This window comes from Psychrobacillus sp. NPDC093180, assembly GCF_044754065.1.
Classification (GTDB): Bacteria; Bacillota; Bacilli; order Bacillales_A; family Planococcaceae; genus Psychrobacillus.
Window position 1 is genome coordinate 132883 of sequence record NZ_JBIVOJ010000008.1, and the last position, 57671, is coordinate 190553.

40 protein-coding genes and 1 riboswitch are annotated in these 57671 nt (G+C 37.7%); of the genes, 37 read left to right on the plus strand and 3 right to left on the minus strand.

Annotated elements, in window-relative coordinates; all coding sequences use genetic code 11:
• Positions 1–474: 474 nt before the first annotated feature.
• A complete protein-coding gene (locus ACIP9W_RS13575; protein WP_400790262.1) occupies positions 475–1188 on the minus strand; it encodes a CPBP family intramembrane glutamic endopeptidase in 714 nt (237 codons plus the stop codon).
• Positions 1189–1418: 230 nt separating this feature from the next.
• Here ACIP9W_RS13575 and groES point away from each other — a divergent pair, with 230 nt between their 5' ends.
• The 14 genes from groES (at position 1419) to ACIP9W_RS13645 (ending at position 25174) form a co-directional block, all read left to right on the plus strand.
• Positions 1419–1703, plus strand: a complete 285-nt coding sequence (groES, locus tag ACIP9W_RS13580; RefSeq protein ID WP_093274211.1) for a co-chaperone GroES — start codon at positions 1419–1421, stop codon at positions 1701–1703.
• Positions 1704–1804: 101 nt separating this feature from the next.
• On the plus strand, positions 1805–3436 hold the full coding sequence (groL, locus tag ACIP9W_RS13585; protein ID WP_282242159.1) for a chaperonin GroEL: 1632 nt from the start codon (positions 1805–1807) through the stop codon (positions 3434–3436).
• Positions 3437–3840: 404 nt separating this feature from the next.
• Positions 3841–5301, plus strand: coding sequence for a sigma-54 interaction domain-containing protein (locus ACIP9W_RS13590; protein ID WP_400790265.1), 1461 nt, complete (start codon positions 3841–3843; stop codon positions 5299–5301).
• 195 nt (positions 5302–5496) lie between these two features.
• Positions 5497–6324: a beta-keto acid cleavage family enzyme gene (locus ACIP9W_RS13595; RefSeq protein ID WP_400790533.1), complete on the plus strand. Its 828-nt coding sequence runs from the start codon at positions 5497–5499 to the stop codon at positions 6322–6324.
• A gap of 15 nt (positions 6325–6339) precedes the next feature.
• Positions 6340–7287 (plus strand): 3-hydroxyacyl-CoA dehydrogenase family protein, encoded by a 948-nt coding sequence (locus ACIP9W_RS13600; RefSeq protein WP_400790267.1) that lies wholly within the window; start codon positions 6340–6342, stop codon positions 7285–7287.
• A gap of 345 nt (positions 7288–7632) precedes the next feature.
• On the plus strand, positions 7633–8955 hold the full coding sequence (locus ACIP9W_RS13605) for a gluconate:H+ symporter (protein WP_400790269.1): 1323 nt from the start codon (positions 7633–7635) through the stop codon (positions 8953–8955).
• 86 nt (positions 8956–9041) lie between these two features.
• The gene (locus tag ACIP9W_RS13610) at positions 9042–10298 is read left to right on the plus strand and encodes a hydroxymethylglutaryl-CoA reductase, degradative (RefSeq protein ID WP_400790272.1); all 1257 of its coding nucleotides are present in this window, start codon (positions 9042–9044) and stop codon (positions 10296–10298) included.
• 76 nt (positions 10299–10374) lie between these two features.
• Positions 10375–11406 carry a ketopantoate reductase family protein gene (locus tag ACIP9W_RS13615; RefSeq protein ID WP_400790274.1) on the plus strand — a complete coding sequence of 344 codons (1032 nt, stop codon included), beginning with the start codon at positions 10375–10377 and terminating at the stop codon, positions 11404–11406.
• Positions 11407–11938: 532 nt separating this feature from the next.
• Positions 11939–13210 carry a RidA family protein gene (locus tag ACIP9W_RS13620; RefSeq protein WP_400790277.1) on the plus strand — a complete coding sequence of 424 codons (1272 nt, stop codon included), beginning with the start codon at positions 11939–11941 and terminating at the stop codon, positions 13208–13210.
• An 848-nt stretch (positions 13211–14058) separates the two neighbouring features.
• Complete coding sequence (locus tag ACIP9W_RS13625) at positions 14059–16131, plus strand: methyl-accepting chemotaxis protein (protein ID WP_400790279.1); 2073 nt, start codon at positions 14059–14061, stop codon at positions 16129–16131.
• Between the two features lie 604 nt (positions 16132–16735).
• Positions 16736–18259 carry a hypothetical protein gene (locus ACIP9W_RS13630; RefSeq protein WP_400790281.1) on the plus strand — a complete coding sequence of 508 codons (1524 nt, stop codon included), beginning with the start codon at positions 16736–16738 and terminating at the stop codon, positions 18257–18259.
• A gap of 794 nt (positions 18260–19053) precedes the next feature.
• Positions 19054–21864, plus strand: coding sequence for a beta-glucosidase family protein (locus ACIP9W_RS13635; protein ID WP_400790283.1), 2811 nt, complete (start codon positions 19054–19056; stop codon positions 21862–21864).
• Positions 21865–21992: 128 nt separating this feature from the next.
• Positions 21993–23531, plus strand: a complete 1539-nt coding sequence (locus ACIP9W_RS13640; RefSeq protein WP_400790285.1) for a right-handed parallel beta-helix repeat-containing protein — start codon at positions 21993–21995, stop codon at positions 23529–23531.
• Between the two features lie 365 nt (positions 23532–23896).
• A complete protein-coding gene (locus ACIP9W_RS13645) occupies positions 23897–25174 on the plus strand; it encodes a pyridoxal-phosphate-dependent aminotransferase family protein (RefSeq protein ID WP_400790287.1) in 1278 nt (425 codons plus the stop codon).
• A gap of 161 nt (positions 25175–25335) precedes the next feature.
• On the opposite strand, the gene ACIP9W_RS13650 is transcribed toward ACIP9W_RS13645, so the two are convergent.
• Positions 25336–26202, minus strand: coding sequence for an alpha/beta hydrolase (locus tag ACIP9W_RS13650; RefSeq protein ID WP_400790289.1), 867 nt, complete (start codon positions 26200–26202; stop codon positions 25336–25338).
• A gap of 206 nt (positions 26203–26408) precedes the next feature.
• Here ACIP9W_RS13650 and ACIP9W_RS13655 point away from each other — a divergent pair, with 206 nt between their 5' ends.
• From ACIP9W_RS13655 to ACIP9W_RS13695, 9 genes are all read left to right on the plus strand, one after another.
• On the plus strand, positions 26409–26645 hold the full coding sequence (locus ACIP9W_RS13655) for a Rossmann-fold NAD(P)-binding domain-containing protein (RefSeq protein WP_400790292.1): 237 nt from the start codon (positions 26409–26411) through the stop codon (positions 26643–26645).
• 54 nt (positions 26646–26699) lie between these two features.
• Positions 26700–28058 (plus strand): allantoinase AllB, encoded by a 1359-nt coding sequence (gene allB, locus ACIP9W_RS13660; protein ID WP_400790294.1) that lies wholly within the window; start codon positions 26700–26702, stop codon positions 28056–28058.
• A 38-nt stretch (positions 28059–28096) separates the two neighbouring features.
• On the plus strand, positions 28097–29428 hold the full coding sequence (locus ACIP9W_RS13665; protein ID WP_400790296.1) for an allantoinase: 1332 nt from the start codon (positions 28097–28099) through the stop codon (positions 29426–29428).
• Positions 29429–29524: 96 nt separating this feature from the next.
• Positions 29525–31180, plus strand: a complete 1656-nt coding sequence (locus ACIP9W_RS13670; protein ID WP_400790299.1) for a PucR family transcriptional regulator — start codon at positions 29525–29527, stop codon at positions 31178–31180.
• A 46-nt stretch (positions 31181–31226) separates the two neighbouring features.
• Positions 31227–31607, plus strand: coding sequence for a Rid family detoxifying hydrolase (locus ACIP9W_RS13675; RefSeq protein ID WP_400790301.1), 381 nt, complete (start codon positions 31227–31229; stop codon positions 31605–31607).
• 689 nt (positions 31608–32296) lie between these two features.
• The gene (locus ACIP9W_RS13680) at positions 32297–33694 is read left to right on the plus strand and encodes an NCS1 family transporter (protein ID WP_400790303.1); all 1398 of its coding nucleotides are present in this window, start codon (positions 32297–32299) and stop codon (positions 33692–33694) included.
• Positions 33695–33977: 283 nt separating this feature from the next.
• Positions 33978–35447: an allantoin permease gene (allW, locus tag ACIP9W_RS13685; RefSeq protein WP_400790305.1), complete on the plus strand. Its 1470-nt coding sequence runs from the start codon at positions 33978–33980 to the stop codon at positions 35445–35447.
• 72 nt (positions 35448–35519) lie between these two features.
• Positions 35520–36875: an allantoinase AllB gene (gene allB, locus ACIP9W_RS13690; protein WP_400790308.1), complete on the plus strand. Its 1356-nt coding sequence runs from the start codon at positions 35520–35522 to the stop codon at positions 36873–36875.
• Between the two features lie 84 nt (positions 36876–36959).
• The gene (locus ACIP9W_RS13695; RefSeq protein WP_400790310.1) at positions 36960–38300 is read left to right on the plus strand and encodes an allantoinase; all 1341 of its coding nucleotides are present in this window, start codon (positions 36960–36962) and stop codon (positions 38298–38300) included.
• Positions 38301–38369: 69 nt separating this feature from the next.
• Here ACIP9W_RS13695 and ACIP9W_RS13700 read toward each other — a convergent pair whose 3' ends face one another.
• Positions 38370–40025, minus strand: coding sequence for a PucR family transcriptional regulator (locus tag ACIP9W_RS13700; protein ID WP_142539818.1), 1656 nt, complete (start codon positions 40023–40025; stop codon positions 38370–38372).
• A gap of 238 nt (positions 40026–40263) precedes the next feature.
• Between ACIP9W_RS13700 and ACIP9W_RS13705 the strand changes: the two genes are divergently transcribed.
• The 14 genes from ACIP9W_RS13705 to ACIP9W_RS13770 all read left to right on the plus strand — a co-directional run bounded on the left by ACIP9W_RS13705 (position 40264) and on the right by ACIP9W_RS13770 (position 57423).
• Positions 40264–41640, plus strand: a complete 1377-nt coding sequence (locus ACIP9W_RS13705; RefSeq protein WP_400790313.1) for a uracil/xanthine transporter — start codon at positions 40264–40266, stop codon at positions 41638–41640.
• Between the two features lie 270 nt (positions 41641–41910).
• A complete protein-coding gene (allC, locus tag ACIP9W_RS13710) occupies positions 41911–43161 on the plus strand; it encodes an allantoate deiminase (protein WP_400790315.1) in 1251 nt (416 codons plus the stop codon).
• 55 nt (positions 43162–43216) lie between these two features.
• On the plus strand, positions 43217–43981 hold the full coding sequence (gene allE, locus ACIP9W_RS13715) for a (S)-ureidoglycine aminohydrolase (RefSeq protein WP_142539820.1): 765 nt from the start codon (positions 43217–43219) through the stop codon (positions 43979–43981).
• A gap of 24 nt (positions 43982–44005) precedes the next feature.
• Positions 44006–45055, plus strand: coding sequence for an ureidoglycolate dehydrogenase (gene allD, locus ACIP9W_RS13720; protein ID WP_400790317.1), 1050 nt, complete (start codon positions 44006–44008; stop codon positions 45053–45055).
• Positions 45056–45106: 51 nt separating this feature from the next.
• Positions 45107–46156: an ureidoglycolate dehydrogenase gene (allD, locus tag ACIP9W_RS13725; protein ID WP_400790319.1), complete on the plus strand. Its 1050-nt coding sequence runs from the start codon at positions 45107–45109 to the stop codon at positions 46154–46156.
• A gap of 115 nt (positions 46157–46271) precedes the next feature.
• Positions 46272–48017 (plus strand): acyl-CoA synthetase FdrA, encoded by a 1746-nt coding sequence (fdrA, locus tag ACIP9W_RS13730; RefSeq protein WP_400790322.1) that lies wholly within the window; start codon positions 46272–46274, stop codon positions 48015–48017.
• Positions 48018–48086: 69 nt separating this feature from the next.
• Complete coding sequence (locus ACIP9W_RS13735) at positions 48087–49361, plus strand: YlbE family protein (protein WP_282242187.1); 1275 nt, start codon at positions 48087–48089, stop codon at positions 49359–49361.
• The gene (locus tag ACIP9W_RS13740; RefSeq protein WP_400790325.1) at positions 49362–50267 is read left to right on the plus strand and encodes an oxamate carbamoyltransferase subunit AllH family protein; all 906 of its coding nucleotides are present in this window, start codon (positions 49362–49364) and stop codon (positions 50265–50267) included. It abuts the gene before it with no gap.
• Positions 50268–50286: 19 nt separating this feature from the next.
• A complete protein-coding gene (gene arcC, locus ACIP9W_RS13745) occupies positions 50287–51222 on the plus strand; it encodes a carbamate kinase (protein WP_400790328.1) in 936 nt (311 codons plus the stop codon).
• Between the two features lie 246 nt (positions 51223–51468).
• Positions 51469–52713, plus strand: coding sequence for a Zn-dependent hydrolase (locus ACIP9W_RS13750; RefSeq protein WP_400790331.1), 1245 nt, complete (start codon positions 51469–51471; stop codon positions 52711–52713).
• 349 nt (positions 52714–53062) lie between these two features.
• Positions 53063–53149, plus strand: a riboswitch (cyclic di-GMP riboswitch).
• Positions 53150–53276: 127 nt separating this feature from the next.
• Entirely contained in the window at positions 53277–53645 is a 369-nt protein-coding gene (locus ACIP9W_RS13755) for a hypothetical protein (RefSeq protein ID WP_400790334.1), read from the plus strand.
• A gap of 56 nt (positions 53646–53701) precedes the next feature.
• Positions 53702–54412 (plus strand): hypothetical protein, encoded by a 711-nt coding sequence (locus ACIP9W_RS13760; protein WP_282242191.1) that lies wholly within the window; start codon positions 53702–53704, stop codon positions 54410–54412.
• Positions 54413–54466: 54 nt separating this feature from the next.
• Positions 54467–55639: a methyl-accepting chemotaxis protein gene (locus ACIP9W_RS13765; protein ID WP_400790337.1), complete on the plus strand. Its 1173-nt coding sequence runs from the start codon at positions 54467–54469 to the stop codon at positions 55637–55639.
• 131 nt (positions 55640–55770) lie between these two features.
• Positions 55771–57423, plus strand: coding sequence for a pyridoxal phosphate-dependent decarboxylase family protein (locus ACIP9W_RS13770; protein WP_400790340.1), 1653 nt, complete (start codon positions 55771–55773; stop codon positions 57421–57423).
• Positions 57424–57671: the final 248 nt, after the last annotated feature.

Below are 57671 nucleotides of genomic sequence, written 5' to 3' on the forward strand. Positions count from 1 at the left end.
AGCATAAAGAGAGTGAAACCGAGCAATGCCAAGCAGAATCTGCACAATGAAAGGTCCTCCGAGCAATACAAAGGGCTATGCGAGCATAAAGAGAGCGAAACCGAGCAATGCCAAACAGAATCCGCGCAATGAAAGGTCCTCCGAGCAATACAAAGGGCTATGCGAGCATAAAGAGAGCGAAACCGAGCAATGCCAAACAGAATCCGCGCAATGAAAGGTCCTCCGAGCAATACAAAGGGCTATGCGAGCATAAAGAGAGCGAAACCGAGCAATGCCAAACAGAATCCGCGCAATGAAAGGTCCTCCGAGCAATACAAAGGGCTATGCGAGCATAAAGAGAGTGAAACCGAGCAATGCCAAGCAGAATCTGCGCAATGAAAGGTCCTCCGAGCAATACAAAGCGATATCCGCACAATGAAGTGTCATCCATACCATAAAGAAAAGGAGCTCAGACATATATCTAAGCTCCTTTTTTTATGGCATTTGTGAATAGGTTTCAAGAAATTTTCTAATCGCTTCGCCGTAAAACTGAACAAGTACGACAAATCCATTTAGTAACATATGAGAAATAATCGATGCCAAAATACGTTTTGTCTTGTAATAAATAAAAGCGAATATAAAGCCAGACACGGCGTACAGTAGGATGTGCGTAAACTCAAAGTGTATGATTGCAAAAGCAACTGCACTCACTAGCGCCGCTACAATAAAGTTTGTTTTAGGCAATAAAAAACCGAAAATGATCCGACGGAAAATAATCTCTTCTAATATAGGTGCAAAAATAACGATCGAAAAAATGGCAAAAGGGACGCTATGCGCAATCTCTATAAATTGCTCCGTATTTGCAGAACCTGGTTCCACTCCGAGCTTGATCTCCAAATTCGCTGCAAACATTTGACCTAAAAACACAAGAAAAAAACCGAGTATTCCAAAGCCGATTGTTCCTACTAAAGTTGCTTGCTGTCCTTTTAAAGGGCGTAGGAACGTATTATCTTTGCGAATAATGTACAGGGTAAAGAAGGTGGCAATTCCCATGCTTATGAATAACCACCAACCGTAAGTGGCGAGCTCTGCATCTTGCACGTTCATAGCCTGGATTAATTTATAAAGGAGGGGTATAAAAACAATTCCTGAAAGTTGCATAACACAGTAGATGATTAAAACATATAATCCGGTTTTTTGTTGTTTCATATGAAATGATTCCTTTCTATATTAACAATCTTCTTTTATTGTAAAGGAAACGAGAGATAAAGTGAAACTTCCCACTGGGAGGGCCTTCCTTTTAGAAGGGATTAAAGAAAAAGTTAACCTTCTTACTTGCAAAATGTTCTGTTATTAATTATTATTATAAGTGTGTTAGCACTCAAAGAGTAAGAGTGCTAATAATATAAAATTCGACAAATTTAGGGAGGTTGTTTCACTTGTTAAGACCATTAGGTGATCGTATCGTAATCGAATTAATCGAAGTAGAAGAAAAAACAGCATTCGGCATCGTTCTTCCAGACTCTGCTAAAGAGAAACCACAGGAAGGGAAAGTTGTAGCTGTAAGTTCTGGACGAGTACTTGATAACGGCACTCGCGTAGAATTGGACGTAAAAGAAGGAGACCGCATTATCTTCTCTAAATATGCAGGTACAGAAGTAAAATATGAAGGCACTGAATATTTAATATTACGCGAAAGCGATGTTTTAGCGGTAATCGGCTAAATATAAAAACGGGGTTAGAGATGGCTCTGGCTCAATACTGAGTAAAAATCTTATACTTTCTTATTAAAAAATCGATATAAAATTTGGGAGGTACTTAAATCATGGCTAAAGAAATTAAGTTCAGTGAAGACGCTCGTAGTGCAATGCTACGTGGAGTAGATAAACTTGCAGACGCTGTAAAAGTAACGCTTGGACCAAAAGGACGTAATGTCGTTTTGGAAAAAAAATTCGGTTCACCACTTATTACAAACGACGGTGTAACAATTGCTAAAGATATTGAATTAGATGATGCATTTGAAAACATGGGTGCAAAATTAGTTGCAGAAGTTGCTTCTAAAACAAACGATATCGCAGGTGATGGTACGACAACTGCTACTGTTTTAGCTCAATCTATGATTCGTGAAGGATTGAAAAACGTAACAGCTGGAGCAAACCCAGTGGGAATCCGTAAAGGTATCGACCTTGCTGTTGCAGCAGCGGTTACAGAGTTAAAAGCAATTTCTAAACAAATCGAAGGTAAAGAGTCTATCGCACAAGTTGCAGCAATCTCTTCTGGAGATTCTGAAGTTGGCGAACTAATCGCAGAAGCTATGGAGCGCGTTGGAAACGATGGAGTTATCACTATCGAAGAATCTAAAGGATTCACTACTGAGCTTGACGTAGTAGAAGGTATGCAATTTGACCGTGGATACGCATCTCCTTATATGGTAACAGATTCAGATAAAATGGAAGCGATTCTGGACAATCCATATATCTTAATTACAGATAAAAAAATCTCTAGCATTCAAGAAATCCTTCCAGTTCTTGAACAAGTTGTACAACAAGGGAAACCACTTTTACTAATCGCTGAGGACGTAGAAGGAGAAGCATTAGCTACTCTAGTTGTAAACAAATTACGCGGAACATTTAATGCCGTAGCAGTTAAAGCACCAGGATTCGGTGACCGTCGTAAAGCAATGCTAGAAGATATCGCAATCCTAACTGGCGCTGAAGTAATTACAGAAGATTTAGGACTAGATTTAAAATCTACTGACATTACACAACTTGGACGTGCTTCTAAAGTGGTTGTAACAAAAGACAACACGACAGTTGTAGAAGGTAACGGAGAATCTGATCGCATCGCTAGCCGTGTAGGTCAAATCCGTGCGCAATTAGAAGAAACAACTTCTGAATTCGACAAAGAAAAACTACAAGAGCGTCTAGCTAAACTTGCTGGTGGAGTTGCAGTAGTAAAAGTCGGAGCAGCAACAGAAACAGAACTAAAAGAACGCAAACTTCGTATTGAAGATGCACTAAACGCAACTCGCGCAGCTGTCGAAGAAGGTATCGTATCTGGTGGTGGTACTGCGCTAGTAAACGTATACAACAAAGTAGCTGAAGTTGCAGCAGCACAAGAAGGCGACGTAGCAACTGGTCTAAAAATTGTACTTCGTGCACTTGAAGAGCCAGTTCGTCAAATCGCTAACAACGCTGGTTTAGAAGGTTCAATCGTAGTAGACCGTCTAAAACGCGAAGAAATCGGTACAGGTTTCAACGCAGCAAACGGCGAATGGGTGAACATGATCGACGCTGGTATCGTAGACCCAACAAAAGTAACTCGTTCAGCACTTCAAAACGCTGCATCTGTAGCTGCTCTATTCTTAACAACTGAAGCAGTAGTAGCAGATATTCCAGAACCAGCTGCTGGCGGCATGGGTATGCCTGATATGGGTGGCATGGGCGGAATGATGTAATAAGCCGTCTGAACCCTTGATACGACAGGGTTTTGTAGTAAGACGAGAGTTTTTTACTAACATTAGGAATATTAATGGAGGCTTCACATAAGTTCACTGAACTTATGTGAAGCCTCTTTTTTTATTTCTCGTGTTACATGGAGTTAGACATCCTTTGTAATTTGATCATCTGAATAGCCAAGTCCATCCACAATTTGTTGGAGAGTCACAATAACGAGTAAGTATAAAATAGTTAAAGGGTGTAAAATTTTAAAGATTATATTTTTACTATTAAGTTTTTTAGAGATGTGTATATAAAAATATGCATACGTTTTTGGGGAAAAGGAAGTGTTATAATGGTCTTGATATTAAGAAGATTTAAACAACAATACATAGGTGATAGGCGATAAAGGAGATTGATAGAAGTGGTTCAATACTCAGAAAATAATAATCAGAATCAATTTGATGATCACGATAGACATCAAGAATTTGTATTCAAAAATGCTATGGATCATTTTTATGATGGTGTCTTCATCACCGATAAGGAAGGTAAAATTATTTACGTTAATGAAGCATACACGAAAATGGCAGGATTAAAATATGAAGATGTCGTTGGTCAATATGTAGAGGAATTGGAATCAAAAGGTATATTTAAAAATTCTGTTTCACCTGAGGTTAGAAGACAAAAGAAGGTTGTCAGTTCCATTGGAAAGAGCAAAAACGGGGTTGATATGTTAATTACAGGGAAACCGATATTGGATAAAAATAATGAATTGATTTTTGTAGTTGTTAATCAAAGGGATATTTCAGATTTGGAATTAATGAGGCATGCACTAGAAATAACAGAAAGTAAAATGGCAGTAGTTGAAAAAGATAGAAGAAAGAAAGAGGAGGAAATTGAATATTATAAAAGGCATTTTTTCCATAACACTGGAATTATTGGTGATAGTGATGAGATACGAAATGTAATTCAAATGATCAATAAAATTGCTTCGCTAGACACTACAATAACGATCACTGGAGAGAGTGGGGTGGGAAAAGAGGTAATTGCCAATGAAATTTTTCAAAAAAGCCCTAGATCAAGCAAGCAATTTATTAAAGTGAATTGTGCGGCTATCCCACTAAATTTATTGGAATCAGAACTCTTTGGATATGAAAAGGGTGCATTTACCGGTGCAGATAAGACAAAAAAAGGTTTTTTCCAGCTTGCCAATGAAGGCGTAATTTTCCTCGACGAGATAGGGGAAATACCACTGGAATTACAACCAAAATTATTAAGGGCTATCCAACAAAAAGAGGTAATACCGGTAGGTGGCACCCAAGTTCAAAAATTAGATATAAGAATTATTGCAGCAACAAATAGGGATCTGTCACAACAAATAAAAGAGGGGAAGTTTAGAGAGGACTTATTTTATCGGTTAAATGTTTTTCCAATAGATATTCCCCCATTACGAGAAAGAAGAAAAGATATATATGCATTAGGTGAATATTTCCTTAAACAATATAATGAGAAGTATGGGAAATCAGTCATTTTATCTTCCGACACTTATTCATTATTAATGAATTATGATTGGCCGGGTAACGTAAGGGAATTGGAAAATATTATTGAAAGAATAACAATCATTTTTGAAGACCAAACAGTAATAAATAGTGACCGCATTGAGAAGATCATGTTCCCAAATACCATTATTAATAATACAAATTCTGAAAAAGGTCTAAAAGACATTGTAGCGGAGATCGAAAGAAAATTACTCATAGAAGCTATAAAAGAAACTGGAACCACGAGAAAGGCAGCAGAGAAATTAAAGATTGATCAATCCACAGTTGTAAAAAAAGCGAAAAAATACGGAATTATCATTGATGAAATTCGTCATCGCAGTCGGTGATTATTTTCATCAATAGAGTGCTCTATTGTCTGCAATCTTTTTAAGAGAAATAGTGAAGAAGGATGATGAAAAATATCATCATCCTTTTTTCGTTTAAACAATGAATACGCTAGAATAAAGCACTTCCCATATTGGCACGATACTTGCAAATAACATTAGTGTAAATATCGAAAGGAGTTGTATTTTTTGGATAAGGTGATTATTACAGCAGCTTTGACGGGGGCATTTCCTGCAAAGGATAAAAATCCTAATATTCCGTTGACACCACAAGAAATTGCGGATGATGTATACGAGGTTTGGAAGGCAGGTGCGGCCATTGCCCATTTGCATATGGTGGATGAAGATGGGAAAGGCACGATGAGTAAAGAAAGATTCGGGGAAACCCTTGAACTCATTAAAGAAAAAAAAATCGATATCATTTTAAATCTAACTACATCCGGAGATTTAAACGCAACAGATGAGACTAGAATGGCACATTTGATCGAATTTAAACCAGAAATGGCTTCTTACGATGCTGGTAGCATGAATTGGATGCACAAAACTCTATTTTTAAACACACCAACATTCCTTGAAAATTTAGGTCAAACAATGATCGAAAACAATGTGAAACCAGAAATAGAAGTTTTCGATGCAGGTATGTTATACAATGCATTGTATTATATGAAAAAAGGTTTAATTAAGGAACCCGTCCATTTCCAATTTGTACTAGGTGCACCAGGAGGAACAGCAGCAACTGTTGAAAACCTTGTTTATTTAAAGAGTTTACTTCCCGAAAAGTGCACCTGGTCCGCATTTGGAATAGGAAAAGGTCATATGCCAATCCTTTATACAACACTTGCATTAGAAGGACATATCCGTGTTGGAATGGAAGATAATATTTATTATTCAAAAGGTCGTATAGCAAAATCAAATGCTGAATTTGTTGAAAGGGCAGTAAGAGTTATTAAAGAATTGGGGAAAGAACCTGCAACTCCAGCTGAAGCAAGAGAAATTCTAGGATTAGGAAAGCTTACGACAGTTTAGGGGAGTCTGGAAAACATGATTAATAAGATTGCAGTGCTAGGAGCAGGTACCATGGGTCATAGCATAGCCGAAAATTTTGCTCTATACGGTTTTAATGTTAATCTTTATGACGCAAACAAGGAAAGGATAGGGTCTGTAGAGAATGACATTCGTGCAGACCTAGTATTATTAGCTGAAGAGGGTTTTATTGAGGCCGATATTATTGAAAAGACTTTAGCTAATTTACACTATTATTCGGATTTAGAAGAAGCGGTCTATGACAGGGACTTTATTACAGAAGCCATTCCAGAAATTATGGAGTTGAAGCAGCAAACCTTTAAACAATTGGATGAAATATGTCCTAGTTATACGATTTTCGCAAGTAATACCTCAAGTTTGCCATTAAGCGACATGTGGAAATTGGTCTCTGAAAAAAGAAGAGAGCGCATGATGATTACTCATTATTACAACCCGGCGCATATTATGCCAATTGTAGAGCTTTCCCACTTTGGTAATATGCCGGAAGTTATTTACCAAGAAATTGAGGAATTATTTAAATCTATCGATAAACAATATGTAAAGGTTAATAAAGATGTACCAGGTCTAGTTGCTAATCGTATCCAACAAGGAGTTGCAAGGGAAGTCTTTTCGCTCATCGAACAAGGTATTGCTGATCCAGAAGATATAGATAAGGCATTGATGTTCGGTCCTGCATTTCGTTATGCGACAAGTGGACAATTAGAAGTCGCTGATATGGGAGGATTGGATATTTGGTGTACCGTAGGAGATAACCTATTAGCGGTAATGGATAATCGGAAAGAAGCTAATCCTTTATTAAAAGAAAATGTGCTGCAAGGTAAGTTAGGTGCAAAATCAGGCGAAGGTTTTTATAAATATGACCCTGAGACACTTACTCAAAAGAGAAACAACTTTAATAAACGTCTAATCCATCAATTAAAAGCATCAAAATTTTATATGAAGTAATTTTTTCTATCGTGATCGCATAGGACCTCTTTAGATGGCTTTTTATATTCCATATATATCTTTGAATCTAATAGAATTAGTATAATTTAGGTTTGGATGTCAAATTTAATTTATACTATGGGGTTCTTCAGCGGTCACTTTCTATCAGTTTAGATTTACTAAAAGGATGATTGTCGCCCAAAATTTACTTACATTTGGGAGATAAGTTTTTAGAGACGGTGAAATAATATATTCCCTTGGTGTCTGTTTGACCACCCTGGGCACTCTATTACTTTTTATTATAATAATTGGGTGTTAGGAATTATACAAAGAAAGTTCTAAAAAAATGGATGGAGTGATAGGTAAATGCCATTAGTAGCACTGGGTTTAGGAATAGTACTTTTATTTGTTTTAATTATTTTATTTAAGTTGAATGCCTTTCTATCATTAATGATTTCAGCTATTTTCGTTGGATTTTTACAAGGAATGAAACCGCTATCAATTGTAGCGTCCATTGAATCCGGACTTGGTGGAACACTTGGCCATATGGCAATTATCATTGGTCTGGGTGCTATATTAGGTAAAATTATTGCTGATGGCGGTGGGGCCGATAGAATTGCTAATACCCTACTCGATAAATTTGGTAGAAAACGAGTGGACTGGGCAATCTTGGTTGCTTCGTTTGTATTAGGAATTATTTTATTTTACGAAGTTACCTATATTTTACTTATCCCGATTGTATATACAGTGGTAATTGCATCGAAGGCTCCATTAATGCAAGTCGGTATGTCGTTCTTGGCAGGTATTTCCCTCACACATGTGTTTTTACCTCCACATCCAGGGATAACTGCAGCAGCTAACGTTTTAAATGCAAATTTGGGTGTTGTTTTAGGATATGGTCTTATTTTAGCAATTCCAGCAGCGCTTCTTTTTGGTCCATTACTAGGCAGACTATATAAAAATTGGGATATCAAAGTTCCGGAAGGTTTAGTAACAAATCAAAGCTTTGACATGGATGAAGTTCCATCATTTACAACTTCAGTTTTAACGGCTTTATCACCAGTTGTTCTTATTTTGATCGGTGTTATTGCACAATTTTCACTGCCTGAAACATCAACTATGTATACGGTATTAACATTCATTGGGAATGCCGATATCGCATTGTTACTTGGACTTTTTCTTGCTTTATATGTATTTGGTCTGCATAAAAAGCGAAAAACTATGTCTCAATTAATGAAGTCAGTTGAGGCTGCGTTAATCTCTATAGGTGGAATCGTCTTTATTCTAGGTGGTGGTGGTGCTTTTAAACAAGTAATTTTAGACAGTGGAATGGCCGATTACATTGCCGCGCTTACAAGTACATGGGATATATCACCGTTTATTTTAGCTTGGGTTATTGCTCTTATTATTAGATTAGCAGTAGGGTCTGCAACTGTTACTATTTTGACAACTGCGGGAATTATGATCCCAATTGTTGAGGCGACAGGTGTTAATGTAGAATTGACGGTTATTGCTATTGCAGCTGCGTCAATTGCTTGGGCTCCACCTAGTGACGTATCCTTTTGGATGACGAAAGAATACTTCAATTTGACTATTGGACAAACAATTAAATCAGTGTGTTTTATGTATACACTAGTTGCCATTTACGGAATATTAGGGGTTCTAGCACTGAATGCATTTATAGGATAATTATTGGATAAAGCGTAGTATTCATTACCCGAAGACTATAACAGGGTTGATGGATATTTTATACAAAAAAATCAGGGGGAATCAACATGAGCTTTAAATTAGATGAATTTATGGATTTAAAAGTATCTGAACGTATAAATATAGTTAAGGAAATGGCCAATTTAACGGAGGAAGAAGCGAAAACTATAAATGAACCAAATGCGCTAAAGATAGATGTAGCTAATAGCATGATTGAAAATGTTATCGGGACATTTGAATTACCTTATGCAGTCGCTTTCAACTTTCTGGTTAATGGGAAAGAGTATGTAGTCCCAATGGTTACGGAAGAAGCTTATTTAGTTAGCTCGGTCACAAAAATGGCAAAAACCATTCAAGAATGTGGCGGATTTACTGCGGGCTATACTGAAAGTTTAATGATTGGTCAAGTTCAATTAGTAGGTATCGAAAATCCAACATTGGCAAAATATAAAATTCTAGAAAATAAAGATAGAATCATAGAAATAGCAAACAATAAAGACCCTAAGCTTGTTTCCGTAGGCGGTGGAGTAAAGGATGTTGAAGTTAGAATTTTAGATTCAAATATTGGCCCTTTAGTTACGGTTCATCTATTAGTTAATACCGTTGATGCGATGGGGGCAAATGCAGTAAATACAATGGCAGAAGCAGTTGCACCATTCATTGAAGAACTAACTGAGGGTAAGGCAAAGTTAAAAATATTATCCAACCTTGCAGATCGTAGAATTGCTTATTCTACTGTGAAAATCAATAAAGAGCTTTTAGGTGGAGAAGAAGTAGTTGATGGAATTGTAGCTGCATATGAGATTGCTGAAGCTGATCCATATCGCGCGGCAACACATAACAAAGGAATTTTAAATGGAATAATACCAGTTGCATTAGCAACATGTAATGACTCTAGAGCAATTGAAGCAGGATGTCATGCTTATACTGCTCGTTCAGGGCAATATCGTCCTTTAACAAAATATAAGAAAGACAAAAATGGTGATTTATTAGGGTTAATTGAAACACCGATGGCAGTTGGTACAGTTGGTGGTAATATCAGTACCCACCCTATGGCTAAAGTCTCGCTTAATATTCTAGGTGTAGAAACAGCTTCGGAATTAGGACAAGTAATAGCATCAGTAGGACTTGCTCAAAACTTGACCACTGTTAAATCGATTGTAACTGGCGGTCTCCAAGCTGATTTTGCTCCATTACATGCTAGAAGTGTTGCTATTCAAACAGGCGCTACCAATGAAGATTTGAACTACATTATTGATTTAATGGTGAAAAATAACAATTTCCAACTGGATTATGCTAAACAGTTGTATGCTGAACTAAAATAACAGGACAACAAAAAAATGAGTTTTAGGTGATATGGAAAAGATCAGTATTAGATCGAATTGAAATGGAGGTCTAAAAATGAAAGTAGGAATAATGGGAGTTGGTTCTCTTGGAACAATTATTGGTGCCTTAATCGCTGATGAAGGTCAAGAAGTAGATTTAATTGATGCATATGAAGAAAATGTAAAAGCACTAAATAATAATGGTGCTAAGATTACAGGCTTCATGAATAAAACTGTAAAAGTAAATGCAATCTCACCCGAACAAATGAGAGACAAATATGATTTAGTTTTCTTATTGACTAAGCAGGTTTATAACGTAACGGCATTACAACAGTTAATAACACATTTACATTCGGAAAGTGTAGTTTGTACATTACAAAACGGTATTCCAGAGGACTATGTATCAGAAACTATTGGAAAAGAAAGGACAATTGGCGGTGTAGTAGGATTCGGTGCCACCTGGAAAGGACCTGGTGTTTCTGAATTAACCACAGCTTCGGAAGTTGTCCAAAAATATGCATTTGATATTGGAGAACTTAATGGGAGTATAACCCCTCGACTAGAAAAAATTAGTTCTATTCTAGGGTTAATAGGTCACTGTGAGGTTTCAGATAATATACTTGGAATTAAATGGTCAAAACTTTTAATGAATACTACTTTTAGTGGTATGTCAGCAGCTTTAGGTTGTACATTTGGAGATGTCCTTAATAGTGAGAGAGCAATGTATAACCTTGCGCATATTGCAGACGAAACAATTAAGGTAGCGCATGCTTTAGGGGTGAAAATGGTTCCAATGCAAGGGAAAAACTTTGAATTTCTAGAGTTAAAAAATGACTCTTGTATACCAAACAAAATGGAATTTTATAGAGAAGTTTGGGCTCCTCACAAGAACCTTAAAGCAAGTATGCTTCAAGATTTAGAAAAAGGTAGAAAAACCGAGATTGACTACATTAACGGATATATTTGTGAAAAAGGGAGAGAAGTAGGTATTAATACTCCATATAATGATTTGGTTGTTAAGTTAGTAAAAAAGGCAGAGGAAGAGAAATATGTACCAGAGTTCTCTGTGAATCTACAATACTTCAATGAAATTAATGTGAATATCTAGTTTTGTAAAAATGGATTTAATCATTGTTAAACTAATCATAGGTGGAAGTTGGTAGTTTGAGAGGAGAAATCGGCCAAGTTCTTGAAATAACAAATGAAAACTAAATGTAAATAGTGGAGCCATAGGAGCTTCAACAGATATTGAAATGAAAAAGTAAAGTACAATGAATAATTACCAATTAACTCACTTTCCCTTATTATATACTCGGGAAGTGAGTTTTTTTCTATTCTAACCAACAGGTTGGCAAGTGTAGGCTGGAAGCAAAAGGTTTCAACATCATACCACGTTAGCCTCGTAAGACATCAATCAGTAATATGGGGAGAAAACCATGTAAAAAAGAATAAATGACTCCTTGAGAAGATACTCACAAGTTCAATGAACTTAGGAGAAGTTTTTTGTTCACTTCTCACAAAACGTTAGACGAAATGAACAAACCCTGTTATAATTTTGTAGTGCATTCGGAGCGGTTTAAACCGTCTTTTTCGGAGCATACTTAGATTAGTAAATATTTATCAAGAAGGGAAATCGTATCATGAGTAACTACAACGCAGTAACAGCAAAAAATACAGAAAATGCCCCAAACGGTAACGGTCTATATTCACAAACTGTAGCATTCTCTCATTACAACAATCTTTCAGCACAATTACCTATCGAACCACAAACGGGTAAATTGGTAGCTGGTGGTATAAAAGAGCAAGCTGAACAATGCTTTAAAAATATTAAGGCAATTGTAGACAGCATCGATCACGTTATGAGCGATATTGTTAGAATCACAGTATTCGTTAAAGATATCAAAGATGTGGACGCTGTAGACGAAGTTTATAAAACATTCTTCCCAACTTATGTTCCTTCCCGAACAACAGTTGCAGTTGCAGCTTTACCTATGGATGCTTTAGTACAAATTGAAGCACTTGTTTCACACGGTGAAGGTACAATTCCAAACGCCCCACAAGCAGGCGACCTCATCAAACTTACAAATAATACGGCAAATGCACCAACAAGCCCACTATCTACACAAACCGTGTCTTTCTCTCATTACAATAACCTTTCAGCTCAATTACCTATCGATCCAAAAACTGGTAGATTGGTAACTGGTGGAGTACAAGAGCAAGCTGGACAGTGCTTGAAAAATATCAAAGCAATTTTAGAAAGTATCGACGTTCCTTTTGACGATATTGTTAAAATTAACATCTTCCTTAAAGATCTTTCTGATACTGAAGCTGTAAATGAAGTTTATTCAACATTCTTCCCGGATTCAGCTATTGCTAGAGCTGTAGCATATGTTCCTGCACGTACAGTAGTTGCAGCTGCGGCTTTACCTATGGATGCTTTAGTACAAATTGAGGCAGTGGTTTCCCACGGAGACGGTACACCTCCACAAGCTATTGAAGACAGACATGGAATTGTTATATGGGCAAACAACACTGAAAATGCACCAAAGAATTCTCTATCTACACAAACTGTAGCATTCTCTCATTACAATCACCTTTCTGCACAATTACCTTTGGATCCAAAAACTGGTGAAATGGTAGCTGGTGGTGTAAAAGAGCAGGCTGAACAGTGCTTGAAAAACATCAAGGCAATTGTAGAAAGTATCGACCATGTTATGGATGATGTGGTTAAAGTAAATATCTTCGTTAAAAATATTGAGGATATGGATGCTGTAGATGAAGCTTACAAAACATTCTTCCCAGGTGGTGTCCCTGCACGAAGAACAGTTGGCGTATCAGCTTTACCTCAAGATGCTTTAATCCAAATCGATGCAATTGTATCTAACGCTGAAGGAACACCTCCAAAAGCATAATAGTCAATTGTTTGTAAATACAGGAACGATCAAAGGGCTGTCTCAAATGAAATTGAGACAGCCTCTTTCTTTTATGAGTATAGTTGAAGAAGCATGAAGATTTTAGCCGATTATGGCAAAAAGCTTCATGCTTTTTTGTTTTGGGACATACCAATAAACAGGACTGACATGCGACTCTATGCAAGTGAATTTTTATCTCGTTTTAACGGCAAGTCAAGACTCTAGCTTCAAGATTTACGAAATTTTTTGCACGGGTTGCAAAAAACTATGAAAAAAACCTGTCATTAATTATAAGAATTTAAACAATTTTCTTTTTAATTAAGTGTAAAATGATATTTTCGATATATTTCTTTTAAGTATTATTAAAATTTAGTTATAAAGAACTACTATTTATCGTTACTTAAGACTCGTGAAATCAATTATAATTTATAAGGAAGATTTACTATAAGCATAAATTTATTTATTGAAGGAGTCTTACCTAAAGATAAAAATCACTGTCCTTCGAATCGATTCATACAACCGAGATTATCCGAAGAAATGAATGAAACTGTACCCAACGGAGTATTCTCATTTCATGGTGACAAGAATTCGCTTATTCAAGGTATATGGGAGATCCTGCATTCTTAATTCCAACAAAAACATGGGGATTAATAATCTTTCCACAAAGATAACGAAGCACCAGGTGATTTTACTAAGTATCTCTTGATTAGAGGAAAGGGGAAAACAGTAACGGCGCGTCAAAAAAGTTATAGATGAATTTCAAAAGTATAGTTATGATGTGTTAAGCATTTGGAAAGCAAAGTATGAGTTTAAGGTTGTAGACTGTATAGATAGGAAGGAATATATTAATGGTAAAGAAAGATAATAGAAAGAAGTTAAACTTGTTTTCTTGGATAAAAAATAGTATTTCAACAAAAGTGGCTTTTGTGCTATTTATAGCTATCATCATTGTATTTTCAATTACAGGGTTTCTGATTAACTCCTATACGAAATCCATATTGGTGCAAAGTGTAGAAGAAAACGTATCGACGAAAAGCGAGGCAATTGCGGATCAAGTAAATAATATGTTTGCTGATAAAGGAACGATAGTAAGGCAAATTGCAACAAACCAGGAGATATTAAAATACTTGAATACAGCTGGCTCAAGAGATGAAGCCACGACCAATGCATATTACGATGGAGTTTTAAAATCACTTGATGAGATTGTTAAAACAGATGATGCTGTTGCAATGGCATGGATTGCTAGTAATAAATCTAATTTTCTAGTAGGAAGTAATAATGTTGTATCAGATCCAAGCTTCGATATAAAAAGCAGGCCTTGGTATGAAAAAGCCGTAGAGGAAGAGGATGTATATTTTACGGAGCCGTATATGGATGAAGTATTTGGAAAAATGATTTTAAGTGCTATGAAACCAATTAAGGAAGGTAATAACACGGTTGGTATCATTGCGATAGACTTATTTTTAGATGAATTACCCCAATTAATGCAATCTTATAAGATGGGAGAAAACGGATATTCATTTTTACTTTCCAACGATGGGACTATCTTATATCATCCAAATAGCGAGTTAATACTGGAACAAAAACTTCAATCACTTTCCGGTGAAATAGGGAATGTCGGTCAGAAAATGGTGAAAGGTGAAAAGGGACTAGAATTAACGCAAGTAAATGATAGCTTAGAATATATCGGTTATTCCCCAGTTCCAACAACTGATTGGTCAGTTGGTACATCTATACCACAAGAGGAAGCATTGAGTAGTCTTAAAACTTTTACATTGATGATGAGTTTATATTTTGGTATTGCTTGTTTCATTCTTATTGTCTTAGTATTCTTCCTATTAAAAGGTATGTTAAGAGGAATTCCACTGGTTACTAATGTAATGGAGCAACTAGCTGCAGGTAATTTAAATCAGGAAGAGATACAATCAAAATCTAAAGATGAAATAGGCCAATTAGTAACATCTACAAATCAATTGAATCAGAACTTGCGATCTATAGTAAGTCAAATCAATACCGTTTCTGAAACAGTAAGTAGTCAAAGTGAAGAATTGACTCAATCAGCAAACGAAGTGAAAATGGGTGCAGAACAAGTGGCAATTACTATGCAAGAATTAGCGTCTGGTTCTGAAACGCAAGCCAATAGTGCGAGTGATTTATCATTTGGTATGAATAGTTTTGCAGAAAAAGTTCAAGAAGCAAATGAAAATAGTTATCGTATTGAAACGAATTCAAAAGTAGTTATAAACATGACGAAAGATGGATCTGAGTTAATGAAGAATTCAATTGCTCAGATGGACAAAATAGATAAAATAGTCCGAGACTCAGTTCAGAAGGTTCAAGGGCTGGACAAGCAATCACAAGAAATTTCGAATTTAGTAACCGTGATTAAGGACGTTTCTAATCAAACGAATCTTCTAGCTCTAAATGCTGCAATTGAAGCTGCAAGGGCTGGAGAACATGGAAAAGGATTTGCAGTAGTAGCGGATGAAGTAAGAAAACTTGCTGAACAAGTATCTGATTCTGTAACGAATATAACAGATATAGTAGGCAATATTCAAAAAGAATCTGGTCTTGTATCGGAATCGCTACAAGGTGGATATGAAGAAGTAGAAAAAGGAAAAGCACAGGTGGAATCCACTGGCGAGACTTTCCGTGGAATTAGTGAAGCTGTAACAGAGATGGTTAATAGTATTACAACTATTGCTGAAAACTTAAGTGAAATTGCAGCAAATGCACAGGAGATGAATGGAGCAATAGAAGAAATTGCTTCTGTTTCGGAAGAATCTGCAGCTGGTGTTGAACAAACATCTGCATCTTCCCAGCAAATAAGCAGCATTATGGAAGAAGTGGCCGGAGGATCGGGTCAACTAGCAAAATTAGCTGAAGAACTAAATGATTTAGTAAGACATTTTAAATTATAAACAAATGCTACAAATATTACTGAATAATAACGATACTTAATTAATGAAACAGACACAAAAAATATTGTGTCTGTTTTTTAATTTGCTGTCCATACAATAGCAATGGAGCAGTTTTGAGAGAAATAAGGAAAATAAAATGTCCTTATTATCAAAAATTATAGAGAATCCACTAGCGTATTGAATATAAATAGTCATTAATAATTGTTATATTGTTTTGATAATTTTTACTCTCTAGTTTTATTTGTAAAGTTGAAATGGACAATTTTTATTAAATTATATAGTGTGGGAAAACCCTGAGATATTAGAGAGTACAAATAAGAGAGCATAATTAAATTCTGTAGAATACCGTTATTTAAGTGATATATATTATTTCATATATTGCAAAATTCTATAAATAAGTAATGGAAGCGACATTTTTTTTAATCCGAGGAACACAAAATGGTAACAATGCTTTGGTATATTCAATGCAGGCAGATGATGGTGCTGCCGGAAAATTTGAGTAATACCGTTGCTCAGAATAAGAAGAGGTGAAACGATAGATAACGGAATTTATGAAAAATCCATCCTATCAGTAGAAAAAATACGAATTAGGAGAGATCAAGTAATGAATAAAAAACAAATGGAATCGAAGAAAGCTAATAAAAATTTATCGAAGAAAGTAGCGCCACTGGTGATGTCAACATCTATGATGGCAGCAACTTTTTTAGCAGCTGGTGCTCCTATTTCTGCAGCAGAGCTTGATACAAAAGAAGTTAATCCAGAAGTTATTGAACATGTGAAAAATCATGGTCAAGAAGTATCTGCATTAGCGAAAAGTCTATCAGGGTCTCCTGAAAAAGGTGAATTAGTTAGCAAGCTAGCTCGAGTTGATTCCGAAACAACTAATGATAATCCAGATAATAAAGACAATATAGATGATACAAATGATGATACAACGGCGGAAGAAGCCGAAGCACCGGCAGCTGAAGAAGGCCAAGAAGCAGATGAAACAGAAGCAGTAGAAGAAGCCGAAGCACCAACAGCTGAAGATGGCCAAGAAGCGGATGAAATAGAAGCGATAGAAGATGAATCAGCAGAAGAAGCCGAAGCACCAACAGCTGAAGATGGCCAAGAAGCAGATGAAACAGAAGCAGTAGAAGATGAATCAGCAGAAAAACAAGAAGTACCAACTGCTGAAGAAGGCCAAGAAGCGGATGAAATAGAAGCGGTAGAAGATGAATCAGCAGAAGAAGCCGAAGCACCAACAGCTGAAGAAGGTCAAGAAGCAGATGAAACAGAAGCGGTAGAAGCCGAAGCACCGGCAGCTGAAGAAGGCCAAGAAGCAGATGAAATAGAAGCGGTAGAAGATGAAACAGCAGAAGAAGCCGAAGCACCAACTGCTGAAGATGGCCAAGAAGCGGATGAAACAGAAGCGGTAGAAGATGAAACAGCAGAAGAAGCCGAAGCACCAACAGCTGAAGAAGGTCAAGAAGCAGAAGAAACAGAAGCAGTAGAAGATGAATCAGCAGAAGAAAAAGAAGCACCGAAAGCTGAAGAAGGTCAAGAAGTAGATAAAACAGAAGCAGTAGAAGACGAAGCCACAGAAGAACCGGCAGCTCCCAATGCTGAAGAAGACCAAGTAGATGATTCTAGTGCATGGGTAGATAAAGCTTATCAATTTATCGGTGATGGCTATCACAGTGTTATTGGATACTATCAAACTCTTATTGAACAAAAATTAGCTCAAACAAGTGAAGAATCTGAAAACGTGGAAGCTATTGATGTAGTGTCCGATGCAGATGAAACAGATACATCAACTATTGAGGCAGATGCATCTCAAGACATCTCTGTTGATATCGAAAACACAGACCTAACAAATGATGCTGGCGTTAATCTAGAAAAACCAGTAAATGTAGAAAATGAAGAGCAAGCTTCTGAGGTAGAAACTCAAGAGCAAGAAACTGTAGAATCAGTGGAAAATCCAGTGCAAGCAGTAAACGAAGAAGAAAATTTAGCTACTGAAACAGAACAAGTGAGTCAAAATGAAGTAGAAAAAGAATCCGAACAAATCTCTTTGAAGGATAAAATGGTAGTGTACTATCAAGACCTAGTAGCTTCATTTGCTAACTTTATGAACTTCTTAAAATAAGAGTGACTCTAGCATAATTGATCGCAGTCCAATGAATTCGAATTGAATAAAAAAGGAGGGGGATGAATAAAGGAGAATATTCATTTCCCTCTTTTTGATATTGAAAGGGTGCATGTATAGCAAAAGTGAATTGCTGAATTAATGAAACAACATTTAGGATAATCTAGAGGCATCTCATCAGTTGTATAAACTTTTGAGATGCTTCTTTTTCATTACTTATTTAATTGGAGATGAATATTCTTAGTGAATTGATCGTTGGAGTGCCCGGTCCGTCTACGATTAGTTCGAATGCTAACAGAACCTTCTAGAAAAGAGTTGTGAAAAGATGCCCATTATATTATTGCCAATCCCTCATTTAACCATAAAGCTTCTACTACTTCTACTGGTTCATTTATAAAGCCTCTTACCAGAAGTCTATGTAATTAAGGGACGATATTCATATGTCTCCTTCCATGAGATTTCCAATTATCTTTCGAAGCGATACATATTTCGTAAATAGGAGTTCTTTTATCTAATTTTTATTATATTTATAATAATGATTATTTCGATTCATTGTAATCACTTATTTAACGAATCAATGCTTGTTTTTGTGCTTGAATAGCATTTTAAGGACTTTAGAAGTGTTACTAATATAGTGTTTTTTGTTATCAATCTGTAATTTGTCGTTCATGCTAGTGTAATAGTTTTTCTCTATACTGATACACGGAATAGATAGCAAGGGAGAGAGAGTAAGTTGAAATAATAATTATTCGGAAGATAATAATTAGAGAGTAGATTGTAAGGGAGAATTTAGGATGATAAAACGAATTAGTGCAATTATTTTAACAGCAACGATTTCTATGTCTTCGTTAGTAAATCCTGCTAATGCAATGAATGGAGAATCGGAAGGGAATAACCCTTGGATGAACACCAAGCTGTCTGCTGAGGAGCGCACTGAGCTGCTTCTCGATGAGATGACGATGGAACAGAAAATCCAACAAATCGCCATTTCGCGCTTCAATGAGAACGATACCGGAGAGACGATTGTGATCAACAAGGGTGGTACTAGTAAGTATCAGAACGGCGAATTCGCACCCGAGGGTACCTTGCCTGGTTGTGAGTGGCAGGACACCGGCCGTCAGATTCATGGGATTGACGAATTAGGAATTCCCACTGTCCGTATGACTAATGGTGGTACGGGAGTAAAAGGTGGATCATGTGGTAATGACCCAGAGGCAACGGGACTACCATCTACCCCGGCTCTGGCTGCGACTTTCGACCGCGAGCTGAACTATGAGGCAGGTCGAATTCTCGGCGAAGAGACACGTGCCTTCGCTCATCACGCGTTGCTCGGACCGGGCATGAACTTAATACGTCACCCGTACGGTGGTCGTAACTATGAATACTTCAGTGAGGATCCATACTTGACGGGTATACTGGCTACCGAGCAAGTCAAAGGCATCCAGGGGCAAGGTGTTCAGGCACAGCTTAAGCATTTGGCCGGCAACGAGCAAGAAACGGAGAGATGGACGATGGGTGTCCAAGTTCCTTCACAGGCCATGAACGAGCTTTATATGCTGCCTTTTGAAATGACTGTCAAGGATGCTGATCCAGCCTCAGTGATGTGTTCTTTCCCGGATGTTAACGGTACTTATGCTTGTGACAGCTCTGAATTGCTTCAAGATGCACTACGGAACAATTGGGGCTTTGACGGATATGTTATGAGTGACCGTCGTGCAATTCATGACACGGTTGCTGCCATTAAGGCGGGTATGAATGTCGAGCTAGACTGGGCACCGCAGTATTATACAGAGGAGATAATCCAGGATGCCCTTGATTCAGGTGAGGTGACAGAGGAGGACATCGACAATCTTCTTCGTCCGCGTTACATCAAAATGATAGAATTCGGCCACATGGATGAACCTTACGACAAGTTTTTACCGGAGATAGTCGATCCGATTGCTAATGGTGCTAGTGCACGAAAGATGGCTGAGGAAGGCGCCGTGCTTTTAAAGAATGATAACGACTTCTTACCACTTAACGGTGAACCGAAGTCTATTGCACTAATCGGTGTTGAATGGTTTGCCGGTGAGGCAAAGATGTCCCCACGCTCCATTCGAGACAATAATGAGAACGTAAATGCTCCTTACACGGTCACTCCGCAAGAAGGACTAGAGAACGTTATCGAGGAATTAGGCTATGATACTAAAGTGACATACAACGATGGTCGCGACCCAAAAGCTGCAGCTGAGCTGGCTGCTGAGTCTGACGTCGTATTGCTCATGGTCGGAGACAACCCACATGAGACTGTGGATCGTGATACACTTGGATTCCCGGCTATCGACCTTGACACACATAAGGATCGAGAGGATTGGGTGGAACAGGAGCCGCTGATTGATGCAGTCTTGGAGGCCAATGCAGAGAATACAGCTGTGGTCTTGAAGACATCCGGTACAGTAATAATGCCGTGGTTGGATAAAGTGCCTGCTGTGCTTGAGGCTTGGTTCCCAGGCATGGAGGATGGCAATGCTGTTGCAAACTTGCTTTACGGTAAAGTTAACCCTTCTGGTAAGTTGCCTATGACATTCGGTGCAACTGAGCGTGAAGCTGCGTTTGCAACAGAGGAGCAATTCCCTGGAACACGTCAAGATACTGGCAAGGTAGGCGGTCCAGGCGCATACGGTGACGGTTCTGACCAGCTAATCGCCAAGTACACGGAAGGTCTAGAGATGGGCTACCGCTGGTATGAAGCCAACGATGTGAAGCCAGTCTTCCCATTTGGATACGGTCTATCTTATACGACTTTCGAGTATGGTGATCTTAAGGTGAAAGAGGTCCATGATGAAGGCAAAGGCAATAACGGCTCATTATCCGGTATTGACGTATCCTTCACAATCAAGAACACTGGTGACGTTGCCGGCAAAGAAGCTTCACAAGTCTATCTGACATTGCCGAACGAGGCAGGACAGCCAACCAAACGTCTTGTGAACTTCGAGAAGGTTGACCTTGAACCAGGTGAGAGTCAACTCATGACTGTGCGAATTAATCAGGCAGACTCCAACCACCCGTTCTCTTACTTCATTCCGAAGGAACCGGACAACCTAGCGAACTGGGCTGATGGCCAGTGGGCTACTGTTGATGGAAAATACCGCGTACATGTTGGTGGTTCCTCTGCAGACACTCCATTGGAAAAAGACATCCCGTTGAACTTCAAACTTCACAAAGATAACGGCAAAGATAACAATGGCGATAACAAAGATGACAACAATGGTAACAATGGCGATAACAAAGACGATAACAATGGTAACAATGGCGATAACAAAGATGACAACAATGGTAACAATGGCGATAACAAAGACAACAACAATGGTAACAATGGCGACAACAAAGACAACAACAATGGTAACAATGGCGACAACAAAGACAACAACAATGGTAACAATGGTGATAACAAAGACAACAATAATGGTAACAATGGCGATAACAAAGATAACAACAATGGTAACAACAAAGACAACAATAAAGACAACAACTATGGCCACAACCAATGGCTATATCAATGGTTACACCAATGGCTACAAAAATGGCACCAAAAATGGCAACAACAATGGCAAGGGGTACTCTAAGAAATAATCCCCTCGCTATGTGGGATGTTAGAACATCCCAAAAGCGGTGAGCGCTTGTGCTCACCGCTTTTCTCGTCGCCTTCTTTAGAAATGAGAGAGACGAAAAGAGTTCAGAAAGGACGTGAGAAATGATGAAAGAATTTGTTCGAAACAGCAAGCGAGGACGGGTGTATACATGGTGGATGGTCCTTGGCTTGGTGTTTTTCTTGACTGCTTGCACTGTCGAGGAATCTAATGGGCCAATCGAGAGCGATGAAGCTGTAGAACCTGCGCCCTCAGAGAATGAAGAAGTTGTGAAACATAGACCGACTGAGCAAGGCGACTGGCAGCTCCCTGGCTTAGTGGATCGGTCTGGTGAGCCGATTGAGGTGGCGACGCCAGGTCCGGTCACGGGAAAGCGACTTAATGTTACGGATTTTGGAGCAGATCCCAAACCGGATTCACCCGACGACGCAACAGCCATTCGGGAGGCCTTGGACAATGCTGAACCCGGTGACGAAGTCCTGCTACCAGCCGGCACGTATGACCTGCGATCCACAGACCCGGACGACGAGTCTGCGAACATCGTGTTGCGTAGCGGTGTAGATCTACGCGGTGAGGGTCAAGAGAACACCATCCTGTTGACCTCCCTCGACGGAGAGGAGGATAGCCGAGTGATCCGGGGCTCGGGCGTTCACGATGTTCGCATCGCTGATTTCACTATCACCTCCCATCATGAGGGACCTCTTGGAGACGACCCCGACGACGGCGATGCAGGTGGCGGTCCGATGTACGGGATTCATCTCGGAGCCAAGGAAGGGCAAGCTAGCTCTCAAATACTGGTGGAGAACCTGAGCATTCGTAGGTTCGAGCGCCATGGTATCTCGGTCAAGGCCAGCCGTGAGGTGACGCTCTCTGAAAACTACATCAGTGAGGCAACTGCCGTCGGTCCCGGTGGACAAGGCTACGGCATAGCTATCGAGGGATCAAGGGACCAACACGACCCGGATGCCGCCAACGACTCCCGGCACAATGTGATCATCGGCAATACCTTCGAGGGCAGTCATCTGCGGCACGCTATTCTGCTTCAGTTTTCCACACACAACAATCTCGTGGCAGACAACACCATTGTCGGCAGTCACCTTGATGCCATTGACCTGCACGGGGAAGGCGAATACCTGAACGAAGTCCGCGGAAACACGATTGTTGGAGGTCAGCGGGCGGGCATCGCGCTGGGTAACTCAGGAGGAGACAAGAACAAACACGATGCCTCAGGGCCTGGAAACTGGGTGCACTCCAACAACCTGATCGGAAATCGTCAAGGAGTCCTCGTTATACTAGGAACTCCTGATACTCTAATCGAGGACAACTGGGTCAACGCTGGGGAAAATTCAAAGGTTGGCATAGAAGTCCACAATGGGCCGGGAACGAAGTTGCTCAGTAACCACATTACTGGAGGTGCTGAAGGGTTCTGGGCTATTCGACTCGCTGAGGATCGCGGTGCTGATGGACGGGGAAAAGGAATCCCCTCAGACATCAAGATCGAGTCAAATGTTATGCGACAGGTTGCTAACGGTATCAGGATTGATGCGGGGGAGAGACTTCATTTGGTGAAAAATCTCCTCAATGGGATTGATGGAGCTAAGCTAAGAGTGGCCGATGGTATCGATAGTGTGAATGTTGAGTAACTGATAATTCTTATTCAAATTTCTATAATTAACCCAGTCTGCACATTAAATGAGGGCTGGGTTTCACCTAATGTTGCTTTCTGCTCTTAAAAAATTTATAGGTATATTTTGGTTCCTTATTCAATTTTGCTGAAGAAAACGAAATGGAAGGACTAATTTGTGGGCATATTTATAATATCTTGTGTATAAATATCTATTAAAATTGAAAGCGTTTTATATTTAACTTTTTGAATAAACCCTTGATTGTAACGTTTCACCCTGTTAAAATCAAATTATTATTTTTTTCAAACATATTGTTTGAATAAACTTTCTTTAATAATTATTCATTTGATATAAAAATACATTCACAATAGGAGTTAAGATATATGGTAAAGTACACAGATTTAAATGTACCACTTAGGACGATAATGACACCTGGACCAGTAGAGGTTGATCCAAGAGTATTAAGGGCGATGGCTACCCCGATTTTAGGACAATTTGATCCTGCATTTACGAATATTATGAATGAAACAATGGAAATGCTTCGGGCTGTATTTCAAACAGAAAATCAATGGGCCTTCCCGGTTGATGGAACTTCCAGAGCAGGTTTGGAAGCTGTTCTGTGCAGTATGATTGAACCTGGCGATAAGGTTTTGGTTCCAATATACGGACGATTTGGTTATTTGTTAACTGAAATCTGCCAGCGTTATGGAGCAGAGGTTACGACAATGGAAGTTCCTTGGGGAGAGGTTTTTGACCCTGAAGTAGTCATCAATAAAATTCACGAAGTTTCTCCAAAAATTGTTGCCATTGTTCATGCTGAAACTTCAACTAGCTGCATGCAGCCATTAAAAGAAATTGGTGAAGCTTGCAGAAATGCAGATGTTCTGTTAGTTGTTGATGCTGTAGCATCTTTAGGTGGAGTTGACCTTAAAGTGGATGAGCTTAAGCTTGATGCAGTTATTGGCGGTACACAAAAATGTTTATCTGTTCCATCTGGATTAGCCCCGGTTACTTATAACAAACGGGTTGAAGAAGTGATCAATAAAAGAAAAAGTATTGAGTTAGGCTTAAAAACATCTCATAGCGAGTTTTCGAATAATCGAATTATGAGTAATTATTTTGATTTAGCACAGCTTCAGGATTATTGGAGTCCTGTCCGTCTTAACCATCACACGGAAGCGACAAGTATGCAATATGCACTTCGAGAAGGGCTTCGTATTATTCTGGAAGAAGGACTTGAAAACCGATTTGCTCGTCATAAGTTAAATGAACAGGCGTTAGTTGCGGGTATTAAAGCGATGGGATTAGATATATTTGGTGATGAAAAGCACAAACTGCCTGTTGTTACTGCAATTGAAATACCAGTAGGGATTGATGGCGAAGAGGTACGTGCTATGATGTTGGAAGATTTTGAAGTGGAAATTGCCAGTTCTTTTGGTCCTCTTCACGGTAAGATTTGGAGAATAGGAGCGATGGGATATAGTTCCCGTAAGAAAAATATTCTTCATGTTCTTTCAGCCTTAGAAGGGACGCTTATACGTAAAGGCTTTAATGTTAATAGAGGCGAAAGTTTACAAGCTGCATTAAACGTATATGATGAATACAAAAAGACAGGCTTTAAAACTGTAGAAGCAGATAAAATAATCATTCCTAGCATGTGATTAGCTGGATTTTATAAATAGGGTATTTACAAATGATTAGTAAAGATATAACCACTTCTCCATAGTAGAGAGGTGGTTATTTTTTTATGCTTTCGAAATTTGTGAACAACGAAAGAGGATGCTCCGCCCTAATTGAGTGGAGCATCCTCTCTGATTTTGGGTCAATTGTCTTTTTGAAGATGCTTTTTGAGAAACTGAATAACCTCATCAAATGCATTTTGTACAGTCCCATTTTGCCAATCATCATCAAATACATGTTTGCCGTTTGGAATAGTGATCAACTGGTTTTCTACTCCCGCTTTCGTTAATGCTTCCGACATGGATACCGATTGTTCGTATGGAACGTCTTCATCTATTGTTCCGTGTAATAAAAGGGTTGGTGGATAATCCGAATCTAAAGTAAATAATGGACAAAATGATCGAAGCTCATTTATGTCCATGTCGCTTATTTTTTTAATCCAATCGCCGTTTTGTCTTGCATACATATAGATAGCATAACGTTTTTGGATCGGTCCAACGGTAATCACTTCATTGGATACGAGCATGTCGGCAAGTTCTTTCGGTACAGCTGTCATTTTTTTATAATGAGGGCTAGGTTTTAGAGCCCAATCTGCAGTAATATCACCGTAACCATAGAACGAGACAATTGCTTGTGGTTTTATATCAAACGTTCCAGATAAAAGGGCAAGATAGCCACCTGCTGAACCGCCAATCACCGCAATTTTTTCTGGGTTATAGTCAAACTGTTTTGTCCCTTCATTTTTTAGCCAGGAAAGTGCATCTGCAATATCTGTTGCTATATCAGGAACTTTTGTTTCAGGTGCAAGACGATAATCGATTGAAAATACATTAAATCCTGCCTGCAAATAAAATTCAACTTGTTCTTCTTTCATATCTTCTTTGGATCCCCAAAATAGACCACCACCATGAATATAAACAATGACAGGTGCAAACTGTATAGAAGCGGGATAAAAATCTGCTTTTATTTCAAATTGTTCTTCTTTTTTATAAACGACAGTTGTTTTCATTGTTGTAACACACACTTTCTATAGAATAGTTTTTGTTAGTCAATTTAATGATTCAATATGAAATTATATCATAAAAGTAAATTATCCTCGTTGAAAAACACTTGCTAGATGCTTCCCCATCTATAAAAAGAGTGTATTAGGGAATAACTAATTGTTAGGAAATGATGGTTCACATATTGCGAAATTTTAAAGAGGTGTTTTTTAGAATGGCCAAAATTTTAGTTGCAGGAGAAATTCCGCAAAAGGGATTAGACTTACTAGTAGAAAAGCATGAGGTAGAGGTGCACCCGAGTGAAACATTAATTTCTGAAGAAGAACTAAAAGAACCTATTTATGATAAAGATGTCCTCTTAAGTTTATTATCAACACCTATTACAAAAGATATTATCGATTTAGCTCCAAACTTAAAAATTATCGCAAAACATCGGGAGAAACAAATTTAGTTTAAGTCCAATTAAAATAGAAGATGAAATGTCCTAATCGAGGGAGGAACTGTAATGACGTATGATCTAATTATTAAAAATGGCAATGTTGTTTTTCGAGATGGTGTCCGCCAAGTGGATATCGGAGTGAAGAATGAAAAAATTTCTTGTATAGCTGAAGAAATTACAGATGAAACAAAAGAAGTTATTGATGCGAGTGGGCAATATGTGATGCCTGGTATGGTCGACACGCACGTTCATATTAGTGAACCTGGTCGAACTGAGTGGGAAGGATTTGAAACAGGATCAAAAGCGATGGCTGCTGGAGGTACGACGAGCTATGTAGAAATGCCACTAAATGCATTACCGGCAACTATTAATAAAGAAGCGCTCGATCTTAAACTGGATGCTGCGATCGATCAGAACTATGTTGACTATGGCTTCTACGGCGGACTTGTACCCGAAAATCTAGATAAGCTAGAAGAATTAGCAGATGCAGGTGTTATGGCGTTTAAATGCTTCCTTTCCGATATTACAAGTGATATTCCTGGAGATTTTACGAATGTCGATGATTATACGATGTACAAGGGAATGCAAAAAATAGCAGAATTAGGTGGGATTCTATGTATCCATGCTGAAAACCCATCAGTTACATCTAAGCTTACGGCAGAAATGATTAGAGAAGGGCGAACCTCTGCAGCCGAATATGTTGATTCACGACCAATTTTCACGGAAGTGGATGCGGTTCAGCGTGCCGTTTTGTTTGCAAAAGAAACAGGATGTAAATTACACTTAGTACACATTAGTACATCAGAAGCTGTTCAAGTAATATTTAGAGCACGTTCGGAAGGGTTAGATGTAACGCTGGAATCTTGCCCTCATTATTTTGCTATGACTGCTGAACAAGTAGCGGAAATTGGTCCAGAAGCAAAATGCCAGCCGCCGATCCGAAAGGCAAAAGACCAAGCGAAGTTATGGGACGAGTTATTGAATGGTAACATTGACTGGATAACCTCTGACCATTCACCATGTACGGAAGATTTAAAGCAAGGGAACATTTTTGAAGCATGGGGCGGTATTAGTGGCGTTCAAAATAATGTGGATTTAATGTTTGATTTAGCTGTAAAACAACGTGGTTTAGCAATAGAAAAGTTTGTCGATTTGATCGCATTTAACCCTGCCAAACGTTTTAATTTGCCCTATAAAGGGGAAATAGCTATTTATAAAGACGCAGACATTATTTTATTAGATCCCAATCAATCCTATGTTGTGAAAAGAGAAGAACTATATTACAAAAACAAACACAGTGCCTATGTGGGCAGAAAAATTGACTGTCGTGTAACAAAAACGATTGTTCGCGGAAATGTTGTTTTCGATTTACAAAAAGGAATAGTAGGGGAACCAATCGGAAAACTATTGTCTGCTGTAAAGTAAAATTGTCTTTTGGACTTTTAATAAAGGGAGCGATAATCATGACAAATTACGATTTAATCATAAGAAACGGGCATATTGTCACCTCGGAGTCAGTTGCCAAAGGGGATATTGCGATTAAGGATGGCAAGATTGCCGAAGTAGCGATAAATGAAGAAATTAGTGCAAAGGGTGCCAATGAAATAAACGCAGAAGGTCTTCATGTATTCCCGGGTCTTATAGATTCTCATGTACATTTCAATGAACCTGGAAGAACGGAATGGGAAGGTGTCGAAACAGGCAGTAAAAGCTTGGCTGCAGGCGGAGTAACGTCCTATTGTGATATGCCCCTAAACAGTACGCCACCAACAATTAACAAAGAAAACTTAGAGTTAAAAAGAAAGCTTTCCGAAGAAAAATCGGTTATCAATCCGAATTACTGGGGCGGGCTAGTACCGGAAAATATTGATAATTTAAAGGAGCTTTATGACAATGGTGTCGTTGCCTTTAAAGCATTTATGTCGCCAAGTGGTATAAATGATTTCCATCATGCAGACGATGAAACGCTCTATAAAGGAATGGAGGAAATCGCCTCTATTGGTTCACTACTTGGTGTTCATGCGGAAAGTACAGTAATTTGTGAACAGCTGGCTACAAAGAAGCTGCAAGAAGGAAAAACATCTGCACGTGACTTTGTTGAATCAAGACCAATTATTTCAGAGATAGAAGCTGTGCGAAGAATTATATCTTATGCTGAAGCAACGGGATGTAAACTCCATATCGTCCATGCAAGCAGCAGAAAAGTAGTTCAAGTTGTCGAAGAAGCAAAACGTAGAGGCGTAGATGTGACAGTAGAAACATGTGGACATTATTTATCATTAACTGTGAAAGACTTAGAAGAAAAAGGAGGCTTGGCAAAATGCGCTCCTCCTTTGCGAGATGAAGAGGAGCTAGAGGATTTATGGGTAGCGGTTGCTAATGGGGAGATTGATGTGATTTCCTCTGACCATTCTCCAGCGCCTGCTTCCATGAAGACGATTACGGATAATTATTTCGAAGGCTGGGGAGGCATCTCTGGGGCACAATCTACATTTAATATTATGCTGACAGAAGGCTATGCTAAGCGGAACTTACCTTTAGAAAAGATCGTAGAGTTAATGGGAACCAATCCTGCGAAAATCTTTGGTCTAACCAATAAAGGTGATATTGCAGTTGGTTATGACGCGGATTTTGCGATTGTTAATCTAGAGGAGAGCTTTAGATTAGAAAACGAAGATTTGTTCTATCGTCATAAGCATTCGCCATATGTGGGAATGACATTTAAAGGGAAAGTTAAGAAGACTATTGTAAACGGTGAGGTAGTTTTTGAAAACGGCAACTTTCCAAAAGCGTAATAAAATTTGTATAATATAAGAAAAAAGCAATAACGGATTACAAAAGGGCTGAGGCATATCTCTGCCCTTTTGTTCGAGTAGAAAGGAGGGAGTTAAGTGGAATTTCGCGTGAAAGATGTTTTGAATTTATCATCCCTCAAAGAGTCAGTTGTTTTAAGTGGGGAGCAATATTTGCATAAAGTTGTAAAAGGTTCTACTATAATGGAAGCTCCAGATATTACTGACTGGTTAAAAGGTGGAGAACTCATATTGACCAGTTTGTACCCAATCCGTTTTTTTAACGAGCAGGAGCAAAAGCAGTTTATTGCGAAGTTAGCTGAAAAAGAAGTTAGTGCATTAGTGATTAAAAATCATCGATTTGTAAAAGAAATTCCCCAGTCCATCATTGATGAAGCGGAAAAGTGTAAACTGCCAATCATCCAAATTCCTAAAGAAGTTCCTTATGTAGATGTACTGTATCCAGTAATGGAAGAAATTTTGAATACGCAAGTAAAAAAGCTACAGTACTATAAAGAAATCCATGACCAATTTACAGCTTTATCATTGGCAGATGAAAGCCAAGAAAAAATAATTGAGACATTAGAGAACCTAATAGGAAATCCTGTTGCCTTATTTGATCGAAATTTCTTTTGCATAGCTACCACACTCCCTGGTTTAACTGATTTCAAAATTGTAGAAAAAAATTATTACTTTGACGAAACAGAAAAAATGAAATTTCCACATTACCGTCAAATCGTTAGGTATACGGAACAAAAAGAGAAAATTGGACATCAAATAGTCGTTCCAATTGAAACGATAAACCATATAAAAACTTATCTATTAATAGGTGAAATGAATAAACCTTTAGAAGAGCTTGATTTTATTGCGATTGAAAATGCTGCAACCTCCCTTTCGCTAGAACTAGTTAAAAAATTTGCTGTAGCAGAAGTTGATAAACGATTTAAAAATGATTTACTGGAACAATTAATCGAAGGAAAACTACCTTCTAATATTCTTTATCAAGATGCCAATTTAATTGGTTGGGATATAGAAGGGGCATTTGCAGTTGTTTTATTCAAGATAAGCAAAAAGAACGAACTGATCTCCTCGAAGCAAGTGAAACGAGGAATTTCCAATGGCAACGAAGAGATATTGCTTCATGAGGCTATTCATCAGTATTTACCAAATATGATTATGGGCAGTAAAAGCGGTTTAAAGGTAGTGCTTTGGAAAGTTAATATTGAGGACCCAGAGTGGTTGGTCAAAATTAAAGTAAAAGTATCAAGTATATTAGATTTGGTAAAAAAGCAAGCTAACGAAATAATTATTCAAGTGGGGATAGGGACGCTATCAGAAAATATAAATAGCATTTCTGAAAGTTACATAAAGGCACAGGATGCCTTGGAATTTGGAGAAGTTTTAAATGGTAGGGAATTCGTAACTTCTTATTCTGAACTTGGGGTCTTTAGGATGTTAGGTAAGTTTACTAATTCGGAAGAGTTAAAGACATTTATACCTCCATCTTTACAAATGTTGCTAAACTATCAACAGGCAAACAAAACAGATTTGCTAACTACATTAAAAGTTTTTTTACAATGCAATCAAAATGCAACAAAAGCATCCCAGCTTCTTTTTATCCACCATAAAACAGCTGTCTATCGTATTGAACGCATCAAAGAAATAACAGGGATGAATTTTGAAGATGCCGAAGAAATGTTGTTAGTTCAAATTGGATTAAAGATTATTGAACTTCTTGAACGAGAAAAGATTTAAAAATATTAAGTTTTACCAAAGAAAAGAGTAGGAGTGTTAAAGAATTATGAGAAAGACATATCGTGCAAAAAATGTAACAGCATCAGGACCATATTCACATGCAGTAGAAGCAGATAATTTCCTCTTTTTATCTGGCCAGACGGCAATGAATGCGGAGACAGTAGAAAATTTACAAGGAAATATAGCAGAACAAACCAAACAATGCTTCACCAATTTATCTGAAGTGTTAGAAGCGGCAAATTTAACATTTGATAATGTAGTGAAAGTAAATGTATATCTAACGGATATGAATAATTTTTCCGCTATGAATGAGGTTTATAAAACATACTTCCAGGAACCATACCCAGCCAGAACTTGTGTGGCAGTTTTAGCATTACCACTTGGAGCGGAAGTAGAAATTGAAATGATCGCTAAGAGAAACGTATAATGATTTAAGAGAAAGCGAGCCTAGCTTCCTATCTCAAAGCACTGGAAAACATTCCAGTGCTTTTTCTTTACTTAAGAACATAAAACACTTAGATAGCCACATAATATTTACAACTAATGTGAGAAGTAGTGTTTTGTATGTTAACTGTGGGGTATAAACATACTACGTAGTAAGTTAACCTGTTTATATCTGCTAGGATTAGAATAAGCCATTAGTTCTAATAAATGTCGGAAAATTGTCATTAAACTTTCATAAAAATGTAATTGGATATCAACCCCTGTATTTCAATAATTATGTTTTGTTGTCTATTTAATCATAGAATTTTTTTGTTCAATGTGTACAAAAGACTATGCAAATAAGCTACTATATCAATAAATGTTATGCAGTGTATATAGTGAGGGTTTGTACATTTTGTTTAATAGACATAAAGACCTCTTGGCTAAAGCTATGTATAATAAATCTTGTTCATCGTGAAACCGTTTTCGAGAGGATAGTAAAGTTAATCTAATGTGACTCGGAATTATTTTACTAATTAAAGTGAACTGCTTTTTATGGAGAGAAAATTACCATTCCAAATGCAAACACTACGTATAGTGTAATAATTATATAGCAACAGGTTAAACTATTATTTATCGTCAAAAATAAACGTAGCTTTAAATACATCAGTCGATAAAAAAGGAGTATGACAAATGTCTACAGCAAATGAAAGTTTCGATGCAAAAGAAACACAAATTGAACATGCCACAGGATTAGATAAATCACTACATCCAAATTCCGAAAAGGATAGAACCGTTAAGCCAAGAGACTATATTTTCATGTGGATGGGCGATGGGGTTAACATAGGGAATATGACGTTAGGAGCCAGTGTAATTATAGCGGGAGTAGCAACGCTAAACATCTTCCAAACAATGCTGGCAGCACTAATTTCCATTGGGATCATATCCACTATTTTTGCATTAAATGACCGACTAGGCTATAAAACAGGTATACCATACGTTGTACAGCTAAGAATGTCTTTCGGTACAAAAGGAACAGTTATTTCGTCATTACTACGCGGTGTACCTGCTATTGTGTGGTATGGTATTCAAAGCTGGATTGGCGGTACTGCACTTAATGAATTTTTAAAGATTATTACGAATGGATCTTTTAATAATATTGTTGTTTGTTTTGTAGGTCTTCAATTATTACAGATTGTTATATCACTATTTGGCTTCCATGCGATTAAATGGGTAGAGACGGTTGCGTCTATTATTTTCATGATAGGACTTATTTATGTTTTTGGAATCCTGGTAACATCATACGGTACTGAGATTACTCAAACTTGGGTACAAGCAGAAGGGTCATGGGGAATACATTTCTTTGCACTGATTATGGTCTTTTTAGGAAATTATGCAGGGATCTTTGTTAGTGCTGCCGACTATTCTAGAGAGTTGAAAACGGGTATTAGCGATAAAAAACGTGGGGCATTATACTTTGTTCCAATCACTATTTCATATGGTTTTGTTATTGTTATTGGTGCTATGTTAGCTTCTGCAACAGGTGTAACGAATCCTGCAATAGCACTTCCAATGGTAATCGAAAATCCATATATTTCTGCGGGTGTATCTCTATTTATCGTTATTACAGTAATTGCGACAAATATGGTAGCAAACGTTGTTCCACCAGCGTATGTAATTACATTACTGACAAAATTAAATTATAAAATTTCTGTAACGATTACAGGATTGCTTGCTCTATGTGCATTCCCTTGGTTACTTATACAGGAGTCATCAGCTGCAGGTCTTAATATGTTCGTTCTTATCTACTCTGCATTTTTAGGGCCGGTTATCTCGATCCTATTGGTTGAATATTATATATTAAGAAAACAGAGAGTGAATACTGGCGATTTGTACAATGAAGGAGGCCCTTATGCTGGCTATAATCCAGCAGGTTTGCTTGCGATGTTTATCGGAGCGGCCGCTGCGTTTATCGAGGTAGAGTTGGCATGGATAATTGGTGTAGTAGTAGCAGGAATAGCGTACTACTTATTATCAAAATATGCCTTCAAGGGTTCAAGTTTCAAAAAAGGGACAATTTTCGAGAAATAACTTCTTTCTGAAAATACCTTGTGGGAGTATATTTCCATAAGGTATTTTTGTTGTTTGTTTTGCACAACGTTTTGTACAAAGTGTACATAACGGTGCCCTTTCTTATTTACAATGGATAATAAAACTTGTTGCTTTTGGTTAACTAACCTAAAGAAGTGTAACTATTTTTTTTGTATACTAATGTAGTTCACTGTTATAGTAATTAATCTTTAAAGGATTAATACAGTTTTATTCACATATAGCTGCTTAGCGTTAGTGGCATTGTAATAAGGAGGAAGTCTTTTTGAAACAATTTAATAGAGAGAAAGCGATAGCTGCCGGCTATAGTAATGACGTTTTGCCCACAACAGAAGCTGATCGAAATTGGGGGATAGGGAATTTTTTCACTGTTTGGATGGGCTCAGTTCATAACATTCCAAACTATGTCGCTATCGGTGGTCTTTTTGCGTTGGGGATGTCAGTTGGTCAAGTCTTCTTGGCAATTATGGTTGCCTCTGTGGTCATTGCTCTTATGCTAGTTCTTAATGGTCACGCAGGATCCAAATTCGGATTGCCGTTTGCTATGCTGTTGCGTTTATCATATGGCCCAAAAGGAGCAATGATCCCTGGAGTATTAAGGGGAGTTATTTCAGCAATTATGTGGTTCGGATTTCAAACGTTCGCTGGAAGCCAAGCACTATCAATTTTAATCGGAAAGCTATGGCCGACTTATTTAACGTTGGGCGGAGATTGGAGCTTTTTAGGATTATCATTGCCAGGATTGCTTTCGTTTTTAATCTTTTGGTTATTAAACGTTGCTTTGATATATGGAGGAATGGGGTTCTTGGGTAGATTTACCAATATTCTTTCTCCACTTGTTTACATTGTTTTTGGAGGAATGGCGATTTGGGCTATTAACTTAGCAGGTGGAATTGGCCCTATTTTGGCTCATACTGGCTCAGGGATCGAAGGAAATAAATTTATTATCTTTTTTGCTGCATTAACAGCAATAGTTGCAGCATGGGCAGCGCCGATTGTAAATGTTTCGGATTTCACGAAATTAGCGAAATCTACAAAAATCCAAGCTGTCGGACAAACAGTTGGAGTTGTTGTGACATATCTTTTGTTTGCGATTGCGAGTATCGCGATTATTGTTGGATCAGAAATCGCTTTTGGAACACCGATATGGAACGTACTTGATGTTGTTGCTAGATTTGATGGGACGTTTGCAATCGCTATTTCCGTTCTTACTCTATGTTTAACAACATTGTCGGTTAACGTTACTGGAAATATCGTTCCTGCTGGTTATCAGTTAGCTTCTTTATTTCCTAAACGACTTACTTTCAAATCAGGAGCAATCATTGCAGCGGTCATTGGGATTCTTACAATGCCGTGGAAACTGATGGAAAGTGCAACAAGTGTGTTTACTTTCTTAAATATTGTTGGTGGGATATTAGCTCCGGTTACCGGTATTATGTTAGCTCAATATTTCATCTTATCCAAAAGAAATATTGATTTGGATGCATTATATGATGCCAAAAAGGGAAGGTACCATTATACAAAGGGTTTTAATGTAAATGCGATTTTAACAACAGTCATTGCAGGAGTCGTTTGTTTGATTGGCAATTTCGTTCCCTTTTTAAAACCACTTTACGATATGTCGTGGTTTGTAGGGATCATTACAGCTTTTGTTCTTTACACAGTGCTTGAATTTAGGCATTTAAAAGGAAACTTGTTAGAGACAGCTCCAGAGTTACATAAGGAGAATAGTTAATAAAAGAAGTAACTAATCGAATGATTAGTAAAAAGTGGTAATTATAATATGAAAGCTGAGAGGGGAATTCAAATGAATTTTGATTTAGTTATTAAAGGCGGAAATGTTGTACTGCGTGATGGTGTTTACAAATTGGATATCGGGATTAAAGACGAAAAGATTTCTTGTATTGCTGAACATATCACAGATGATGCGAAAGAAGTAATTGATGCAGCTGGTCAATATGTTATGCCAGGAATGATCGATACGCATGTTCATATTAGCGAACCTGGACGTACAGAGTGGGAAGGTTTTGAAACAGGATCTAAATCGTTAGCTGCTGGAGGGACGACTAGTTATGTGGAAATGCCGCTTAATGCACTTCCAGCGACAATCAATAAAGAGGCATTAGATCTTAAGTTGGAAGCAGCAGTCAATCAAAACTATGTAGACTACGCATTTTACGGTGGACTTGTACCTGAGAACCTGGACCAACTTAAAGAATTATCTGATGCTGGTGTTCTAGCTTTTAAATGTTTCTTATCTGATATTACAAGTGATATTCCGGAAGATTTCGTAAATGTAGATGATTACACATTATACAAAGGAATGCAAAAGTTAGCTGAATTGGATCAAATCCTATGTATCCATGCAGAAAACGCGTCCGTTACATCTGGACTTGCTAAAGAATATGAAAGAGAAGGTAAAAACTCTGGAGTAGAATATGCGGAATCACGTCCTATTTTTACAGAAGTGGAAGCTGTTTCACGCGCAATACTTTTTGCGAAAGAAACTGGTTGTAAATTGCATCTTGTTCATATCAGCACTTCAGAGGCAATACAGACTATCTTGAAAGCACGTGCAGAAGGTGTAGATGTAACAGTTGAATCATGCCCTCATTATTTTGCTTTCACTGCCGATCAAGTGGATGAAATTGGACCAAGAGCAAAATGTCAACCTCCAATCAGAAAAGCTGAAGACCAAGCAAGATTATGGGATGAGCTTCTAAATGGGAATATTGACTGGTTAACGTCTGACCATTCACCTTGTACAGAGGACTTAAAACAAGGTAATATTTGGGAAGCTTGGGGTGGAATTAGCGGTGCGCAAAACAATGTCGATCTTATGTTTGACTTAGCTGTTAAACAGCGCGGATTAGCCGTTAATAAATTTGTTGACCTAATTGCAACAACGCCAGCTGAACGTTTCAATATTCCTCATAAAGGTGAAATTGCAGTTTCCAAAGATGCGGATATCATTTTAGTGGATCCTAACCAGTCGTATACAGTTAAAAGAGAAAACCTTTACTACAAAAACAAACATAGTGCATATGAAGGTAGAAAAATTGATTGTCGCGTAACAAAAACAATTGTTCGCGGAAATGTGGTATTTGATTTAGAAAATGGAATTGTCGGAGAACCAGTTGGAAAATTAATCTCTGCTAAATAAGATAAATAAATGGTTTATTCAATCCCTTTGTCATTCTCGAATACGATTATGGCAAAGGGATATATATACTTGGAGGAATGAAAGATGACTACATACGATTTAATTATTAAAAATGGGAAAATTGTTACAGCAGAATCCACTGTTCAAGGGGATATTGCGATTAAAGACGGGAAAATCCAAGAGGTTGGTCAATCTCTTGAAGGCACTGCGGATCGAGTAATCGATGCAGAAGGACTTCATGTTTTGCCAGGGTTAATTGATACGCATGTTCACTTCAATGAGCCTGGAAGAACTGAATGGGAAGGACTTGAAACAGGAAGCCGAAGCTTAGCTGCTGGTGGAGTTACAACCTTTTTCGATATGCCTTTAAATAGTACACCGCCAACAATCAACAAAAAAAACTTAGACTTAAAAAAGGCTTGTGCGGATGAAAAATCGATTGTAAATCCTCATTACTGGGGCGGACTTGTTCCTGAAAATATTGCGGATTTAAAAGAACTACATGAGAATGGTGTTATCGGATTCAAAGCATTCATGTCACCGAGTGGTATCGCTGATTTCAATCATGTGGACGATGAAACGATTTTCAAAGGGATGAAAGAAATCGCTTCTCTTGGATCTCGTTTAGCAGTTCACGCTGAAAGTACAGTTATTTGTGATCAGCTTGCGGAAGAAAAGCAAAAACAAGGTAAAACGACTGCAAGAGATTTTGTTGAATCGAGACCGATTATTTCAGAAATTGAAGCTGTAAGAAGAATCATCTCTTACGCAGAAGCAACTGGCTGTAAAGTACATGTAGTCCATGCAAGTAGTAGAAAGGTCGTTGAAGTCATTCGAGCAGCGCAAGAGCGAGGCGTCGGTATCACAGTTGAAACTTGCGCGCATTATTTAGCTTTAACTGTAAAAGATCTTGAAGAAAAAGGTGGATTGGCGAAATGCTGTCCTCCACTACGCGATGAAGATGAGGTTGAAGATTTATGGGCTGCAGTTGCAAATGGAGAGATTAATGTAATTGCCTCAGACCATTCACCAGCTCCTGCTTCTATGAAAACAATAACAGATAACTATTTCGAAGGTTGGGGCGGTATCTCCGGTGCTCAATCAACATTAAATGTTATGTTAACTGAAGGATATTTTAAACGTAACCTGCCTTTAGAGAAAATTGTAGCTTTAACAGCGACAAACCCTGCTAAATTATTTGAACTTGATGGCAAAGGGACAATTGCTAAAGGATACGATGCGGATATAACGCTTGTAAATTTAGAAGAAAGCTTTGAACTTAAGAATGAAGATTTATTCTATCGTCACCAACATTCACCTTATGTAGGTATGACGTTTAAAGGAAAAGTTAAATCCACAATTGTAGCTGGTGAAGTTGTATTTGAAAATGGAGAAATCACTGCTTCCAAAAAAGTGAATGCATAAATAGTAAAAATCCCAAACCTCTTCAGGTTTGGGGTTTTTTACTGTCTAGCTTAAGATGCTTAAACTTTCTTAACTAAATGCTTCTTCCTCATCTAACAGAATAGAGCCGATGACGAGGGCTACGCGTATACGTAAAGAATCTGATGGATCGCGAAGAGAACAGTTTAACAGTTCCTCAGCTTTTTCTATTCGATATTTCACTGTATTTCGATGGACAAATAATTTTCGAGATGTTTCCGAAAACTCACATTGAGCATCTAAGTAAACTTGAATCGTTTTTACTAGTTCCTGATCTTCCTTTGTTTTTGGATAGGCCAAAGATTTTAATGTATTTTCGTATAGGGCTTTTAAGTCTTTACGAGGAAGAGATTTTAACAATTCCTCTAAATCCCTTGTTTTGTAATATTTTATAAACCCTTTTAAATTTTGCTCATACCCGGTTAATATCGCTTCCACAGCTTCATAATAAGCAGTCGGTATCTCTTTGAGAGAAGGCACTGAGTGGCTTACTCCAAAGGAAAGAGTGAAATCGCCATTAAAGCTTGCTTGGACATTTTCTACGAATTGTGTAATTGTATTAATTTCTTCGTCGCCATATTTAGGGAATTGTAACATCATTGCGAAGTACTTCCCTTTTGTAAATAAAGTTGCTTCTAAATTTTGATGAATAATTTCATCTTCCAACTGGTCGTAAACACTATTGTGAAGCTCTCCAACCTTTTTCTCATAAAGTTGCAACGTTTCATATACTTCTCCTTGGGCGTCAATTGTGCATACTACACAGACATTCTCCATCCCTTTTTGAAGTCCATAATAGTTAGAGCGGCTATATATTTCTTCGTCAGACTGGATTTTCATTTCGATTAAATCAGCAAAGAAGTTATTTTTTAACAATCGCGAGTTTTCTTCGATTGCTTGCTCTTTTACGATAGTAAATGAAATGACATTGCCTGCCTGTTCGATTGCCATTTGCGAAGATGGATATGGTAAGGTGAGTGAATCGAAAATGACTAGCATGCTAGGATATTGCCGTTTTGTATGAACAGGGAAAGTGGAAACATTTTGATGTTCCCTTGATGGAATGGAAAATGTTGTTCCTTCTCGTGCAACAAGTATGTCTTCCTTTATCTTTTGAAGAATCTCTTGTTTTATCTCCTTCATTGATTCCTTCACAAAGTCGTGGCTTTGAGCAATCATTTCGCCTCTATGATTCAATAAGAGTGTTGGACGTGCCAAAAGGTAACCTAATTGTTCTAATAGAGCACTTAAACTATATCCCTTGATAAGCATATTGGAGAACTCTTTTTGCACATGTAACGCATAGTACAGTTGCTCTGCCTCATGATCATTCAAATAATTCAATATGTGACGAGAAACTTCCCCTAAAGTATGTTTTGTAGGCAGATCAATAATTGGAAATGCGAGATTATCAGCCAGTAATTTTACTTCAGGAGGTAATTGATGAAAGAATCGGCTAATCTTGATAACAAGACCAGAACAATTTAAGTCGTGCATTTGTTTGATTAGCTCGCAGAACTTCTCTGTGTCATCCTTAAAAGCATATCCCGTTGAAAGGAGAAGATGATTTTCGGCTAAAAAGTTAATCACGTCAGGTGTATCAGATATATTTACAGATTGTACATTTCTTGTTAGACCGCGATGGCCTGCAAGTACAATACCTTCTTTCATGCCTTCCAATATAAATAAATCATTTATGGTTTTCATGCGAATACCCTCTCTACTAAAGTTTCCATAAGAAATATTACTCTAGTTCCTATACTATCCATTTTACGTTAAAAGTAAACAAAAATCAAAGCTCAAATTGGTCATAGTAAACAATGACAATTTCAAGCAATAGCTGTAGACTAGAATAGATAAAGGCTAAAAATTAGGGAATACTAAATTGGTCATACATCCAGTACAGATGCATTAGTAGTTATTATTCTACGGAGCATTAAGACTGTTGTTATTCATAAAAAGAAAGGTGATTGTTATTAACGAATTATTAAAATCAAGCAACTGGATTTCGGGCTTACAGTGGCTCTTTTTTATTTTTACGAACATTGTTGTCATACCGATCACTGTCGGAGCGGCTTTTGAACTTTCCCCAGGCACAATTGTCAATATGCTTCAGCTTTCCTTTATCGTGACAGGATTGGCATGTATCGTGCAAGCGTTTTTGGGGCATAAAAGAGCCATTATGGAAGGACAATCGGGCCTATGGTGGGGTGTAATTTTAACGCTATGTAGTACAGCTGCGGCACAAGGGATGCCATTACCTATTTTAGGGGGCAGTTTAACTGTTGGAATTATCATTACCTCAATTTTGACTTTTTTGATTGGTGTAACAGGGCTAGGACCTCGTCTTGCCAATTTATTTAAACCTGCCGTAATGGGTGTGTTTATGTTTTTGTTCGGATGTCAATTAATTGGAATCTTTTTAAAGGGAATGCTAGGCATTCCATTTGGTAACCAAGCAGCGGGTGCTCATATCGACGTATCCATTTCCTTATTATCGATCATAGTTGCGATTATTGTAATCGTGATTAGTGTAAAGGCACCTTTAAGTGTACGACGCTATGGTCTACTTATCGGTATTATCAGTGGTTGGATTGTTTATGCGCTTATTTTTAAGCCGGAAAGTGCTGTCAGTGAAGCTACATCGTTTGGCCTTGAGCTATTTCCACTAGGAAAGCCTGCATGGGATATCGGAATAATCATGACGACTGTAATCGCTGGATTATTAAACTCTGCAAATACGATAGGCGCACTAAAGGGAACGGAAAGTATGTATAAGGTGGAAACGACTAAATCTGAATACAGAGCTTCCTTTACGATTACAGGTATTTTTACGCTTATCGCCGGATTTTTTGGGCTAGTTCCAAATTCACCTTACGTATCTTCAATCGGCTTCCTAAGTCAAACGGGAATTATAAAAAGAATTCCTTTTGTTCTTGGTGGATTAATGTTTCTTGTAATGGGTCTAATACCGCCAATTGGTCACTTTTTCTCACAGCTTCCATTAAGTATTGGTAGTGCAGCATTATTTGTCTCTTATTTGCTTCTTTTAAATTCTTCCTTGAATTTCTTCAAACAGGTTGAATTTAATACGGTAAATGTCTATCGTTCGGCTGTTCCGTTGTTTGTAGGAGTTGTGATTATGACCCTTCCTGCATCTTATTTTGTTACTATTCCAAGTGTAATCCGACCAGTTCTTAGCAGTGGATTGCTAGTGGGAATCATTCTAGCTCTACTATTAGAGAACTTGTTTAAATGGGACAATTACGGGAATGAAGATAGTGGTAAGCAAAAGGATACAACAAGTCCGGTTAATGATTGAACCGCTCGACAAATTAAATGACGAGAACAGGAATTTGGCAAGAAAAGTGAGATATCATAAATGGATAAATAAAATATAGAAATTTGTCCATTTATGCTAAAGACTATTTTTGTGGCAATGATTACAATGGAGAGTGTAGCGAAAGACAATAAGTTGATACAAGACAATTCAGTGCATACTATCCGCATGTATTACAAACAATAGAAGCGTTACCAAAATAATTATAGAAATTACATAGCGCAGAGAAGGATGGTGAAATAGGTGGACGATATGAAAGACATTGTACAAAAGCTTGACAATTTAGCAGAAGAAACAGCTGGCAAGCTTGAATGGTTAGCCGAATTCGGAAAAGATCCAGAAGGCGGAGTTTCTCGTTTACTTTATACAAAAGAGTGGGTTGAAGGTCAACATGCATTAAAAGAATGGATGGAGAACGAAGGCCTGGAAGCTCGATTTGATGATATTGGGAATTTATACGGAACGTTAACAGGAAAAAACACAAACGAAACTGTTTTGACTGGCTCACACGTGGATACTGTAAAAAATGGCGGCCGTTTTGACGGTGCATATGGAATTGTTGCGGGAATTATTGCATTGAAATATTTGAAAAAACATTTTGGTCAACCACTAAGAAATATCGAAGTTGTTTCGATGGCCGAGGAAGAAGGAAGTCGTTTTCCTTATGCCTTCTGGGGTTCAAAAAATATAGTCGGATTAGCCAAAAGAGAAGATGTAAAAGATATTACGGATTTTGATGGTATTCCTTTTGTGGAAGCGATGTCAAAAGCTGGATTTAAATTTAAAGCGGATGATACTGCAAAGCGTGAAGATCTCAAAGCATTTGTAGAAATTCATGTGGAACAAGGTAGCGTTCTGGAAACGGAACAAATTCCAGTAGCGGTTGTCTACAGCATTGTGGGACAAAGACGTTTCACTGTTGAAATTACAGGAGAAGCAAATCACGCAGGCACGACGCCGATGGGTTACCGAAAAGATACCGTTTATGCAGCTAGCCAAATGATATTTGAACTTATATCGATGGCTAAAGAAGAAGGAGATCCGCTTGTTGCAACAGTCGGCAAGATTGAAGCGGAGCCGAACATTGTAAACGTTGTTCCTGGAAAAGCGATTTTCACGATAGATGTTCGTCATACAAATAAAGAAATATTGGTGAACTTCACAGAAAAGATGACTGAAAGAATGAAAGAAATTTCAAAAGAACATGGTGTTGAAACAGTTATCGATATGTGGATGGATGCAGATCCAGTTCCAATGGATGCAACCATTGTTCAACTGATTGAAAACCAATTTAAACAAAATGGTTTAAATTACAAATTAATGCACAGTGGTGCGGGACATGATTCTCAAATCTTTGCTCCAGTTGTACCAACAGCTATGCTGTTTGTTCCAAGTTTAAAAGGGATCAGCCATAATCCGGCTGAGTTTACAGAACCAGCAGATTTAGCAGAAGGTGTAAAAGCACTCATTGGTGCACTTTATGAATTGGGTTATAAAGAATAACACTGTGAATTCAATGTACAGATAAAAATATAAGCAAACAGAGGAGAATGTAATAATGGGTTATCCAAAGGATTTACTTTCAAGCAGATCAATTATTAAACCAGGTCAATATGCGCTTATCGCTCCAGAGGGATTAGTAAATAATGTTATCCCTGGATTTGAAAATTGCAGAATTTCCATCTTAGGTTCACCAAAACTTGGTGCTAGCTTTGTTGACTACGTAGTAACAATGCACGAAGGCGGAAAGAATAGCAAAGGTTACTGCGGTGAAGAAGATGTACAATGCTTTGTTTATGTTCTTAGCGGAAAAGTGAAAGCAAAAGCGGATGACCAAGAGTTCATTCTAGAAGAAAGTGGTTATTTATATTGCCCACCAGGCGTAACAATGTATTTGGAAAACATGGAATCAGGAGATTCTCGTCTATTCCTTTACAAACAAAAACACAACCCACTAGAAGGACAGAAGCCTTGGGTTGTTTCAGGTCATGCGAATGAGATTGAGTATATGGATTATGATGATATGCACAACGTACATCTTAAAGATCTTTTACCATTAGATCTTGCTTTTGATATGAATTTCCACATTCTTTCATTTGACCCGGCAGCTAGCCACCCATTTGTTGAAACACATTACCAAGGACATGGTGCTTACCTATTATCTGGTGAGGGTATGTATAACCTAGATAATGAATGGATTCCAGTCAAAAAAGATGATTACATCTTTATGGCTCCATATGTGCATCAAGCAGCGTATGCAGTGGGTAGAGAGCCATTAACATACGTTTATTCTAAAGATTGCAATCGGGATGCATCATTATAATACATTAAAAAAAGAGGTGTCACGATGAGATTGAAAAGCGAAGACTTAAAAAGTCTAATCAAAACAAAGCTTCACAAGGCCGGTCTAAATGAGGAGCATGCTGATGTCGCGGCAGACGTATTAACTTTTGCTGACGCAAGAGGCATTCACTCCCACGGTGCTGTTCGCGTGGAGTATTATGCAGAACGAATTGCAAAGGGCGGGATCAATACGAACCCAGACTTTAAATTCGAAAAAACAGGCCCTGCATCTGGCGTATTTCATGGTGATGGCGGTAATGGCCATATAGCTGCGAAATTAGCAATGGATGAGGCAATCAAAATGGCTAAAGAAAGTGGAGTTGCCATTATTGGTGTGAGAGATATCTCTCATAGCGGTGCCATTTCCTACTTCACGGAACAAGCGGCAAGTGAAGGTTTAATCGGCATTTCCATGTGTCAATCTGATCCGATGGTTGTTCCTTTTGGTGGTGCTGAGCCTTATTATGGAACAAATCCGATCGCTTTTGCTGCACCAAGCAGTGATGGCAGAATGATCACATTGGATATGGCAACTACTGTCCAAGCTTGGGGGAAAATTCTTCATGCTCGTTCCAAAAAAGAATCCATCCCTAATACATGGGCAGTTGACAGCAATGGGGAACCAACAACAGATCCGTTAAATGTAAATGCATTATTACCGATTGCAGGTCCAAAAGGATATGGTCTTGCGATGATGGTTGATGTATTATCTGGAATCCTTCTTGGACTTCCATTTGGTAACAAAGTTTCTTCCATGTACGAAGATTTATCTGAATATCGAAAATTAGGTCAGCTTCATATTGTTATCAACCCGGCATTCTTTACTGGGATAGCTAACTTTAAAAATAGCATTACCGAAACAATGAGCGATTTAAATCAAATCAAACCTGCACCAGGCTTCTCTAAAGTCCTTTATCCTGGTCAAAACAATGATATTGTCATTGAGGATTATAAGGAAAATGGAATTGAGATTGTTGAAGACATTTATGAGTATTTAAAATCAGATGTTATCCATAATAATCAATATGATCATAAAAACCCATTTGCAGAATAATTTATGATTCGAATATAGATAATCGGTTGAAAAATAGGAGGGACGAGTGGAATGAGATTAAGTAGCGAGCAATTGAATGAGTTGATTACTACGAAGCTGCAGAAAGCAGGATTAACTGAGGATCATGCGCGTGGTGTTGCTGACGTTCTAGTTCATGCAGATGCTAGAGGAGTCCATTCTCATGGAGCAATGAGAGTGGAGTATTATGCTGAAAGAATTGCTAAAGGCGGTATTAATGCAAATCCTGATTTCAAATTTGAAAAAACTGGTCCTGCAACAGCTGTGTTTGATGGTGATAATGGAGCAGGGCATGTTGCAGCCAAGTTAGCAATGGACGAAGCGATTCAAATGGCAAAAGAAAACGGTGTAGCTGTTGTTGGTGTAAGAAGAATCAGTCACAGTGGTGCGCTTTCTTACTTTGTTCAACAAGCTGCTAATGAGAACTTAATTGGTATTTCTGTTTGCCAATCGGATCCGATGGTCGTTCCTTTTGGTGGATCAGAGCCTTATTATGGAACAAATCCGATTGCTTTTGCAGCACCAGGCAAAGACGGGCAGAACATTACATTTGATATGGCAACTACCGTTCAAGCTTGGGGGAAAATTCTTCACGCTCGTTCTAAAAACGAATCCATTCCTGACACATGGGCGGTTGATGTCGATGGAAACCCTACAACCGATCCATTTAAGGTAAATGCTTTAGTACCAATTGCTGGGCCAAAGGGTTACGGTCTTATGATGATGGTAGATGTTTTATCTGGAATTCTTCTTGGACTTCCATTTGGAAACAAAGTATCTTCCATGTACCATGATCTTACCGAGCATCGAAATCTTGGCCAACTTCACATTGTTATTAATCCGGAATATTTCACAGCGTTAAATCTATTCCAGGAAAGTATCGCAACAACTATGCAAGATCTTAATAACATTAAACCAGCTCCTGGTTTTGATCATGTTTCTTACCCTGGACAAAGAAGTGCTGAAAGGGAAAAGAAATACGAAGAAAACGGAATCGAAATTGTTGATCATATTTATGAGTATTTAGTTTCAGACGTAGTTCACAACAATGCTTATGATAACAAAAGCCCTTTTGCTAAGTAGAAGATAAAGGGTGGTCAACTTGTGGCCACCCAATTTTCTGTGCCTATTTTACCCTGGCCATTTCGGTTTTCTTGATAAATTAAGTAAAAATAATAACAAAGAGGTGCATTCAAACATGCTTTATACAATTGTTAAACAGAATTCATATCAGGATTCAGTTAATTTAATGCTTCTTACAAATAAAATATCTACTATGGATGGCATTAACAAAGTTCAAATTATGATGGGAACTCCAGCCAATAAAGATATTTTAAAGGCAGCTGATCTATACACAGAGGAACTTGAAGGTGCGGCATCTAATGATATGTGTATCGTTGTTGATACTGACTCAGAAGAGAAAATCCAAGAGGTTCTAGATGAAACAGATAACTATTTAAACAACCAAGCAATTGCAAGTGGTAAAGAAGCTTTCGAAACTGTTCGTTCTTGGGATAAAGCTACAAAAGAATTACCAGGTGCGAATCTAGCGATTATTTCTACACCAGGTCAATATGCAGCGGAAGAAGCTGAAAAAGCTCTTGATAGAGATATGCACGTTCTTATTTTCAGTGACAACGTAACAGTTGAAGATGAGCGTCGTATTAAGGAAAAAGCACATGACAAAGGTCTTCTTGTAATGGGTCCTGACTGTGGTACAGCAGTAGTTTCTGGCGTACCTCTTGCATTCGCTAACGTTATGAAAACTGGTAAAATTGGTGTAATCGGGGCTTCTGGAACAGGGATTCAAGAAGTTACAACAGAAATTGACCGTTTAGGCGCTGGAATTAGCCATGCAATCGGTACTGGTGGCCGTGACCTAAATGATAAAATCGGTGCAATTACAATGTTAGATGGTATTAAAGCATTAGCACAACATAGTCAAACAGAAGTGATCACATTGATCTCTAAACCACCTGCAAAAGAAGTTCGTGATGAGGTTGTTCAATTGCTACAAAGCCTTTCTAAACCAGTTGTTGCGATTTTCCTTGGTGAAGAGCCACATAACCATGAAGGCAATGTATATTATGCTAACACACTTGAAGAAACAGCTGCGATTGCAGTAGATCTTGTGAAAGGCAACCCTATTAAGCCAAATTACAACAGATTACAAGCAGAAGTACCTGCAGTAACTTTAAAACCAGAGCAAAAAACAATTAAAGGTCTATACTCAGGCGGTACATTAGGTTATGAAGCAGCTACTTTAATCAGTAGTGGTCTTAACTATGATAATAGTGGAGCCCATGAGGAAGGATACCTTCTAAATGCAAATGGATTCCAAGTGATCGACCTTGGGGATGATATTTATACACAAGGTAAACCACACCCAATGATCGACCCAGATACAAGAATTCAATACTTCCAAAAAGCAGCACAAGATGAGTCAACTGCAATTATCCTATTTGATCTAGTTCTTGGATATGGTTCTCATGAAGATATGGCAGGCGCACTTATTCCTGGTATCGAAAAAATTCAAAAAGATGCACAAGCAAAAGGTAAAGAAATTTACTTCGTAGCATCTGTATGTGGTACTGACCAAGATCCACAAGGTATTGACGAGCAAAAAGCAAAATTAGAAAAAGCTGGAGTTATTCTACGTGATAGTAACAACCAAGCGGTTCTTACTGCATTAGCTATGCTTGATATCCAAATCGAAGAAGTACAAAAAGAATTAGTACCTGCAACAGAAACTGCAATAGTTGAAATTACTGTTTCTGAAGCTATCCAAAAGTTATTAACAGAAAAACCAAACGTTGTTAACGTTGGATTAAAGAAATTCACAGAAGCGATTACTGCTAACGGCGGAAGAGTTGTTCAGTATGACTGGCGTCCAGTTGCTGGCGGCAACCCAAGAATGCGTCAAATTTTAAGTGTACTTCGTTAATCGAAAGAAGCTATTTAAACTTTAGGCCAACGAAATTAAACGACCAATGAATTATCAGGAGGAATCATAATGTACGGACAATATAAAACAATCGACGAAGCAAACCGAGCAGTAATCGATAAAGTTGTATCGAGTGCACCTTTCTTAGTAGATGTAGTGCCTGCCAAATCTGTCATTCAAGAGTTAAACGGGAAAGTTCTGCTTCATGCAGGACCACCTATTAAATGGGAAAACATGACTAGCCCTATGCAAGGATCTTGCATAGGAGCTACATTGTTTGAAGGTTGGGCTTCTAACGCAGATGAAGCAGCTAAGATGCTTGAAAATGGAGAAATTGAATTCATTCCATGTCACCATGTGAACGCGGTTGGTCCAATGGGAGGAATTACATCTGGAAGCATGCCAGTTCTTGTGGCAGAAAATCGTGATGGTGGAAACCAAGCATATTGCACAATGAATGAAGGTATTGGTGCAGTTCTACGTTTTGGTGCTTACTCTGACGAAGTACTTAAACGTCTTGCATGGTTCAGAGATGTACTTGGTCCAACACTTTCAAAAGCAATAAAAGTTAAAGGTGACGGATTAAACGTTAACGTTATGATGGCGAAAGCAATTACAATGGGAGACGAGTTCCACCAACGTAATATTGCTGGTTCACTTATTTTCTTAAAAGAAATTACTCCTTATATTTTAAAAACAGATGTAGCGGACTCAGATAAGCAAGATGTTATTCAATTCTTGGCTGATACTGATCAATACTTCTTAAACATTGCGATGGCTTCAACGAAAGCAGTAATGGATACAGCACGTGAAATCCAACACGGTACAGTAGTAACAGCAATGTGCCGTAACGGTTATGAATTCGGAATTCGTATTGCTGGTATGGGTGACCAATGGTTCACAGCACCTGTTAATACGCCTCAAGGTTTATTCTTTACTGGCTATGATCAAGACTTAGCTTGTCCTGACATGGGTGACAGTGCGATCACTGAAACATTCGGTGTAGGCGGTTTTGCAATGATCGCTGCTCCTGGTGTTACACGCTTCGTAGGTGCTGGTGGTATGGACGATGCAGTTAATACTAGTAATGATATGATGGAAATTTGTATTGATCATAACCCTAACTTCTCTATTCCAACTTGGGACTTCAAAGGATCTGCCCTAGGAATTGACGCAAGAAAAGTTGTTGAAACTGGAATTGAACCAATTATCAACACAGGTATTGCTCATAAAGAAGCTGGAGTTGGCCAAATTGGTGCAGGTACAGTTCGTGCTCCATTAGCTTGCTTCGAAAAAGCAATTGATGCATACGCTGTAAAACTTGGTCTAATTGACCCACAATAAATGAATAAATGCACTCTTTTTGGAGAGGACTATAGTTATCTAGTTCCTCTCCTTCTTTATAAAAGTGAAAATGGATATGTTCATAGTCGTTTTGCCAATGGCTTTAATATTAAAATAGAAGATTCTCTTGTATTTATTGGAAATAATAAAAACGGACTTCTGCCATTTGGAATTCATCTTCAAGAAGAAGATACGTTAAGAGCTGTTTCCTTTGTGAACAATGGAGATCCAGTTATATGGAATAAAAAAAACAACTCCATAGAATTACCAAGGGTAACAATCAGTATCGAAAAAGGCAATAGCTTTAAAAATGAATTAACTACTTTAGATAGTACAGACATTTTTAAAGCAAGTTTTGAGCAATTTTGTTCACAACTAGTGAAAATAGAAGACCATACTGGACTGGATGTTTCGTTCAAAGAATTTTTAAATAAGCTTTTTGCAGCAGGCGAACAAAGTTGGCTTGGTGCTGAACCCTATTTGATACAGTTGATGGAAGCTGCAGAGTCGCGCGATAAAGATTTATTGGAGAAAGTCCTTAGATATTTTCTTGGAAGGGGACAAGGCTTGACTCCTTCAGGCGATGACATGATTGTCGGGATGCTTGCCTTTGATGCCGTTTCCCCAACTCTTTCCCCAAGCTTTTATGAAAAAGTTTCAGAACTAATTGAAGGCGAATCAATTACTACTGATGTGGCAAGAGAATATTTACGGTATGCACTTAAACAGGAGTTTAGCTCAACCGTTTCAAATCTAGTCAATGCACTTGCTGACGGTAATGCCCCTAATTTTGAGAAAGTCTTATATGACTTAATCGGAGTTGGACACAGTTCAGGTTTGGATACGGTCTTAGGTATTCTTATCGGAATGTTAGTTTTTAGGAAAACAAAAATAGAAACAAATTAAAAGGTTGGAGAGTGTATATATGAGTAAAGTCGTTTTAGCGATTGGCGGTAACGCAATCATTAAAGAAGGTCAAAAAGGAACAATTGAAGAACAACGAGAAAACTTAGTTGAGAGTTCTGCACCTGTTCTTGATTTAATGGAACAAGGTCATACAGTTGTAATTACTCACGGAAATGGCCCACAAGTTGGTAATACATTAATAAGAGGAGAAATGGCGAAATCAGTAATTCCAGAGTATCCTTTAGATGTATATGGTGCTGAAACGCAAGGTAACTTAGGATATTTAATCCAACAAACTTTTAAAAACAAAATGGCGGAACGTAATATTAATAAAACAATTGCAACAGTTGTAACTCAATCAGTTGTTTCAAAAGATGATTCTGCATTTGAAAATCCTACAAAACCAATTGGCCCATTCTATTCTAAAGAAGATATGGAGAAAATTGTAGCTGAGCGAAACTTAACATTCGTTGAAGATGCTGGACGTGGATATAGACGTGTTGTTGCATCTCCAAAGCCAGTTAGAATTGTTGAAAAAGAAGCAATTGAAACTTTGCTTAACAATGGTATTTCTGTTATTTCCACTGGTGGCGGTGGAATTCCGGTAATTGAAAATGACGGAAAAATCGAAGGTATTGAAGCTGTAATCGATAAAGACTTCGCAAGTGCATTACTTGCAGCTGATATTAACGCTGATTATTTATTCATCTTAACTGGTGTTGAACAAGTTGCTATCAACTTCGGTAAACCAAACCAAGAAAATTTATTAGAAATGACAATTGATGATGCACTTCGTTATTTAGATGAAGGTCAATTCCCTAAAGGAAGCATGGGACCTAAAATCGAAGCTGCGATTCTGTTCCTACAAAAAGGCGGAAAGAACGTTATCATTACTTCGATTGATAAACTACAAGATGCAATTGAAGGAAAAACTGGTACACGTATTGTAATGTAATATATAAAGTTGTTCTGTCTACCCCTACTTTCAATAAGAATGCAGGGGTAGACAGTGCTTTTTTATTTACTTAATTTCTTTCTTCAACACCCCCGCAAATATTAAAATCTACATAATAGATATTAACTGTCAGAAAAAGACTAGCTAACTATGTTCACTTTTTTTATACTTAGATTATTAACGACTAAAATATTCCGAAGATTTATAATAAGTAGAAACTACGCGGATTAGACAGGAGATATCTATATGGATACTAAGCAAAGATATCAAATACTATTTAATAAGATCAATCAATATAATTCAGGAACTAAGGGAATAACTAGAGTTGCATATACAAATGAAGAGCAGGCATGTACACAAGCATTTATGCGAGCGTGTAAAGACGAAGGACTAGATATTCGGATCGATCCATGTGGAAATGCAATTGGGAGAAGAGAGGGTAGAATAAAGGGACTTCCGCCTGTGTTAATGGGATCTCATTTGGATACAGTTTATCAAGGCGGTAAGTATGACGGGGTTGTCGGTGTTACCGCTGCATTGGAAGTTATTAAACGACTGAATGAAAAAGGAATTGAAACAGATCATCCAATTGAGATTATTTCATTTGCTTGTGAGGAGTCTTCCAGGTTCGGTGTTTCCACACTAGGAAGTAAAGCGATGGCCGGTACATTTGATAAGGAGAAAGTTAGATATTTAAAAGACCGTAATGGAGTTACGTTGGAAGAGGCACTTGCTTTATGTGCACTTGAAATTGATAGTATTGAACATGCGAGCAGAAAAGATGAAAAGATAAAGGCTTTTTTTGAATTACATATAGAGCAAGGACCAGTATTAGAGAATGAAAATAAGAAGATTGGCATTGTTACCGGAATAGCGGCTCCGGTTAGATTTTCGATAAGAATAGTAGGAACCCCTTCCCATTCTGGCACAACCCCAATGAATATGCGAAATGATGCGCTTCTTGGTGCATCCCAAATTGCATTGGAGCTTGAAAAAATTGCGTTAAATGAGCAAAGTTACGGAACGGTTGCTACGGTTGGTGTTTTAGATATCCCAGCTGGTGCGATGAACGTAGTGCCGGGCGAAGTAGAAATCAAAGTTGATATCCGCGGGACTTCATTAGAATCACGCCAGCGCGTGTTAGATCATCTTAATCAAACGATTGAATTAGTAAAGAGAAACAGACAGCTAGAAATCCTAAGTCAAGAAATCATCTCGGAAGAACCAGTGTTACTCTCTACTGAAATTACAGAAACAATGGAGACAATTTGTAAGGATCAGGCTATTTCTTATAAAATGATGCCAAGTGGAGCAGGACACGATGCGATGAACATGGTAAAGCTATGCCCTACTGGACTTATCTTTGTTCCATCTGTAAATGGTCTTAGCCACCATCCAGATGAGTATACCGACCATGATGATATATTAATAGGTATTGATGTGTTAGAGAAAACTGTCATACATTATGCTAAAATGGAATCGAACATTTAGGGAAATAAGTGGGCGGGTAAGTAAATAATTCTCACCTCATAAATATAGATATAACCACTTCTCAAAATCAGAGAGGTGGTTATTTTTTTACGTTTTGGATTTAATATGTCTCGGTATTAATCAGCCAACTCCAGAGTCTGTCTGTTCTTCTAGTAGTCATAAATTATATAAAGTCTTTTCAAGTAATCAATGAGATGTGATTTTGAGAAATTTCAATAAAGGAGGATAATAGGCCTATTATAATTTTCTGTCATTTATAAATAAAAAATACTAGTGTCGACAAAAAACGATAAGTTCTTTATACTATTATAGTGATATGTAATCGTGATATTAGTACTATTATACCTATAATTGAAAAAGGCAAACTTATCGAAAGGTAAGGACGCAAAGCTACGAGTCTAAAATCCTCTTGGATAATGATAGTCGGGTTGCCAAGAGTAGTAATGACTGATTTTTTGGCTATCCCTATCTAGGATTGGGATAGCTTTTATTTTAGACTCCCCAATAAGCAAATAAATGTCACCTAAGAAATGTAGCAGACTATAGGAAAAAGGAGATTAGAGATGATAGTAGTAGATAAAAGGAAATATAAAATGGCAATTAATGAGGTCGCAAAGGAAGTTCAAGTACAGGTGCATGGATTAATGAGAGCGGAAGATGCAGAAGGGTATTTGGTAGATTTACAGGATACGATTAATAAAGTCTCAAGACAAGAATATACGTTTGTTATCGACGGGACTCACCAAACTCCTGTCCCATCAAAAGTTGTACCGCAGTTGGAGCAAACGATGCAATTTTATTCTAGCTTAGGTTTTAAGGATATCCTTGTAGTAAAGCCTGCCTCTAAAATTGCTCAAGTGCAAATTAGGAATGTACTTGAAAGAATTGAGTTCACAGGTACATTTATCGATAAAGTACGTCATTCTATGTAATGTTAGATCTACTAGAAAGAAATTTTAATTTAATAATTTGGAAGGAAGATCAATAAGTGCAAACAATACAAGAGTTATATACATATGAAATTATAACGAAGGAACAAACAGATGTAATTCCGAAAGCAGCTGCGTGTTTAGCTCGTTCGTTTATTGGAGTAAATGTTTCAGGGAAATGGGTTCAGGAACCAATGGTAGGTCAATTAAATTTAGATTATGATGACTTCTATCAGTTTACATTAGGTTATTTAGAATCTACTGTAGAGCAAGGTTATTGCGCAGTCGCTAAAGATATTCATGAAAATGTTGTTGGCGTGCTTGCTGGAGACACAAATGCACCAGAGATTATTGGAGAAGATGTATTTGAAGGTTCTTTTTATGATATGAATGTAATTCTGCGTGTACTGGAAGATGTAGATAAACGTTTCATGGAAGATTACAAAAAGCGAAACGGTGAAGATATTAAAGATGGAGAGTTATTACACCTATTCATGTTAGGAGTGACAGCTGAACATGGCCGCCACGAGATTATTCAACAATTAGGAAGTAGATTAATGACAAAGGCATCGTTACAAGGAGTAAAAGCTGTGTTAGGGGAAGCAACAAACCCGAAGTCGATACGTGTAATGGAAAAATATCATAATATGAAAAAATATAAAGATTTAGAAGGAAATTATATTGTTCATAAATATCAGGATAATAATAAGTTAAATGGTATTCCTGCAAATATAGCAGATGGAACGTATATCCTTTTGAAGGAGCTTTAAACTGTTCATCATTACTAATTCAATACTAAATAGGAGTTAGGAGATTTATTTATCATGGAAGCTATTATGCTAGGTATAATTGTTATCTTAATAGGGGTCTCGGTGTATTTTGCTTACCGTTATTATTCGCTAAAACATCATCCTCATATTAATAAAGAAATAATAAATGGAATGAAAGAATTATCAGCAGGTAATATCACAAGCCCAGTGGATGAAAAAAGTGCTGATTATGCTATTTTTAATCAGCTGATTGAGTTTTTCAGCCTTGTAAGGGAAAAGTTTTTTTCATTTTCAAAAAATGTCCAAGAAAAGGGAGAAAATCTAGCGGAGATCGGTGAATATGCTTCTGAGAAAGCGGATATTGTTAGAGCAGCAATTGATGAAGTAGGTAGAGGATTACAAAAACAATTAATAGCTACCGAAGAAAGTGCCGAATCAATGGAAGAAATGGCTCAGGCTATCGAAGATTTATCTGTAAGATCCAATCAAATCTCAGAGCAATCGATCACTACTTTAGAATTGACCGAAGAAGGAAACGGGAAGTTAAAGAATTCCTTAGAAAAAATGGAGCAGTTTAACCAAACGATTAATACCACATTTGATGCCATAAACAAACTTGGAGAAAAGTCTCACGAAATCGGTACTATTGTAAAAGTGATTACAGGGATATCTGAACAAATTAATTTATTGGCATTGAATGCGGCAATAGAAGCTGCCCGTGCGGGAGAACATGGGAAAGGTTTTGCGGTTGTTGCTGATGAGGTAAGAAAATTGGCCGAACAATCACGCCAATCTTCTTCTGAAGTATCAAATATAGTAAAGAATATACAAGAAGAAACAGACATAGTTGTCAAGTCAATGCAACAGGGAACAGAAGAATTTAAAGATACAAATACAACTATTGTAGAAGTTGGAACTATGTTCGAAACAATTCTGTCAACTACAAAAATCATTGCTGAAAACAATGAAAACTCCTCTGCAAGTACAGAAGAACTATCTTCTGCTTCTCACCAGATAATGACAACTATTGTTGAGATAGCTTCTATCTCTCGAGAATCTGTTGAAATGTTTGAGGAACTAATAGAAATTAGTGATGATGAACTGCAGACAATGCAAAAGCTTGTTCGTGAAGCGGAGAATCTTGTAGAGTTAAAAAATGAGGTTAACAAATTGATATATGCATGGAATGATGGGGTAGAAACAGAAGGTCAAAGTGGTGCACAATAAAACTTAGTATAACAGTAGAAAGCTTAAGCTGATAAATATAAGAGTGCTTCTTATAGGTTGATCCAACTTGTGGGAAGCATTTTTTTTATGCATAAAGCTACTTCTAGTAAAAATATCAAGGAGGTAAAACGATGAAGCAAGTACAAAAGCTGTTTCCTAGTATGGACGGGAATGACTTTCAAAGAGAAGAAATATTATCCTATTTTAGGACGATTTTTACGAAAATAGATGAATTAAAGGATCCTAACAAATTAACGCTAGGAGAAATGCCTAAATACACAGAGGATTACTATAATCGTGTCATTCAAGAGGCGGATGTTCCGAAAAAGGGAGTGCCAATGGAGGAAGTGATCCAAGAACTTCTAAAATTAGTAGAAGGACACCGCTACGTCAATCGAAATTATGTAGCCAATGCAGCGCCCCTTCCGAATATTGCTAGTATTATCGGAAATTTAGTAATGGTACTAGTCAATGGGAACAATCTTTGGGATGTGGAAGGTCCAGCAGCGGCAACAGCAGAAATCGAGATAACTAGCATGCTATCTAAACTTGTCGGATACGATGAAAGCACCAGTGCAGGATACACAACTTGGGGTGGACAAGGAGCTGTCTTTAACTCTTTACGTCTTGCCATCGCTCGTTACGCTCCGTCGTCTAATCAAAATGGTGTGCCGCAAAATCTCTATTGCTTCTGTTCAGAGCTTTCACACTATAGTCTGTATAAATCTGTAGAAGCAACAGGGATTGGCGTAGAAAACATGATTCGTGTGAAAGCTAATGTTGATCATTCTATAAATCTAGAAGATTTAAAAGAAAAAATGGAGCATGTTATTGCTATAGGCGGCATTCCTCTTTATGTCCTTGCCACAATGGGAACTACTGATACTTTTGGGGTTGATGACATTAAAGGAATAAAGAGGATAGCAGAAGAATTGGAACGCACATATGGTATATGCCCAATATACATCCATGCAGACTCTGCTATGGGAGGTATGTATACTTTCTTTAATAATTACGACTTTGAAAGCAATCCTCTCCTATTGGAAGACAATGTGAAGGTAGTATTAAAATCTTATCAACAGAAGTTTGAACATATCCAACTTGCCGATAGTATGGTCTTTGATTTCCATAAGCTTGGCCAAACACCATATATTACGAGTTTATTTTTAATCAAAAACAGAGAGTATCTTAAGTATGTTGATTTAGATGTAGCAGAAACACCGTATGTTGGAAATCGCGGTTATGGTAGTTATCATACAGGATATACGCTCGAATGCTCGCGGATGGGAAGTGCTCTGACAATATATGCGTCTTTATTAGCATTTGGAATAGAAGGCTATCAAGAGCTTTTAGCCAACTATATTCGTGTCAATATTGCATTTAGAGAGACGTTAACAAAAGAAATTTCGAATGTAGTGATTACGAATGAGGTTTCTCCGATTACAACATTCCGTTTTTATCCCGAAATGACAAGATGGAATGAGGAAATGAAAGGAATTTTAACGGTAGAAGATATAACGGAAATCAATCAATTTAATGACGATTTCGCAGAAGTAATTGGTGCAGAACGAGATACCGTCTTCTTTGGAAATACAAAAAAGCAGCGTCTCGTAAAAGCTGCAAACTCAAACAAACCGGTATCCATATATGCACATAAATTTTTTGCAATCTCGCCATACTCAACAATAGAAGAGGTAGACCGCTACGTAGGATTTCTAAAAGAACATCTAGCATTCTTTCTGAAAACAAGTAGTAATAAAAATATGATTCTAACAACAAGTTAAAGGTACGATACACTCATTTTAAGAAGGTCTTTCATCAGTTTGCAAAACTGTTGGGAGACCTTTTCTTCTGAGCATTATTTTGACTGTTATAAAAGGAGAAGAACCATCTTTCGGTTAAATATTGAAATGAAAAGAGTAAAATAACTAAGTTTGAATCAAACTGTATAAAACGGTTTTGTCTTCGAATCTCTGTGCGAAAACAAGCAAGGTTTTATTTAGTAGTTATCTTATAAAAGCAAGGAGTTATA

Bases quoted from the DNA above. Each gene is read 5' to 3' on its own strand.
- allC (WP_400790315.1), top strand. From the start codon at position 41,911: ATGAAAGACATTGTACAAAAGCTTGACAATTTAGCAGAAGAAACAGCT.
- allB (WP_400790294.1), top strand. From the start codon at position 26,700: ATGACGTATGATCTAATTATTAAAAATGGCAATGTTGTTTTTCGAGAT.
- ACIP9W_RS13610 (WP_400790272.1), top strand. From the start codon at position 9,042: ATGAGCTTTAAATTAGATGAATTTATGGATTTAAAAGTATCTGAACGT.
- allB (WP_400790308.1), top strand. From the start codon at position 35,520: ATGAATTTTGATTTAGTTATTAAAGGCGGAAATGTTGTACTGCGTGAT.
- fdrA (WP_400790322.1), top strand. From the start codon at position 46,272: ATGCTTTATACAATTGTTAAACAGAATTCATATCAGGATTCAGTTAAT.
- ACIP9W_RS13635 (WP_400790283.1), top strand. From the start codon at position 19,054: ATGATAAAACGAATTAGTGCAATTATTTTAACAGCAACGATTTCTATG.
- ACIP9W_RS13665 (WP_400790296.1), top strand. From the start codon at position 28,097: ATGACAAATTACGATTTAATCATAAGAAACGGGCATATTGTCACCTCG.
- ACIP9W_RS13620 (WP_400790277.1), top strand. From the start codon at position 11,939: ATGAGTAACTACAACGCAGTAACAGCAAAAAATACAGAAAATGCCCCA.
- allD (WP_400790319.1), top strand. From the start codon at position 45,107: ATGAGATTAAGTAGCGAGCAATTGAATGAGTTGATTACTACGAAGCTG.
- ACIP9W_RS13615 (WP_400790274.1), top strand. From the start codon at position 10,375: ATGAAAGTAGGAATAATGGGAGTTGGTTCTCTTGGAACAATTATTGGT.
- ACIP9W_RS13655 (WP_400790292.1), top strand. From the start codon at position 26,409: ATGGCCAAAATTTTAGTTGCAGGAGAAATTCCGCAAAAGGGATTAGAC.
- ACIP9W_RS13650 (WP_400790289.1), bottom strand. From the start codon at position 26,202: ATGAAAACAACTGTCGTTTATAAAAAAGAAGAACAATTTGAAATAAAA.
- ACIP9W_RS13675 (WP_400790301.1), top strand. From the start codon at position 31,227: ATGAGAAAGACATATCGTGCAAAAAATGTAACAGCATCAGGACCATAT.
- allE (WP_142539820.1), top strand. From the start codon at position 43,217: ATGGGTTATCCAAAGGATTTACTTTCAAGCAGATCAATTATTAAACCA.
- ACIP9W_RS13735 (WP_282242187.1), top strand. From the start codon at position 48,087: ATGTACGGACAATATAAAACAATCGACGAAGCAAACCGAGCAGTAATC.
- ACIP9W_RS13680 (WP_400790303.1), top strand. From the start codon at position 32,297: ATGTCTACAGCAAATGAAAGTTTCGATGCAAAAGAAACACAAATTGAA.
- ACIP9W_RS13700 (WP_142539818.1), bottom strand. From the start codon at position 40,025: ATGAAAACCATAAATGATTTATTTATATTGGAAGGCATGAAAGAAGGT.
- groL (WP_282242159.1), top strand. From the start codon at position 1,805: ATGGCTAAAGAAATTAAGTTCAGTGAAGACGCTCGTAGTGCAATGCTA.
- ACIP9W_RS13755 (WP_400790334.1), top strand. From the start codon at position 53,277: ATGATAGTAGTAGATAAAAGGAAATATAAAATGGCAATTAATGAGGTC.
- ACIP9W_RS13695 (WP_400790310.1), top strand. From the start codon at position 36,960: ATGACTACATACGATTTAATTATTAAAAATGGGAAAATTGTTACAGCA.
- ACIP9W_RS13765 (WP_400790337.1), top strand. From the start codon at position 54,467: ATGGAAGCTATTATGCTAGGTATAATTGTTATCTTAATAGGGGTCTCG.
- ACIP9W_RS13605 (WP_400790269.1), top strand. From the start codon at position 7,633: ATGCCATTAGTAGCACTGGGTTTAGGAATAGTACTTTTATTTGTTTTA.
- arcC (WP_400790328.1), top strand. From the start codon at position 50,287: ATGAGTAAAGTCGTTTTAGCGATTGGCGGTAACGCAATCATTAAAGAA.
- ACIP9W_RS13640 (WP_400790285.1), top strand. From the start codon at position 21,993: ATGATGAAAGAATTTGTTCGAAACAGCAAGCGAGGACGGGTGTATACA.
- ACIP9W_RS13600 (WP_400790267.1), top strand. From the start codon at position 6,340: ATGATTAATAAGATTGCAGTGCTAGGAGCAGGTACCATGGGTCATAGC.
- ACIP9W_RS13740 (WP_400790325.1), top strand. From the start codon at position 49,362: ATGAATAAATGCACTCTTTTTGGAGAGGACTATAGTTATCTAGTTCCT.
- ACIP9W_RS13575 (WP_400790262.1), bottom strand. From the start codon at position 1,188: ATGAAACAACAAAAAACCGGATTATATGTTTTAATCATCTACTGTGTT.
- ACIP9W_RS13750 (WP_400790331.1), top strand. From the start codon at position 51,469: ATGGATACTAAGCAAAGATATCAAATACTATTTAATAAGATCAATCAA.
- ACIP9W_RS13630 (WP_400790281.1), top strand. From the start codon at position 16,736: ATGAATAAAAAACAAATGGAATCGAAGAAAGCTAATAAAAATTTATCG.
- ACIP9W_RS13645 (WP_400790287.1), top strand. From the start codon at position 23,897: ATGGTAAAGTACACAGATTTAAATGTACCACTTAGGACGATAATGACA.
- ACIP9W_RS13625 (WP_400790279.1), top strand. From the start codon at position 14,059: ATGGTAAAGAAAGATAATAGAAAGAAGTTAAACTTGTTTTCTTGGATA.
- ACIP9W_RS13770 (WP_400790340.1), top strand. From the start codon at position 55,771: ATGAAGCAAGTACAAAAGCTGTTTCCTAGTATGGACGGGAATGACTTT.
- allD (WP_400790317.1), top strand. From the start codon at position 44,006: ATGAGATTGAAAAGCGAAGACTTAAAAAGTCTAATCAAAACAAAGCTT.